Annotated in this window: 46 protein-coding genes, 2 tRNA genes and 1 other annotated feature (2 of these 49 cut by a window edge); of the genes, 30 read left to right on the top strand and 18 right to left on the bottom strand. The window is 51.6% G+C overall.

Annotated elements, in window-relative coordinates; all coding sequences use genetic code 11:
* Window positions 1-686, top strand: the 3' portion of a protein-coding gene (tyrS, locus tag ACQY6F_RS00490; RefSeq protein WP_428771359.1) for a tyrosine--tRNA ligase. The gene continues 502 nt to the left of window position 1, outside the view; 686 of the gene's 1,188 nt are visible here — the last part of the coding sequence; the start codon falls outside the window, past its left edge; the stop codon is at window positions 684-686.
* 33 nt (window positions 687-719) lie between these two features.
* Here the strand turns inward: tyrS and ACQY6F_RS00485 are convergent, their stop codons facing one another.
* Complete coding sequence (locus ACQY6F_RS00485; protein WP_428771357.1) at window positions 720-1,127, bottom strand: YbaN family protein; 408 nt, start codon at window positions 1,125-1,127, stop codon at window positions 720-722.
* A gap of 395 nt (window positions 1,128-1,522) precedes the next feature.
* Here ACQY6F_RS00485 and ACQY6F_RS00480 point away from each other — a divergent pair, with 395 nt between their 5' ends.
* Window positions 1,523-2,368 (top strand): magnesium transporter, encoded by an 846-nt coding sequence (locus tag ACQY6F_RS00480; protein WP_428771355.1) that lies wholly within the window; start codon window positions 1,523-1,525, stop codon window positions 2,366-2,368.
* On the opposite strand, the gene dacB is transcribed toward ACQY6F_RS00480, so the two are convergent.
* Both dacB and ACQY6F_RS00470 read right to left on the bottom strand, forming a co-directional pair.
* Window positions 2,329-3,780, bottom strand: coding sequence for a serine-type D-Ala-D-Ala carboxypeptidase (gene dacB, locus ACQY6F_RS00475; protein ID WP_428771353.1), 1,452 nt, complete (start codon window positions 3,778-3,780; stop codon window positions 2,329-2,331). The two genes, ACQY6F_RS00480 and dacB, sit on opposite strands and share 40 nt — an antisense overlap.
* A 149-nt stretch (window positions 3,781-3,929) precedes the next feature.
* Entirely contained in the window at window positions 3,930-4,943 is a 1,014-nt protein-coding gene (locus tag ACQY6F_RS00470) for a porin (protein WP_428771351.1), read from the bottom strand.
* A 532-nt stretch (window positions 4,944-5,475) separates the two neighbouring features.
* Here ACQY6F_RS00470 and greA point away from each other — a divergent pair.
* Window positions 5,476-5,949 carry a transcription elongation factor GreA gene (gene greA / locus ACQY6F_RS00465; RefSeq protein ID WP_428771349.1) on the top strand — a complete coding sequence of 158 codons (474 nt, stop codon included), beginning with the start codon at window positions 5,476-5,478 and terminating at the stop codon, window positions 5,947-5,949.
* A gap of 138 nt (window positions 5,950-6,087) precedes the next feature.
* On the opposite strand, the gene yhbY is transcribed toward greA, so the two are convergent.
* Window positions 6,088-6,384 (bottom strand): ribosome assembly RNA-binding protein YhbY, encoded by a 297-nt coding sequence (yhbY, locus tag ACQY6F_RS00460; protein ID WP_428771347.1) that lies wholly within the window; start codon window positions 6,382-6,384, stop codon window positions 6,088-6,090.
* Window positions 6,385-6,503: 119 nt separating this feature from the next.
* Here yhbY and rlmE point away from each other — a divergent pair, with 119 nt between their 5' ends.
* The 12 genes from rlmE to truB all read left to right on the top strand — a co-directional run bounded on the left by rlmE (window position 6,504) and on the right by truB (window position 18,652).
* Window positions 6,504-7,133, top strand: a complete 630-nt coding sequence (gene rlmE, locus ACQY6F_RS00455; RefSeq protein WP_428771345.1) for a 23S rRNA (uridine(2552)-2'-O)-methyltransferase RlmE — start codon at window positions 6,504-6,506, stop codon at window positions 7,131-7,133.
* A gap of 107 nt (window positions 7,134-7,240) precedes the next feature.
* Complete coding sequence (gene ftsH / locus ACQY6F_RS00450; RefSeq protein WP_428771343.1) at window positions 7,241-9,199, top strand: ATP-dependent zinc metalloprotease FtsH; 1,959 nt, start codon at window positions 7,241-7,243, stop codon at window positions 9,197-9,199.
* A gap of 66 nt (window positions 9,200-9,265) precedes the next feature.
* Complete coding sequence (folP, locus tag ACQY6F_RS00445) at window positions 9,266-10,096, top strand: dihydropteroate synthase (protein ID WP_428771341.1); 831 nt, start codon at window positions 9,266-9,268, stop codon at window positions 10,094-10,096.
* Window positions 10,097-10,118: 22 nt separating this feature from the next.
* Window positions 10,119-11,459: a phosphoglucosamine mutase gene (gene glmM, locus ACQY6F_RS00440; protein WP_428771339.1), complete on the top strand. Its 1,341-nt coding sequence runs from the start codon at window positions 10,119-10,121 to the stop codon at window positions 11,457-11,459.
* Between the two features lie 252 nt (window positions 11,460-11,711).
* A complete protein-coding gene (gene secG / locus ACQY6F_RS00435; protein ID WP_428771337.1) occupies window positions 11,712-12,047 on the top strand; it encodes a preprotein translocase subunit SecG in 336 nt (111 codons plus the stop codon).
* 11 nt (window positions 12,048-12,058) lie between these two features.
* Window positions 12,059-12,142 (top strand) — tRNA-Leu (locus tag ACQY6F_RS00430).
* Between the two features lie 57 nt (window positions 12,143-12,199).
* A tRNA-Met gene (locus tag ACQY6F_RS00425) sits at window positions 12,200-12,276 on the top strand.
* 251 nt (window positions 12,277-12,527) lie between these two features.
* Window positions 12,528-12,983 (top strand): ribosome maturation factor RimP, encoded by a 456-nt coding sequence (rimP, locus tag ACQY6F_RS00420; protein ID WP_428771335.1) that lies wholly within the window; start codon window positions 12,528-12,530, stop codon window positions 12,981-12,983.
* An 18-nt stretch (window positions 12,984-13,001) separates the two neighbouring features.
* Window positions 13,002-14,489, top strand: a complete 1,488-nt coding sequence (gene nusA, locus ACQY6F_RS00415) for a transcription termination factor NusA (protein WP_428771333.1) — start codon at window positions 13,002-13,004, stop codon at window positions 14,487-14,489.
* A gap of 21 nt (window positions 14,490-14,510) precedes the next feature.
* Window positions 14,511-17,204 (top strand): translation initiation factor IF-2, encoded by a 2,694-nt coding sequence (gene infB / locus ACQY6F_RS00410; RefSeq protein WP_428771331.1) that lies wholly within the window; start codon window positions 14,511-14,513, stop codon window positions 17,202-17,204.
* A 102-nt stretch (window positions 17,205-17,306) separates the two neighbouring features.
* Window positions 17,307-17,702 carry a 30S ribosome-binding factor RbfA gene (rbfA, locus tag ACQY6F_RS00405; RefSeq protein WP_428771329.1) on the top strand — a complete coding sequence of 132 codons (396 nt, stop codon included), beginning with the start codon at window positions 17,307-17,309 and terminating at the stop codon, window positions 17,700-17,702.
* Window positions 17,702-18,652, top strand: a complete 951-nt coding sequence (gene truB, locus ACQY6F_RS00400) for a tRNA pseudouridine(55) synthase TruB (protein WP_428771327.1) — start codon at window positions 17,702-17,704, stop codon at window positions 18,650-18,652. Before rbfA ends, truB begins: the two co-directional genes overlap by 1 nt.
* 35 nt (window positions 18,653-18,687) lie before the next feature.
* Here the strand turns inward: truB and ACQY6F_RS00395 are convergent, their stop codons facing one another.
* From ACQY6F_RS00395 to gltB (ACQY6F_RS00375), 5 genes are all read right to left on the bottom strand, one after another.
* Window positions 18,688-19,128, bottom strand: coding sequence for a DUF1499 domain-containing protein (locus ACQY6F_RS00395; protein WP_428771325.1), 441 nt, complete (start codon window positions 19,126-19,128; stop codon window positions 18,688-18,690).
* 82 nt (window positions 19,129-19,210) lie between these two features.
* On the bottom strand, window positions 19,211-20,623 hold the full coding sequence (locus tag ACQY6F_RS00390; RefSeq protein ID WP_428771323.1) for an FAD-dependent oxidoreductase: 1,413 nt from the start codon (window positions 20,621-20,623) through the stop codon (window positions 19,211-19,213).
* Window positions 20,624-20,644: 21 nt separating this feature from the next.
* Window positions 20,645-25,108, bottom strand: coding sequence for a glutamate synthase large subunit (gene gltB / locus ACQY6F_RS00385; protein WP_428771321.1), 4,464 nt, complete (start codon window positions 25,106-25,108; stop codon window positions 20,645-20,647).
* A gap of 393 nt (window positions 25,109-25,501) precedes the next feature.
* Window positions 25,502-26,971 carry a glutamate synthase subunit beta gene (locus ACQY6F_RS00380; protein ID WP_428771319.1) on the bottom strand — a complete coding sequence of 490 codons (1,470 nt, stop codon included), beginning with the start codon at window positions 26,969-26,971 and terminating at the stop codon, window positions 25,502-25,504.
* A complete protein-coding gene (gene gltB, locus ACQY6F_RS00375; protein WP_428771317.1) occupies window positions 26,971-31,518 on the bottom strand; it encodes a glutamate synthase large subunit in 4,548 nt (1,515 codons plus the stop codon). The genes ACQY6F_RS00380 and gltB (ACQY6F_RS00375) overlap by 1 nt, the downstream gene beginning before the upstream one ends.
* A gap of 523 nt (window positions 31,519-32,041) precedes the next feature.
* On the opposite strand from gltB (ACQY6F_RS00375), the gene ACQY6F_RS00370 reads away from it, so the two are divergent.
* Entirely contained in the window at window positions 32,042-32,986 is a 945-nt protein-coding gene (locus ACQY6F_RS00370) for a TIGR01212 family radical SAM protein (RefSeq protein WP_428771315.1), read from the top strand.
* Between the two features lie 154 nt (window positions 32,987-33,140).
* Entirely contained in the window at window positions 33,141-35,495 is a 2,355-nt protein-coding gene (gene arcB / locus ACQY6F_RS00365) for an aerobic respiration two-component sensor histidine kinase ArcB (RefSeq protein ID WP_428771313.1), read from the top strand.
* A gap of 67 nt (window positions 35,496-35,562) precedes the next feature.
* Here the strand turns inward: arcB and arcA are convergent, their stop codons facing one another.
* Entirely contained in the window at window positions 35,563-36,279 is a 717-nt protein-coding gene (gene arcA / locus ACQY6F_RS00360; RefSeq protein ID WP_428771311.1) for a two-component system response regulator ArcA, read from the bottom strand.
* Between the two features lie 334 nt (window positions 36,280-36,613).
* Here arcA and ACQY6F_RS00355 point away from each other — a divergent pair, with 334 nt between their 5' ends.
* A complete protein-coding gene (locus tag ACQY6F_RS00355) occupies window positions 36,614-37,009 on the top strand; it encodes a DUF3293 domain-containing protein (RefSeq protein WP_428771309.1) in 396 nt (131 codons plus the stop codon).
* A gap of 20 nt (window positions 37,010-37,029) precedes the next feature.
* A complete protein-coding gene (locus ACQY6F_RS00350; protein WP_428771307.1) occupies window positions 37,030-37,515 on the top strand; it encodes a putative 4-hydroxy-4-methyl-2-oxoglutarate aldolase in 486 nt (161 codons plus the stop codon).
* Here the strand turns inward: ACQY6F_RS00350 and ACQY6F_RS00345 are convergent.
* Window positions 37,512-37,976: a translocation/assembly module TamB domain-containing protein gene (locus ACQY6F_RS00345; RefSeq protein ID WP_428771305.1), complete on the bottom strand. Its 465-nt coding sequence runs from the start codon at window positions 37,974-37,976 to the stop codon at window positions 37,512-37,514. The genes ACQY6F_RS00350 and ACQY6F_RS00345 overlap by 4 nt on opposite strands.
* Before the next feature lie 282 nt (window positions 37,977-38,258).
* Window positions 38,259-38,377 (top strand) — a sequence feature (Thr leader region).
* Window positions 38,378-38,407: 30 nt separating this feature from the next.
* Here ACQY6F_RS00345 and thrA point away from each other — a divergent pair.
* The 3 genes from thrA to thrC are packed head-to-tail and all read left to right on the top strand — an operon-like array spanning window position 38,408 to window position 43,120.
* Window positions 38,408-40,867, top strand: a complete 2,460-nt coding sequence (gene thrA, locus ACQY6F_RS00340; protein ID WP_428771303.1) for a bifunctional aspartate kinase/homoserine dehydrogenase I — start codon at window positions 38,408-38,410, stop codon at window positions 40,865-40,867.
* Window positions 40,868-40,883: 16 nt separating this feature from the next.
* Window positions 40,884-41,840, top strand: a complete 957-nt coding sequence (gene thrB, locus ACQY6F_RS00335; protein WP_428771516.1) for a homoserine kinase — start codon at window positions 40,884-40,886, stop codon at window positions 41,838-41,840.
* Window positions 41,837-43,120, top strand: coding sequence for a threonine synthase (gene thrC / locus ACQY6F_RS00330; protein ID WP_428771301.1), 1,284 nt, complete (start codon window positions 41,837-41,839; stop codon window positions 43,118-43,120). Before thrB ends, thrC begins: the two co-directional genes overlap by 4 nt.
* 73 nt (window positions 43,121-43,193) lie before the next feature.
* On the opposite strand, the gene ACQY6F_RS00325 is transcribed toward thrC, so the two are convergent.
* The 4 genes from ACQY6F_RS00325 to mtnN form a co-directional block, all read right to left on the bottom strand.
* Window positions 43,194-43,814, bottom strand: a complete 621-nt coding sequence (locus ACQY6F_RS00325; RefSeq protein ID WP_428771299.1) for a TRIC cation channel family protein — start codon at window positions 43,812-43,814, stop codon at window positions 43,194-43,196.
* Window positions 43,815-43,884: 70 nt separating this feature from the next.
* On the bottom strand, window positions 43,885-44,727 hold the full coding sequence (gene btuF, locus ACQY6F_RS00320) for a vitamin B12 ABC transporter substrate-binding protein BtuF (protein ID WP_428771297.1): 843 nt from the start codon (window positions 44,725-44,727) through the stop codon (window positions 43,885-43,887).
* Complete coding sequence (locus ACQY6F_RS00315) at window positions 44,717-45,670, bottom strand: cobalamin biosynthesis family protein (protein WP_428771295.1); 954 nt, start codon at window positions 45,668-45,670, stop codon at window positions 44,717-44,719. Before ACQY6F_RS00315 ends, btuF begins: the two co-directional genes overlap by 11 nt.
* A 12-nt stretch (window positions 45,671-45,682) precedes the next feature.
* Window positions 45,683-46,378: a 5'-methylthioadenosine/S-adenosylhomocysteine nucleosidase gene (mtnN, locus tag ACQY6F_RS00310; protein WP_428771293.1), complete on the bottom strand. Its 696-nt coding sequence runs from the start codon at window positions 46,376-46,378 to the stop codon at window positions 45,683-45,685.
* Window positions 46,379-46,592: 214 nt separating this feature from the next.
* Here mtnN and rpsO point away from each other — a divergent pair, with 214 nt between their 5' ends.
* The 3 genes from rpsO (at window position 46,593) to nlpI (ending at window position 50,377) form a co-directional block, all read left to right on the top strand.
* Complete coding sequence (gene rpsO / locus ACQY6F_RS00305) at window positions 46,593-46,862, top strand: 30S ribosomal protein S15 (RefSeq protein WP_428771291.1); 270 nt, start codon at window positions 46,593-46,595, stop codon at window positions 46,860-46,862.
* Between the two features lie 296 nt (window positions 46,863-47,158).
* Window positions 47,159-49,303, top strand: coding sequence for a polyribonucleotide nucleotidyltransferase (pnp, locus tag ACQY6F_RS00300; RefSeq protein WP_428771289.1), 2,145 nt, complete (start codon window positions 47,159-47,161; stop codon window positions 49,301-49,303).
* A gap of 138 nt (window positions 49,304-49,441) precedes the next feature.
* A complete protein-coding gene (gene nlpI, locus ACQY6F_RS00295; RefSeq protein ID WP_428771286.1) occupies window positions 49,442-50,377 on the top strand; it encodes a lipoprotein NlpI in 936 nt (311 codons plus the stop codon).
* A 61-nt stretch (window positions 50,378-50,438) separates the two neighbouring features.
* On the opposite strand, the gene ACQY6F_RS00290 is transcribed toward nlpI, so the two are convergent.
* From ACQY6F_RS00290 to ACQY6F_RS00280, 3 genes are all read right to left on the bottom strand, one after another.
* Window positions 50,439-51,329: a U32 family peptidase gene (locus ACQY6F_RS00290; protein ID WP_428771284.1), complete on the bottom strand. Its 891-nt coding sequence runs from the start codon at window positions 51,327-51,329 to the stop codon at window positions 50,439-50,441.
* A gap of 9 nt (window positions 51,330-51,338) precedes the next feature.
* Window positions 51,339-52,352 carry a ubiquinone anaerobic biosynthesis protein UbiU gene (gene ubiU, locus ACQY6F_RS00285; protein WP_428771282.1) on the bottom strand — a complete coding sequence of 338 codons (1,014 nt, stop codon included), beginning with the start codon at window positions 52,350-52,352 and terminating at the stop codon, window positions 51,339-51,341.
* 112 nt (window positions 52,353-52,464) lie between these two features.
* Entirely contained in the window at window positions 52,465-54,504 is a 2,040-nt protein-coding gene (locus ACQY6F_RS00280; RefSeq protein ID WP_428771280.1) for an EAL domain-containing protein, read from the bottom strand.
* A gap of 199 nt (window positions 54,505-54,703) precedes the next feature.
* Here ACQY6F_RS00280 and ubiT point away from each other — a divergent pair, with 199 nt between their 5' ends.
* The 5 genes from ubiT to prfC all read left to right on the top strand — a co-directional run.
* The gene (ubiT, locus tag ACQY6F_RS00275; RefSeq protein ID WP_428771278.1) at window positions 54,704-55,228 is read left to right on the top strand and encodes a ubiquinone anaerobic biosynthesis accessory factor UbiT; all 525 of its coding nucleotides are present in this window, start codon (window positions 54,704-54,706) and stop codon (window positions 55,226-55,228) included.
* On the top strand, window positions 55,218-55,754 hold the full coding sequence (locus ACQY6F_RS00270) for a GNAT family N-acetyltransferase (RefSeq protein ID WP_428771276.1): 537 nt from the start codon (window positions 55,218-55,220) through the stop codon (window positions 55,752-55,754). The genes ubiT and ACQY6F_RS00270 overlap by 11 nt, the downstream gene beginning before the upstream one ends.
* 61 nt (window positions 55,755-55,815) lie before the next feature.
* Complete coding sequence (locus ACQY6F_RS00265) at window positions 55,816-56,217, top strand: DNA polymerase III subunit psi (protein WP_428771274.1); 402 nt, start codon at window positions 55,816-55,818, stop codon at window positions 56,215-56,217.
* Window positions 56,218-56,224: 7 nt separating this feature from the next.
* Entirely contained in the window at window positions 56,225-56,671 is a 447-nt protein-coding gene (gene rimI, locus ACQY6F_RS00260; protein ID WP_428771272.1) for a ribosomal protein S18-alanine N-acetyltransferase, read from the top strand.
* Window positions 56,672-56,878: 207 nt separating this feature from the next.
* A protein-coding gene (prfC, locus tag ACQY6F_RS00255) for a peptide chain release factor 3 (RefSeq protein WP_428771270.1) crosses the window boundary here: on the top strand, window positions 56,879-57,671 show its 5' end (the start). 797 nt of this gene lie beyond the right edge of the window; 793 of the gene's 1,590 nt are visible here — the first part of the coding sequence; the start codon lies at window positions 56,879-56,881; the stop codon falls past the right edge of the window.

Raw genomic sequence — 57,671 nt, 5'->3', positions numbered from 1 at the left:
TGTACCCGCTGCTTCAGGGCTACGATTCGGTCGCGATGGAAACTGACGTTGAGCTGGGCGGTACCGACCAGAAATTCAACCTGCTGATGGGGCGCGAACTGCAGAAATCGAGCGGCCAGAAGCCTCAGGTGGTATTGATGATGCCACTGCTGGTTGGCCTGGACGGCGAGAAGAAAATGTCCAAATCGGCCAACAACTACATCGGTATCAATGAAGCCCCGGGTGAGATGTTCGGTAAGCTGATGTCTATCTCCGACGACCTGATGTGGAGCTACTATGAACTGCTCTCTTTCCGCACGCTGGATGAGATCGAACAGTTTAAACATGAAGTAGCTAACGGTAAAAACCCGCGTGATATTAAGATCCTGCTGGCGAAAGAGATCATTGCCCGTTATCACAGTGAAGCCGATGCCGATGCCGCTGAGCAGGAGTTCATCAACCGCTTCCAGAAAGGCGCGATCCCAGATGAAATGCCAGAATTCAGCTTTGCCGCCGGTATTCCGGTCAGCAACCTGCTGAAAGATGCCGGCCTGTGTGGCTCCACTTCAGACGCGATGCGGATGGTGAAGCAGGGGGCGGCGAAGATCGACGGTGAAAAAATCGCTGACGCTAAACTTACCCCAGCAGCCGGCACCTATGTGTTCCAGGTTGGTAAACGTAAATTTGCCCGTATCACCATCGCTTAACTCAGTGGATCTCGAGCTAAATCAAAAAGCGCCTCAGGGCGCTTTTTTTGTGCAGGTTTTATAACGCAGGATAAACCAGGTTTCGAAGATCAGCAGGGCGATAATGGCGTATTGCCAATGGGTGCCTAACGCGACGAAATAGAACACACTGCCCATCGAGAGCCAAATCAGCAGCAGTGACTGCCATTTTTCTCGCCAGGTTAATCCCTGATTCTGTTTTAGCCGGCTGGCGATTGGGCCAAGGCGGGGATGGTTCAGCAGCCACTGCTGGAACTTGGGTGAGGCGACACCAAAACAGTATAGTGCCAGCAGAATAAATGGTACGGTCGGCAGCAGCGGTACGGTGACGCCAATACTGCCGAGGATCACACAGGTCCAGCCCACACACAGGTAGCCTTTGCGCTTGATCTGTTCTCTGGTCCGGCGCGGTTTGTCTGTCATCGGGTTGATTTCCTTTGCTCTGTACTCAGTTAGTATGGTGGTAAGTTGCTGGTTCGCCAAGTTTTTCCGCACCAAGACAAAAATGGCTGAAGTTGCCGCTGGAATTTGCTACACTCGCGCCCGCTGTCAGTTTGGCAGTATATCCGGAGATTTTTATGAACAATACCGACCATCCCCCTAGTATCAAGGGAGAGAAATAACCCGCTTCGGTATTGGCGATCTTTGGCTCTACCAAGTGGTAGAGTGCCCCTTTCTCTTTTGCACCTCTTCAAGTTGTTTTTCTCCTGCAACGCTAGTTCACAATGACCCAATCAGCCACATCGGCTTAGACGCTGTCTGTGTTGCGGTATAGGTCATTTGATGGTCGTTACCTATTGCCAATCGGGAGATTCGCCATGTCGGTAATGAGCAAAACTTATTCTGAAACATCTGGCCGCTATTCAGTGGCTGAAATCGGTGCGGCGCGTAAGGCGTTTTTGCACCACGATCTCGACCAGCAATTGAAGTTGCTGAAGGTGATGCCGATTGAAGAGGCGGTGGCGATACTCAATCACTGCTCTGTTGGCTATGTGCACAGCTTGCTGGCCAACCTGGAACTGTTGGGAGAGGACAAACGGGCACGCCATTTTGCCCACCAACTGGGCTTGATCCATTCTGAGGTAGAAACCGCCAGTGGTTACCTGGAAACCAGCGTATTGCAGCATGTTAAACAGCGCATCGGCTGGATCATCGCACTGGCCCTGCTGGGCATCGTCTCGGGGATTATTATTGCCGGTTACGAAGATACCTTAAGCCAGTTGGTATTGTTGGCGGTTTATATGCCGGTGATTGCGGCTGCCGGCGGCAATACCGGTTCGCAGGCGGCGACGCTGGTGATACGGGCTCTGGCGACCGGTGAACTGCGAAAAAGGCAGTGGCTGGCGGTGGTGTGGAAAGAGAGCCGGGTTGCTTTGTGCCTGGCTCTGGCCATTGCCGCTGTCATGGTGGCCCGGATCCTGTTATTCAGCCCTGAGAGCAGCAGTGCCGGCTTTGACCTGCACATGATCGCGCTGGCTATTGCGGTGGCGCTGTTTATACAGGTGTCAATCTCCACGACTTTAGGCGGTGTGTTACCAATTATCGCCCGGGCTTGCCAGCTCGACCCTGCCGTACTGGTCAGTCCCGTGCTGGCGTCTATCGTCGATATTTCAGGAATGTGGATCTATTTTTCGGTGGTTAATGCGTTTCTAGGCTTACGCTGAGAAAAGGCCACTACATCCTGGTAAAACGCATTCTCAAACCGGGTGATCGGCGCCACTGATGCCGTGTCGCCGAGCTGTTTTTCGGGCGGATGGTATTCGCTGACAAACTGAACGAACAGCACATTGGGCCGGCCTTGTTGATCAAGGCCGAATCCAGCCATATTGTAACTGCCATAGACAGAGCCACTCTTGGCGATGATTTTCCCTTTGACGTCAGGCTGGCGCATGCTGCGTCGATAATGCAGGGTGCCGCTCAGCCCGGAAGTGGGCATCTTGGCCAGCAAGCCTAGTTTCGTGTCGTTCTGCCACAAATAACGCAGCACCGCGCTCATCTGCTGACGGCTGACCCGGTTATTGCGCGACAGGCCGGATCCATCGGCGAGCTGAGCTTCAGAGAGATCAATGCCGGCCTGGGCAAATAGGATCTGTTTGATCGCTTCGGTGCCGTTACGAAAACTGCCTGGCTGGATATAAAATTGTCGGCCAAGGGTTTTGGTTAAGCTGTCCGCAATCAGGTTGTCGGAATCCTGCAGCATCTGCTGCAACAACTCTGGCAGAGGGGCCGAGGAGTGGCTGACGATCAACTGCCGCTTGCCGTGGGTCGGTCTGCCGATTTTTATTTCGCCTTGCAGTTCAATACCCATTTGACGCAGCAGGCTGTACAGGGTGCGCTGGGTATAGCGGCCAGGATCCTGCACCGCAAATTTCAGCGGTAGCGGTTTATCCCGTTTGACCAGGCAGCCTTGCAGCTGATACTGGTTGTTCGGCTGGGTGACAAGCTCCAGATCGCATTTGTTCGCCTGCTGTTCAGTTTCGCTGACGCTGACCGCAACAGTGGAGGCATGTATAGGAAAATGCTCCGGCACGTAAACGCGGGTAGTGCCGTCTGGCTGGCTGGCAATAGAGCCATTTACACAGTTACCATCCAGACTGATACTGGTGGCGGGTGCGCTGTAACAGACACCGAGAATGTCCCAGGGCCAGCCGACGGCGCGGTCATAACCGCCGAAAGCGCTATTATCCAGCCAGATATCACCTTTAATCTGTTTTAAACCTGACTTGCGGGCGGTGCGCAGCATCTGCTCCAGATCGGCGCGCATTAATGTCGGGTCTCCGCCAAATTCGAAAATAAGGTCATGCTGGTTTTTGAACAGACGGGTCTGGAAGCGAAACTCGTCGCCTAACTCTAGCTTAGCGGCCAGGGCGGTAACCAGTTTTAGGGTACTGGCAGGCGGGAACAGCTGGTTGGCGTCACCTTCGGTGAGCAGTGTCTGGCCGGATTCCAGCTGCTCGACAACTAAGGTGCTGCGGCTTCCCGAAGGCAGGGCATCCAATGGGGAGTATTGTGCCGCAGCCGGCAGGGAACTCATCACGGAGAGTGGGATCAGTAAGTGTCGCAGTGATTTGAACATGGTAACCCATTAAATCTGATAGTCGTCTAGCCTAAGGTTTATGTTAGCACGTACATACCGTGTGAATAAGGGCAACAAAGCGATAGACGATAAAAAAGAGCCCGCGCAGCGGGCTCTGTATGCAGTGGAATCGAGTTGAGTCTGAATGCTTAGAAGCTGTACTTCAGGCCCAGACGCAGGGTGTTTTCAACGTCATACGCTGGAGTAGTTACATAAGCGATGTCTTCTTTATCCAGGTTGTTGATCAGGTAAGACATATAGGCGTTCAGGTTTTTGTTAAACGCGTAGTCACCAGTCAGTTCAAAGAAATCCGTCGCGTTGTATTTCACGCCACCATCTTTGATTTCAGTGTTCTGGTAAGCCCCCTTCAGCGAGAAAGCATCAGTGAAAGCATAGATCGCCGCGAATTCCATACCTTCGAACTCTTGGTTGGCTTTGTCGTTAATATCACCTTTGGTGTAGGTTGCACCCAGGTACAGGGCGTCAAAGGTGTAGTTCAGACCAGCAATTGTTGCTTGTGACTTACCGTCTTTATTACCGTTACCGTCGTTATTGTCGTTGGCAGAGTAACCCAGACCAATACCCAGACCGAAAGGCAGACGGTAGATACCAGAAACGCCGTAACCGTCAGTGTGTTTTTCTTCACCGGCAATGTAGCTGGCTTTTACTGTCAGAGCATCAAACTCACCAGTGTACAGGATGGTGTTGTTGATCTGCTCGTTACCTGCGTTGATGAACTCTTTCTGTGCACCGGTAAATGTGGTGACGTCAGACATTTGTGAAATCTGTACCGCCGCAGTATCCTGGCGACCGAACGACACCGCGCCCATTTCGCTCTTCAGACCGGCAAACAGGTAACGCTGTTTGAAATCTTTAGTTGATTCATTATCAGCAGAGGATTTCACGCCCTGTTCTGCTTCGTAGAAACCAAAACCGCTTAGCGCTTCGGTGATCTCAGTGGTACCACCAACATTGAGGCGGAAACGGCTGTTGTTCTGCATGGTGCCGTCGATTTTTTCACCAGAGGTTTTTCCACCAAAATCGCCACGGAATTCGGCGCGGCCGCCAACGGTCAGTTCAGTGCCGTCTTGGCTGTAAACGGTTGCTGCTTGGGCGCCAGTAGCCAGTGTGGCAACTGCCAGAGAAATCAGAGTTTTTTTCATTGTATTAAGTCCTATTATGCTGTCCTGAATATCATGACGGCAAAGCCAGGATATTGTGCTAAGCCGCATGGGCAGTCCGTAGCTTTGTTTAATTTATCCCGTTGATTCATAGAGATACGGTAATAAGATGCCCGTCTGCTCGACCACCGTTTTACAGGCAAAGTTTCATCGACTGATAGTAAAATGATATAAATATTGATTTTGAATGATGTTTTATTGATGATTGCTTGTTAGTTAACTTGTTGATATTAAGTCGGTATTGGTGAATTATTGCAATCGGGTGCTTATGTGGCGGTTTTAGATTTATTTAGAAATAATTAGATAATCTATTGGTTGTTTTTTGGGCTTTTTATGGTTTGCATCTGCGCTGTATTCAGTTAAGGTTGATCAAAAACAGACCAAGACAAATTGTGGTGATTTCGTCCTAAAGTTTGTTTACACTAGAACAAATAAATACATTCATGCACTACCTAATCCTCGCGATTAGGTAGTTTTGTTTTGTCCAAAGTACGCTTTGGCATAGAGGTATACAATGGAAAAAGTCCCAATGACTATACGCGGTGAAAAGAAACTGCGTGAAGAACTCGACCAACTACTAAAGCTTCGTCCAAAAATTTCCGAAGCAATTGCGGAAGCACGTGAATTGGGCGACTTGAAAGAAAACGCTGAATATCACGCTGCGCGTGAAGAGCAGGGGATCTGTGAAGCGCAGATCCGTGATATTGAGTACAAGCTGTCGGTTGCCCAGGTAATTGACGTTGCCAAGATGGAAAACACCGGTAAAGTGATTTTCGGTTCAACTGTGACTCTGATTGATATTGATACCGATGAAGAGAAAACCTACCAGATCGTCGGTGATGATGAAGCGGATATTAAAGCCGGCTTGATCTCTGTCAGCTCTCCAATTGCCCGTGGTCTGATCGGTAAAATGGAAGGCGATGAAGTACAGATTGTGACCCCTGGTGGTGAGCGTGATTTTGAAATCGATCGGGTAGAATACCTGTAATTTCGTCAGCTAGTTCCAATAAAAAAGGTCGCTCATGCGACCTTTTTTGCCCAATACCCGCCGTTGTAATCGCTCTACCGTGCGAATACCTTCGCAACTTGCAAAGGTTTGCCCACGGTGAGACAGACGGGGGGAGAACTACTTACGAGGCAGTTCGATTTTTCGCTCTTCGCTCTGACGGTACAGAACCAGTACCTTACCGATAACCTGCACTTTTTCCGCACCGGTTTCACGCACGATGGCATCAACGATCAGGTTTTTAGTGTCGCGATCTTCAGCGGCCACCTTCACTTTGATCAGCTCGTGGTGGTTGAGGGCAATGTCGATTTCCGCTAGCACTGCTTCAGTAAGTCCGTTTGCGCCAAGTAGTACAACTGGTTTCAAGTTGTGTGCTAAGCCTTTCAGGTGCTGCTTTTGTTTGGTGCTTAAGTTCATTTCGCGGCCAATTTTCTTTAATATGAGGGTTGAAAAGCGTCATTTTAACGCCATCTATCCCTCAAGACTATATTTTCTACCATACTTTATTATGTGGTGGACTGTTTGTTAGGAAACCCATGAGTAAGCAGAAGCATTCAGCCAGTTCAGGTCGTTGGCTCAAAGAGCACTTTGATGATAAATACGTCAACGAAGCAAAAAAGAAAGGTTACCGTTCCCGTGCTATCTTCAAAATTGAAGAGATCCAAAATAAGGATAAGTTACTAAAACCTGGTATGACGGTGGTGGATCTGGGTGCCGCCCCGGGTGGTTGGTCGCAATACGCGGCGAACATTGTGGGTGAGCAAGGTCAGGTGATTGCCTGTGATATCCTGCCGATGGATTCTATTGCCGGAGTGGCATTTCTGCAGGGTGATTTCCGGGAAGAATCGGTGTTGGATGCGTTGCTAGAACGAATTCAGCCTGACATGGTCGATGTGGTGATGTCAGATATGGCGCCGAATATGGCGGGTAACCAGTCTGTTGACCAGCCTAGAGCCATGTATTTGGTAGAACTGGCGCTGGATATGTGTCGACAAGTTCTGGCTGCCAATGGTAGTTTTGTGGTGAAAGTATTCCAGGGAGAAGGCTTTGACCAGTATGTAAAAGACGTCCGTGAGATGTTTAAAGTTGTTAAGATTCGCAAACCGGATTCGTCCAGAGCGAGATCGCGTGAAGTATATATTGTAGCCACCGGTTACAAAGGTTAACCATTTGCAGGGCTCTGCGGTCGTTAACACTATGGCTACAGCATATAAACTGTAGTACCCTACCTTTAATTACAATTAGTTATCGAGAGGCTGACACCTTGAGTGACATGGCAAAAAATTTAATTCTGTGGCTAGTCATCGCTGTAGTATTAATGTCGGTATTTCAGAGCTTTGGCCCTGGAGATAGTAACGGCAGAGCAGTAGATTACACCACATTTGTGCAGGAAGTAGGTCAAGGCCAAATCCAGGAAGCGACGTTCAAAGGTGAAGAAATCACGTTTGTTCGCCGGGGAGGTGGCGCGCGTTATGTTACTTACATGCCAGTCTATGACCAAAAGCTGCTGGACGATCTGATCAATCAGAATGTCAAAGTACAAGGTACACCGCCTGAGCAAGAAAGTTTACTGGGAACCATTTTTGTATCCTGGTTCCCGATGATTCTGCTGATCGGTGTCTGGATCTTCTTCATGCGCCAGATGCAGGGTGGCGGTGGCAAAGGCGCCATGTCATTCGGTAAAAGCAAAGCTCGGATGATGAGTGAAGAGCAGATCAAAACCACATTCGGCGACGTAGCCGGTTGTGATGAAGCTAAAGAAGACGTTAAAGAGCTGGTGGACTACCTGCGCGATCCGAGTCGCTTCCAGAAACTGGGTGGTAAGATCCCTACCGGTGTTCTGATGGTCGGTCCTCCAGGTACCGGTAAAACCTTGCTGGCGAAAGCGATTGCCGGTGAAGCCAAAGTACCGTTCTTTACTATCTCTGGTTCCGATTTCGTTGAAATGTTCGTCGGTGTGGGTGCCTCTCGGGTGCGTGACATGTTCGAACAGGCCAAAAAGGCCGCACCTTGTATCATCTTTATCGATGAGATCGATGCGGTAGGTCGTCAGCGTGGTGCCGGTGTCGGTGGTGGTCACGATGAACGTGAACAGACCCTGAACCAAATGCTGGTAGAAATGGATGGCTTTGAAGGTAACGAAGGGATTATCGTCATTGCCGCGACTAACCGTCCGGACGTACTGGACCCAGCCTTGCTGCGTCCAGGCCGTTTCGACCGCCAGGTTGTGGTCGGCTTGCCGGATGTACGCGGTCGTGAACAGATTCTGAAAGTACATATGCGTAAAGTGCCTTTGGCCGGAGACGTGGAACCATCTCTGATCGCGCGCGGTACGCCAGGCTTCTCAGGTGCCGATCTGGCTAACCTGGTCAACGAAGCCGCGCTGTTCGCTGCCCGTGGTAACAAGCGCAACGTCTCTATGGTTGAGTTTGAACTGGCAAAAGACAAGATCATGATGGGCGCAGAGCGCCGCTCGATGGTGATGTCGGAAGAGACCAAAGCGTCGACCGCTTATCACGAAGCGGGCCACGCTATCGTGGGACGTTTGGTGCCAGAGCACGATCCGGTTTATAAAGTATCGATCATTCCGCGCGGCCGGGCACTGGGTGTGACCATGTACCTGCCTGAGCAGGATCGTATCAGTATGTCGCGTCAGCATCTTGAGTCGATGATTTCCAGTTTGTATGGTGGTCGTTTGGCGGAAGAGCTGATCTACGGTCCGGAGAAAGTCTCGACCGGCGCATCTAACGATATTGAACGTGCTACCGATATCGCCCGTAAGATGGTGACCCAATGGGGCTTCTCTGAAAAGCTGGGTCCTCTGCTCTATGCGGAAGATGAAGGCGAGGTGTTCCTGGGCCGTAGTGTGACTCAGACCAAACATATGTCGGACGATACCGCTAAACTTATCGACGACGAGGTTCGCAGCATCATCGATCGCAACTATGAGCGCGCAAAACATATCCTGGAAGAAAACATGGATATCATGCACGCGATGAAAGATGCGCTGATGAAATACGAAACCATCGATGCCGGTCAGATTGATGACCTGATGGAACGTAAAGAGCAGATTCGCGAGCCGGCAGGTTGGGGTGACAGACCTAAATCAGATGATACGCCAAAATCAGACGATAAACCTGCTGCGCAATCAGATGCTGAGTCCAGCAAAGCTGAGGCCAAACCTGAAGCAACAACCTCTGTTACTCCAGCGGATAAGCAAGACAGCGAATAATTGTTTTTAGTCAATAAAACCCCGAGTTAGCTCGGGGTTTTTGTATTTGGGAGTAGTGGTTGGAACATGATTATTTACGCAAACAACAAGCAACTGGACCTGTCTCAGCCGCAGGTAATGGGCATTCTCAATGTTACTCCGGACTCATTTTCAGATGGTGGCCAGTTCGATAGCATTGAACGGGCATTAGCTCAGGCAGAAAAAATGATCGCAGCCGGGGTCACTATCATCGATATTGGTGGTGAATCGACCCGGCCAGGCGCGGCGGATGTCTCGCTGGAAGATGAGCTGCAACGGGTAATACCGGTGATCAAGGCGATTCGTCAGCGCCACGATGTCTGGATTTCAGTCGATACCAGCAAAGCCGAAGTGATGGCGCAGGCCGTGGCGGCCGGCGCGGATATTATCAATGATATCCGTTCCTTGCAGGAACCGGGTGCGCTGGAAGTCGCGGCGAAAGCTGGTGTACCGGTGTGCATTATGCACATGCAGGGACAACCCCGTACCATGCAGGAGAATCCGGTTTATGATGACCTGTTGCAGGATGTCGCGCAGTTTTTAGAGCAGAGATTGTCAGTGTGTGAGCAAGCCGGCATCCCGCGTGAACAAATTATCTTGGATCCGGGCTTTGGCTTTGGTAAAACGGTGCAACATAATTATCGCTTGTTGGCACACCTGGAAGATCTGCATCGGTTTGGCTTACCGATCCTGGCGGGTATGTCGCGCAAATCCATGCTGTTTAAGCTGCTGAACAAACAGCCTGCTGAGTGTATGGCGGCCAGTGTCAGCTGTGCGACCATTGCGGCCATGAAGGGTGCTCAAATTATTCGGGTTCACGATTTCGCCGAGACGTTAGATGCTATGGCGGTTGTGAATGCCACCCGAGACAACTACTAAATAATAATTAAAGGAAATCTTCATGTCAGATAAAAGAAGATATTTTGGCACTGACGGAGTACGGGGCAAAGTAGGTCAATACCCGATCACGCCGGATTTTGTGTTGAAGCTTGGCTGGGCTGCGGGGCGCGTACTGGCGCAACAGGGCACTAAGAAAGTCATCATAGGTAAAGATACCCGTATCTCAGGGTACATGCTGGAGTCTGCGCTGGAAGCGGGCTTGGCAGCGGCGGGATTAAAGGCCACATTCACCGGGCCGATGCCGACCCCGGCGGTGGCGTATCTGACCCAAACCTTCCGGGCTGAAGCGGGGATTGTGATCTCTGCATCACACAACCCTTATTATGATAACGGCATTAAATTTTTCTCATCAGAGGGGACCAAGTTACCGGATGAGATTGAGCTGGCTATCGAAGCCGAACTGGACAAAGACATTGAGTGCGTTGAGTCGGCTATGCTGGGTAAGGCAACGCGTCTGAACGATGCTGCGGGCCGATACATTGAGTTCTGTAAAAGCACTTTCCCGAGCAAGTTGAGTCTGTCTGGTATGAAAATTGTGCTCGATTGTGCTCACGGAGCAACCTATCACATCGCACCGAGCGTTTTCACTGAACTGGGTGCGGACGTTATCGCGATGGGCATCGAGCCTAACGGCACCAACATCAATGATGAAGTCGGTGCAACGGATGTCCGCGCATTGCAACAGCGCGTTGTCGCCGAACAGGCGGATCTGGGCCTGGCTTTTGATGGCGACGGTGACCGGCTGATCATGGTGGATCACCTGGGCCACAAGGTAGATGGTGACCAGATCGCCTACATCATTGCCCGTGATGCCCAGCGCTGCGGCAGGCTGGAAGGTGGCGTAGTCGGCACGCTGATGACCAACCTCGGCATGGAAAATGGCCTGAAAGAGTTGGGCATTCCGTTTGTTCGTGCCAAAGTGGGCGACCGCTATGTGATGGAGCAACTGCTTGAAACCGGCTGGAAAATAGGCGCGGAAAACTCAGGTCATATCATTTTGCTGGATAGAGTAACCACCGGCGATGCGATTGTGGCGGGTCTGCAGGTACTGGCATCGATCGTTGGCAGCGGTTCTTCACTGCATCAACTGTCACAGGGGATGACCTTGTACCCTCAGGTGCTGGAAAATGTGCGTTTCGCTGGTGACAGTAATCCGCTGGAAGCTGCAGCCGTGAAAGCTGCCGTGCAAGCGGTCGAAGCCGAACTGGGTGAGAAAGGGCGGGTATTGCTGCGCAAGTCGGGTACCGAACCACTGATCCGGGTGATGGTGGAAGGTGAGGACGCTGAGTTAGTCCGCTCTTCGGCACTGCAAATTGCTGATGCAGTAAAAGTGAACTGTTAGTTATTGAAATTTAGGTAGAATAGACCGTCGTAACATAAACAGTTCCAGGCGGTCTAATAACTAAAGATACAGATTTGCCCTTTTTTTGACCGTTTGACGGTGAAGTCTGTGATTTTTGCTAATTTCTACTTGTCAGCGGGAAAGGCTTTCGTTAGTATTGCACCGCCTTCGTTGAGGAGGTGCGCTAGCCTTGTTCTGTTACTCAGGTATGGAGCGGCGCTGGCTCAACAATTTGGAACATAGGTGGAAAATATGTTTAGTGTTCTACTTGTGATTTACCTGTTGGCTGCGCTCGGTGTAATCGGCCTGGTGTTGATTCAGCAAGGTAAAGGCGCAGATATGGGAGCCTCGTTCGGTGCAGGCGCATCAAATACAGTATTTGGCGCAAGCGGCTCAGGAAATTTCCTAACCCGAATGACTGCAATTTTTGCAACCGTATTCTTTATCATTAGTTTGGTGTTGGGTAACATGTCTACCCACAAAACTGAATCTCAATGGATTGACCCTACTCAAGGTCAAGTGATTGAGCAAGCTGATGATACTGTGAGTGAAGCTGCCGCTACAACAGGCGACGAGATTCCTCAATAAACTGATTCAGTGCCGAGATGGTGAAATTGGTAGACACGCTAGCATGAGGTGCTAGTGCCTTAGGTGTGAGGGTTCGAGTCCCTCTCTCGGCACCATTTAGTTTACAAACTTGTAAAACACCTTGTTGGGCGTATAATGCACAGCAAGTCGGACGCGGGGTGGAGCAGCTTGGTAGCTCGTCGGGCTCATAACCCGAAGGTCGTCGGTTCAAATCCGGCCCCCGCAACCAATCCTCTTGGATTTGTAGGCAAGTTTGTGCAGTGGTGAAGTGTGTATGGCGTTATACGACTGTATCGACTCAACTACTGCGGTAAATGACCCAGATAACCTATCTGTTCATTTACTCTATCAGGGTCCAGCAACAAAAACCCCGACTTTCGGGGTTTTTTGTTATCTGAATTTTTGTTTGGCAAAAATCAGATAATTGCTTGGAATATACATTGGGCTCTGAGCCCTTTTTTTGTTTCTGGAGTGGTTTAAATGACTGGTTTAGAAAGACAACTTACTGAGATGCTGGAAGCGCCTGTGGAAGCGGCCGGATATGAGTTAGTTGGATTAGAGTTTATCCGTGCAGGAGAACACTCAACGTTGCGCATCTATATTGATCACGAGAATGGTATCAATGTAGACGACTGTGCTGAAGTTAGTCATCAGGTCAGCGCTGTATTGGACGTCGAAGATCCGATCTCAGTGGCATATAACTTAGAAGTGTCTTCGCCAGGTTTGGAGCGACCACTTTTCAAACCCGCACATTATGAGCAATTTATTGGTCACGAGGTCAGCATTGTTTTGAAAATGGCAGTGGGCAACCGTCGCAAGTGGAAAGGTATCATCCACTCTGTTGAAGGTGAAACTGTCACCGTAACCGTTGACGGGCAGCAAGAACACTTCGCCCTTAGCAACATTTCAAAAGCTAACCTGATCCCTAAATTTTAAGTCTTAGAGGCTGGAAAAATGAGTAAAGAAATTTTAGCGGTTGTTGAGGCGGTTTCGAACGAGAAAGCGGTACCTCGTGAGCGTATCTTTGAAGCGCTGGAAATTGCGCTGGCAACGTCTACTAAAAAGAAATACGAAATCGAAATTGACGTTCGCGTTGCCATCGATCGTAAAACCGGCGAATTTGATACATTCCGTCGCTGGTTGGTAGTGGAAGATGTTGAATTCCCGACCAAAGAGATCTCACTGGAAGCGGCACAATACGATGATGACAGTGTTGAACTGGGTGATTACATCGAAGAAGAAATCGAATCGGTTACCTTTGACCGTATTACCACCCAAACAGCCAAGCAAGTTATCGTGCAGAAAGTTCGCGAAGCTGAGCGCGCGCAGATTGTTGAACAGTTCATCGACAACGAAGGTGAGCTGGTAACTGGCGTAGTGAAGAAAGTAAACCGTGACACCATCATTCTTGATTTGGGTAACAACGCAGAAGCGGTTATCCTGCGTGATGATCAACTGCCACGTGAAAACTTCCGTCCTGGTGACCGTGTCCGTGGTCTGCTTTACAAAGTCGCGCCGGAAGCCCGGGGTTTCCAACTGTTTATCACTCGTTCTAAGCCGGAAATGCTGGCTGAGCTGTTCCGTGTCGAAGTGCCGGAAATTGCTGAAGAAATCATCGAGCTGAAAGGTGCGGCGCGCGATCCGGGCTCTCGTGCCAAGATCGCTGTGAAAACCAACGACCGTCGTATTGACCCTGTTGGTGCCTGTGTTGGTATGCGTGGTGCACGTGTCCAGGCGGTATCTGGTGAACTGGGCGGCGAGCGTATCGACATCGTGCTGTGGGACGACAATCCGGCACAGTTTGTTATCAACGCGATGGCTCCGGCTGACGTAGCGTCTATCATCGTTGATGAAGATGCCCATGCAATGGATATCGCGGTTGAAGCGGATAACCTGGCACAGGCTATCGGCCGTAACGGCCAGAACGTGCGTCTGGCGTCTCAGCTGACCGGTTGGGAACTGAACGTAATGACGGTAGAAGATCTGCAGAACAAACATGCAGAAGAATCTCAAGCGTCACTCGAGAACTTTATGAAGTATCTCGATATAGAACAAGATTTCGCAGAATTGTTGGTGGAAGAAGGTTTCTCTACTCTGGAAGAGATTGCCTACGTTCCGGTCAACGAACTGCTGGAAATTGAAGGTCTGGATGAAGACCTGGTGGAAGAGCTGCGTACTCGTGCTAAAAATGCACTGACTACACTTGCGCTGGCTCAGGAAGAGTCATTTGAAGGACTTGAGCCTGCTGAAGACCTACTGTCTCTGGACGGTCTTGAGCGTGAAATGGCTTACAAACTGGCAGCAAAAGGTGTTGTGACACTAGAAGACTTAGCTGACCAGGGTATTGACGATTTAGAAGGTATTGACGGACTGACAGAAGAACGTGCGGGTGAGCTAATTATGGCGGCGCGTAATATTTGTTGGTTCGGCGAAGACGCATAATTCAGCAAGGGAGGAAGCGGCATGACACAACTTACAGTTAAAGCACTGAGTGAAGAAATTGGTACGCCGGTGGACCGCTTGATTGAACAACTTGCTGATGCTGGTATGGCGAAAGCGAGTGGCGACGTTGTTTCTGACGACGAAAAGCAAAAGTTACTGACTCACCTGAAAAAAGAGCACGGTGATACAAGTGGCGACGCCGAGCCGACTCGTTTAACACTGCAGCGTAAAACGCGCAGCACTCTGAGTGTGAACGCTGGCGGTGGTAAAAGTAAGAATGTTCAGGTTGAAGTGCGCAAAAAACGTACGTATGTTAAGCGCAGTACAATCGATGACGAAGCCAAACGCGAAGCGGAAGAAGCCGCTCAGCGCGAGGCGGAGCTAGCAGCCCAACGTGAAGCGGAACAAGCCGCTAAGCGTGCTGCAGAAGAGAAAGCGAAACGCGAAGCAGAAGAAAAAGCCAAGCGTGAAGCCGAAGAGAAAGCTAAACGCGAAGCAGCCCAGGCGAAAAACAAGCCTGAGCTGGATGAGCGTAAAGCTGAAGATAAAGCTAAGCAAGAAGCAGCGCGAAAAGAGGCCGACGAGCTGAAACGTCGTCAGGAAGAAGAAGCGAAGCGTAAGGCCGAAGAAGAGAGTCAGCGTCAGCTGCAGGAAGCCCGCGAATTGGCTGAAAAAAATAAAGAGCGTTGGTCTGCTGCAGAAGAGAAAAAAGGTGAGATGGAAAATACAGATTACCACGTAACGACTTCACGCTATGCCCGTGAAGCCGAAGACGAAGCAGATCGTCGCGAAGAAACCACCCCTAGACGCAAGAAGAAAAAAGCTGGCGCCAAAACGGATGACAACGATCGTGGCGCACGCAGCCCTCGCGGCGGCAGAGGCGGACGTAAAGGCAAACTGGCTAAGCCAGCCAAACCGGCCTCTATGCAGCACGGTTTCGATAAAACCGCAACCGTTGCCAAGCAGGACGTTGTGATCGGCGAAACCATTGTGGTTTCAGAGCTGGCTAATAAGATGTCTGTCAAAGCGACTGAAGTGATCAAAGTGATGATGAAACTTGGCGCGATGGCAACCATCAACCAGGTGATCGATCAGGAAACGGCACAATTAGTGGCGGAAGAGATGGGTCACAAGGTGGTTCTGCGTAAAGAGAATGAACTGGAAGAGTCAGTGCTGTCTGATCGTGACAGCAATGCCGAATCCGTTCCTCGCGCACCTGTTGTTACCATCATGGGTCACGTTGACCACGGTAAGACATCGACGCTGGACTACATCCGTCGTGCTCACGTAGCGTCAGGCGAAGCGGGTGGTATTACCCAGCACATCGGTGCATACCACGTTGAAACCGACAACGGAATGATCACCTTCCTGGATACTCCTGGACACGCCGCGTTTACCGCAATGCGTGCCCGTGGTGCTCAGGCGACCGATATCGTTGTTCTGGTTGTTGCAGCCGATGACGGCGTTATGCCTCAAACCATCGAAGCGATTCAGCACGCCAAAGCGGCTGGTGTTCCTCTGATTGTTGCGGTCAACAAGATCGATAAAGAAGAAGCCAACCCGGACAACGTGAAAAACGAACTGGCGCAATACGATGTTATCCCTGAAGAGTGGGGCGGTGAGAACATGTTTGTTCACATCTCAGCCAAACAGGGTACTAATATCGATGCACTGCTGGAGACCATCCTGCTGCAAGCGGAAGTTCTGGAACTGACCGCGGTAGAAGAAGGTATGGCTTCGGGCGTTGTTGTTGAATCTCGTCTGGACAAAGGTCGTGGTCCGATTGCGACTGTACTGGTTCAGTCTGGTACCTTGCGTAAAGGCGACATCGTACTGTGTGGCCAGGAATATGGCCGCGTTCGTGCCATGCGCGATGAGACCGGTGAGGAAGTTACCGAAGCGGGTCCATCTATCCCGGTAGAGATCCTGGGTCTGTCTGGTGTACCGGCAGCCGGTGACGAAGCGACCGTAGTACGTGATGAACGTAAAGCGCGTGAAGTAGCCAACTACCGCCAAGGTAAATTCCGTGAAGTGAAACTGGCTCGTCAGCAGAAAGCGAAACTGGAAAACATGTTCTCGAACATGACTGCCGGTGAAGTGGCTGAACTGAACGTAGTACTGAAAGCAGACGTACAAGGTTCTGTTGAAGCGATTGCCGATTCACTACGCAAGCTGTCTACCGATGAAGTGAAAGTCTCTATCGTTGGCTCTGGTGTGGGTGGTATTACGGAAACTGATGCCGTACTGGCTGCTGCGTCTAACGCTATCGTACTAGGCTTTAACGTCCGTGCTGATGCGTCTGCACGCCGCACTATCGAAGCAGAAAACCTGGATCTGCGTTACTACTCGATCATCTACCAGCTGATCGACGAAGTGAAGCAAGCCATGAGTGGTATGCTGGCACCAGAATTCAAGCAAGAGATCATTGGTCTGGCTGAAGTTCGTGATGTATTTAAGTCGCCTAAACTGGGCGCGATCGCGGGCTGTATGGTTACTGAGGGTCTGATCAAGCGTAATAACCCTATCCGCGTACTGCGTGATAACGTGGTTATCTACGAAGGTGAGCTTGAATCACTGCGCCGCTTTAAAGACGATGTACAAGAAGTCAAGAGCGGTTACGAATGTGGTATCGGTGTTAAGAACTACAACGATGTACGCGTTGGCGACCAGATCGAGGTATTCGAGACGGTTGAAATTAAGCGTACTATCGACTAATTGACTAAAATTGCTGTCAAGGCAGCAATGGTAGGTTGTTAAATACGCCATGGGGGGCTGGGTGAAACCATCCCCCCATTCTTGCTATTTGTGAGTAAAGATATGTCAAAAGAATTTAGCCGCACGCAGCGCGTGGCACAGCAGCTGCAAAAAGAACTGGCCATGATCCTGCAACGGGAAATCCGTGATTCTCGCCTGGGTATGGTCACCATCTCGGATGTGGAAGTGTCCCGGGACCTGGCCTATGCCAAAGTGTTCGTCACGTTTCTTTGTGTTGGTGAACAAACACCAGAAAGTTGTCTGACTGCATTGCGCGAGCACGAAGCTCATATCCGCATGATGTTGGGCAAGCGCATTCGTCTGCGCCTGACGCCGGAAGTGCGCTTCCATTACGACAATACTCTGGTCGAGGGGATGCGTATGTCTAACCTGGTGACAGAAGTCGTTAACCAGGATAAACAGAAACAGCAGCAGTCTGATCGCGAGGACGAAGAGTAATGGCGCGCCGTCGTAAAGGTCGTCCGGTCGACGGCATAGTGTTGTTGGATAAGCCAACTGGAATTTCCTCGAACGACGCGCTGCAAAAAGTCAAACGGATCTATTTTGCGGAAAAAGCCGGCCATACTGGCGCTCTGGATCCGCTGGCGACCGGTATGCTGCCGATCTGCCTGGGTGAAGCGACCAAGTTTTCCCAGTTTTTGCTCGATTCGGATAAACGCTACCGGGTGATTGCAAAGCTCGGCGAACGCACTAACACCTCAGATTCTGATGGTGAAGTGGTTGAAACTCGTCCGGTGAACGTGGAGCAGGACCAGCTTGAGGCGTGTATCGAACGTTTTCGCGGTGAAACCGATCAGGTGCCGTCAATGTTCTCGGCGCTTAAATACCAGGGTCGACCGCTGTACGAATATGCCCGTGAAGGTGTTGAAGTACCCCGTGAAGCGCGCAAAATTACCGTCTACGATATCCGATTACTCCGCTTTGCAGCGGATGAAGTGGAGATGGAAGTGCACTGCTCGAAAGGCACTTACATCCGTACCATCGTCGATGACCTGGGGGAGATGCTCGGCTGTGGCGCACACGTCACTATGCTGCGCCGCACCGCGGTTGCGGATTACCCTTATGAGCGCATGTTGACCTTGGAGCAGCTGGAAGAGTTGCTGGATCAGGCGAAACGCCAGGATAAGGCACCGCGCGAACTGCTGGACCCGCTATTACTGCCGATGGACTCTGCCGTCCAGTCGCTGCCCGAGGTTAACCTGATCCCCGAACTGGCGGATATGGTCCAGCACGGCCAGCCGGTGCAGGTCATGGGCGCGCCCTGCGAGGGCAGTGTGCGTTTGACCAGCGGCGAGGAAAAGCTATTCCTTGGTGTTGGTGAGATGAACGATGATGGAAAAATCGCGCCGAAACGACTGGTGGTTTTTCGCCATCAGGAGTCTGAGTGAGTACAAAAAAGCCGAAGCGAATGCTTCGGCTTTTTCTATTGAATGATATCCGCCTGTTTAAGTAGCTGGCGTAGTTGGTCAGCCCGTTTGCGGTTGACGCCGAAATCAGAATAGCCGACCCTGGACTGCGAACGAACCAGCAGCTGTTCACCGTCTACTCTTAGCTCCAGGTCGTCAACAAACCTCAGCCATCTGCTGGTACACTCAATTCTCAGATAGTCGCTTTGCTTGTCGGCGGTTTTTGCCCCGGGCAACTGCAGCGCGGCCTGCTCGATAGCGTCAATGGTGGCCTCTTGCTTGAGTTGAAATGGTGCCAGTTGAAACTCCTGGCGACTGTCCTGGGTAGAGACGCAATTGGGTTTATCGCCACAAGGCTGGGCGGTGCGGTCAGTCATCTCTGTTACTCCTTGGCTGCAACCGGTGAGCGTGGCCACCAGTATAGCGGTCGAAAAATGTGGTCTGCTAGCAAAAAGCATTCGATTTGAGTTCCTGTTATGGCGATAAAATACGGCTGAAATCAAAAGGGATCCGGTTAGGATCCCTCAATTTTTGCGGCGGTTACAGTTCCAGGTAGTCGAGAATACCCTCGGCGGCTTTACGGCCTTCGTCAATGGCAGTGACCACCAGATCAGAACCCCGCACTGCGTCGCCACCGGCAAAGATTTTCTCATTGCTGGTCTGGAACATGAAGCTCTGCTCCGAGGCGGCTTTAATACGTCCCCACTGATCCAGCTCAACGCCGTACGGCTCTAACCACTCCATTTGATGTGGCTGGAAACCAAACGCCATAATAACCGCATCAGCCGCCAAGACGTGTTCACTGCCTTTGACCGGTTCAGGACGACGACGGCCAGCTTGATCCGGCTCACCCAGCGCCGTTTTCACCACTTTAACCCCGCTGACTTTGCCATTAGCATCCACTTCGATTGCCAGCGGTTGCAGGTTGAACATAAAGTCGACGCCTTCTTCTTTGGCGTTCTTCACTTCGCGGCGTGAGCCGGGCATGTTGGCTTCGTCACGGCGGTAGGCACAGATGACATTGCTGGCCCCCTGGCGAATTGAAGTACGCACACAGTCCATGGCGGTATCACCCCCGCCAAGTACTACGACTTTCTTGCCGGCCATATCGATATAGGGCTGATCTGTATCCAGATTCATCACTTTATAGGTATTGGAGATCAAAAACGGCAACGCGTCATAAACGCCTTTGGCATCTTCGTTATCCAGTCCGGCACGCATGTATTTGTAGGTGCCGACACCGAGGAATACCGCGTCATAATCATCCAGTAGTTGCTGCATGGCGATGTCTTTGCCGATTTCGGTATTGAGCTGGAATTCGACCCCCATTTCAGAGAATACCCGACGACGGTTTTCCATCACGCCTTTTTCCAGCTTAAACGACGGAATTCCGAAGGTGAGCAGGCCGCCGATTTCCGGGTAACGGTCGAATACCACCGGTTTGACGCCATTGCGCACCAGCACGTCGGCGGCGGCCAACCCGGCGGGACCGGCACCTATGATGGCGACTTTCCGGTCTGTCCATTCCACGTTGGACATATCCGGCTTCCAGCCCATCTCAAACGCTTTGTCGGTGATGTACTTTTCGATATTACCGATCGTCACCGCGCCAAAGTCGTCATTAAGGGTACAGGCACCTTCACACAAGCGGTCCTGCGGGCAGACCCGGCCACAGACTTCCGGCAAGCTGTTGGTCTGGTGAGACAGCTCAACCGCCTCCAGGATCCGTCCTTCGTTGGCCAGTTTCAGCCACTGAGGAATGTAGTTGTGTACCGGACATTTCCACTCACAGTATGGGTTACCACAATCCAGGCAGCGATCCGCCTGGGCCGTGGCCTGCTGTTTGGTAAAGGGTTCGTAGATTTCGACAAACTCAATTTTGCGTACCGACACAGGTTTTTTAGCCGGGTCTACGCGTTGAACATCAATAAATTGGTATACATTCTGGCTCATTATTCTCGCTCCTTACATCCTTTACTGGGCTTGAACGCGCAGTTCAGCTGCGCTTCGGCTTTGATGACCCAGCAAGGTGTTCAGGTCTGCAGCCTGTGGTTTCACCAGGTAGAATTTTGGAATCCATTCATCAAAGTTTGCCAGAATATCTTCTGCATAGGCAGAACCGGTCTCCTCCAGATGTTCGGCAATCAGACCGCGCAGATGCTCCTGGTGGATATAAAGGTCGGCCAGGGATATCGCTTCAACCGATTCATTGTTCACCCGACCGGTAAAGTCGTTATTCTGGTCAAGGACGTAAGCAAATCCTCCGGTCATCCCTGCACCGAAGTTCACTCCGGTCGCGCCAAGGATCGCGACAATACCACCGGTCATGTATTCGCAGGCGTTGTCGCCGGCGCCCTCTATTACCGCGATGGTGCCTGAGTTACGCACCGCAAAACGCTCACCAGCTGTACCGGCAGCGAACAGTTTGCCGCCGGTGGCTCCGTACAAACAGGTATTACCGATAATGGTCGCATCCTGACATTTGAACGCTGTACCGAGATGCGGCTTGATCACAATCTTACCGCCGGCCATGCCTTTGCCGACATAGTCGTTGGCGTCACCGGTCAGGTACAGTTCCACACCACCGGCATTCCAGACGCCGAATGACTGACCGGCTGTGCCATCGAGATGGATTTTGACCGGCGTGGCAGCCATGCCCTGGTTACCGTAACGCTGGGCGATTTCACCCGACAGGCGGGCACCGACAGAGCGGTCGGTATTGATCACATCGTAATAAAGGTTAACCGACTGACGCGCCTCCAGTGCCACCTGGGCATCGTCGACGATCTTCTGATTCAGGGCCGCTTTATCAAATGGTGTGTTTACTTCCGTCCAGTGCAGCGGGTGACCTTGTGGCGACACCGGTGCAGTCAGGATGCCGGACAGATCCAATTTGGTCTGTTTAGCGGTCATGCCATTGACGGTTTCCAGCAGGTCAGTGCGGCCAATCAGGTCGGTCAGTTTTTCCACTCCCAGCTCGGCCAGCAGCTCACGCACTTCATCAGCCAAGCCAGTGAAGTAGTTGACCACGTTTTCTGGCAGGCCTTTAAAATACTCTTTTCGCAGCGTTTCATCCTGGGTGGCAACCCCGGTGGCACAGTTATTCAGGTGACAGATTCGCAGGAACTTACAGCCCATTGCCACCATAGGTGCGGTGCCAAAGCCGAAGCTTTCTGCGCCGAGAATCGCTCCCTTGACCACATCCAGGCCGGTTTTCAGCCCGCCATCGACCTGTAGACGAATTTTATGTCGCAGGCCGTTGGCGACCAGTGCCTGCTGAGTTTCTGCCAGACCCAGTTCCCATGGGCTGCCGGCGTATTTCACTGAGGTAAGCGGGCTGGCCGCGGTACCGCCGTCATAGCCGGAGATAGTGATAAGGTCGGCATAAGCTTTGGCCACACCGGTTGCGATGGTGCCGACTCCCGGTTCCGACACCAGTTTGACCGACACCAGCGCTTTCGGATTAACCTGTTTGAGGTCAAAAATCAGCTGGGCCAGGTCTTCTATTGAATAGATGTCGTGGTGCGGTGGTGGTGAAATCAGCGTCACCCCTTGCACCGAATAACGCAGCTTGGCGATTTCGGCGGTCACCTTGTGTCCCGGTAACTGACCCCCTTCGCCGGGCTTCGCGCCCTGGGCGACTTTAATCTGCAACACGTCAGCATTGATCAGGTAATGGGGGGTTACACCGAACCGGCCTGAGGCGATCTGTTTAATACGTGAGTTACGCTCGGTACCAAAGCGACGAGGATCCTCGCCACCTTCGCCAGAGTTGGAATAACCACCAAGACGGTTCATGGCTATCGCCAGCGCTTCGTGCGCTTCCGGGCTCAGGGCTCCAATCGACATGGCGGCAGAATCGAACCGTTTGAACAGTTCGGTGCGCGGCTCAATTTGTTCCAGTGGCAACGGGGTGTCAGCTTTTTTCAGTTTCATCAGGTCACGCAGCATGGCGACCGGACGGGCATTTACATTGCTGGCATAGGTTTTATAGTCGCAGTTCTGGCCCGATTTAACCGCGGTTTGCAAGGTCGCAACCACGTCCGGATTATAGGCGTGATACTCGCCGCCATGAACGTATTTCAGCAGGCCACCATGGTCGATAGGCTTGCGTTTTGCCCAGGCTTTGCGCGACAGGTTATACAGATCCTGCTGAAAATCATCAAAGCTGGCACCCTGAATACGGGTCGTCACGCCACTGAAACAGAGGTCGACCACATCCTGGTGCAAACCCACTGCTTCAAACAACTGTGAACAGCGATAAGAAGCGACGGTGGAGATACCCATCTTGGACATGATCTTATACAGCCCCTTATCAATGCCGTACTGGTAGTTCTGCATCACTTCGCGGTAGCTCTTATCCAGCCCGCCTTCGTCGATGATCTTACCCAGCGCTTCGTAGGCCAGATATGGATAAATCGCGGTGGCGCCAAAGCCGAGCAGCACGGCAAACTGGTGTGGGTCGCGTGCGGTGGCCGTTTCGACAATGATGTTGGCATCACAGCGCAAATTGGCACTGGCCAGCCGGGACTGGACCGCTCCGACGGCCATTGCCGCCGGGATAGGCAGCTTGCCTTTCACCAGGGCTCGGTCAGACAGCACCACCAGTACGGTACCCTGGCGCACCACCTGTTCTGCCTGATCACACAGGGCGACGATGGCCTGCTGCAGATCCTGCTGCTGCGGATCATAGTTGATGTCTAAGATGGTATTGCGATAGTGCTTGTCGCTCAGTTCCAGCAACTGTTGCATATCTGAGTAGAGCAGTACCGGGGAGCCGAACGTGACCCGGTAGGCGTGGCCATCAGTTTCGCAGAAGACGTTCATCTCCTGGCCAACACTGGTAGCCAGTGACATGACATGTTTTTCCCGTAACGGGTCAATCGGCGGGTTGGTTACCTGGGCAAACTTCTGTCTGAAGTAGTCGGTGACCAGTCTTTCCTTGGAGGACAATACCGCCATCGGCGTGTCATCACCCATCGAACCAACCGCTTCCTGACCCATATCGCCCAGCACGCGCAATACATGATCCATCTCTTCGTTGGTCATGGCGAACTGCTTCTGGTAGGTTTTCAGCTGATTGTCATCGAAGCTGCGCTCACCGACCTGCTCGTCGGGCAGGTCAGAAAATGGGGTGAGTTTGTGGACATTGTTTTCCATCCACTGGCGGTATGGATGGCGGCTCTTCAGGTCGTTGTCGATTTCGCTCGATTGCCACAATTTACCGCGACGGGTATCCACCACCAGTAATTCGCCGGGACCGACCCGGCCTTTTTCTGCCACTTCATCCGGGGCGTAGTTCCAGATACCCACTTCAGAGGCCAGGGTGATCAGCTTATCTTTGGTGATCACATAGCGCGCCGGGCGCAGGCCATTGCGGTCTAAGTTACAGGCTGCGTAGCGGCCGTCGGACAACACGATCCCAGCCGGACCATCCCACGGCTCCATATGTTTGGAGTTGAAATCATAAAACGCGCGCAGATCTTCATCCATATCCGGGTGGTTCTGCCATGCTGGCGGTACCAGCATGCGCATGGCGCGAAAGATATCCATACCACCGGCCAGGAACAGATCCAGCATGTTGTCCAGGCTGGATGAGTCAGAACCGGTCTCGTTGACAAACGGCGCTGCGGTTTGCAGATCGGGTAGCAGCGGAGAGGCAAACTTGTAAGCCCGCGCTTTCGCCCATTGACGGTTGCCCTCAATGGTATTGATCTCGCCGTTGTGCGCCAGGTAGCGGAACGGTTGTGCCAGTGGCCAGCGCGGCTGGGTGTTGGTTGAGAAGCGCTGGTGGAACAGACAAATGGCCGCTTCCATCCGTAAATCTGCCAGGTCGAGATAAAAGCGCGGCAGGTCTGCCGGCATACAGAGACCTTTATAAACAATCACCTGGGTAGACAAACTACAGATATAAAAATCGCTGTCGTCGGTGATCTGTTTTTCAATTCGCCGGCGGGCAATATAGAGGCGACGCTCAATGTCACGTTCACGCCAGCCAGCCGGGGCGGAAATAAACACTTGTTGAATGTTCGGTACCGATTCCGACGCGATCGGCCCCAGAACGTTGACATTGGTCGGTACATTACGCCAGCCGGAAACGGTCAGCGTTTCCTGAGCGAGTTCTTTGTTGATGATGTCTTGTGCCGCCTGGGCTTTGACCGGATCCTGGCTGAAAAAGATCATGCCGATGGCGTACTGTTTGCCCAGGGTGAAGCCGAGTTCGTCGGCGATAAGTCTCAGGTAGGAGTCGGGCTTTTGCAGCAACAGACCACAGCCATCACCAGTTTTTCCATCAGCGGCGATGCCGCCACGGTGCGTCATGCGGTCAAGTGCAGAGATGGCGGTGCGGACCAGCTTATGACTGGGTTGTCCTTCCATGTGCGCGATCAAGCCAAATCCACAGTTGTCTTTTTCAAGACTTGGATCGTATAGAGCCATTGCAATTCTCCCTTTGCTTCTCTGTCATCCAGACAGTAAATGACTAGCTATGCAGTATAATTGTTATATATCTTATATTTATGCAATAAATAGGCATTAAAATTGTAACAAGTTGGTTGGTTTTTATTATCATTGACTTCACAACGTATAGCTAATTATAAAAAAGGTCAAGTTGTTAGTGATTGATCGCGTTGATAAGGGATTTCACCTTTATTTGTCTGAATATCTCTATAAAATTCAAATAGATAAAAAAGATAATGTTGCAAAGTTGTAAAATTGAAGGGCCGGAAATAAAAAAGACCAGCGTTAAACACTGGTCAAATCAAAACGTTGGAAGGAATAGTTGTTGGGAAAACGGCCAAACTAGCGCGTGCTAAGTCTGGCCGTTAGCGGTTAAGCGGAAAGCATCAGGGAATCAGCTTTCGCTTCCAGGTTAGTGCCGCCCATCAGGTATGCATCGATTTCACGGGCACATTCGCGTCCTTCATTGATGCAACGTACCACCAGTGACTGACCAGTGCGCATATCACCTGCGGCGAATACGCCAGCCTGGCTAGTCTGGAAGCCCTGGGTTGCCACGTTACCGCGTTCATCCAGTTTGATATCCAGTTGAGCCAGTACGCCAGTCGGTTCCGGATGCAAGAAGCCCATCGCCAGGAAGGCCATATCACATGGAATGACTCGCTCCGAATTGGCCACTTCTTCAAAGCCGGGACGTTCACCGGGTTTTGCGTCCTGCCAGACGATGTCGGCAATACGTAAACCAGTGACTTCGCCTTTGTCGTTACCGATAAACTCTTTGGTCAGAATATTCCAGTGACGCTCACAGCCTTCTTCGTGAGAAGTGGTGGTTTTCATGATCATCGGATACTGAGGCCAAGGCATGTTGGCCGGACGTTTTTCTGGTGGGATCGGCATGATCTCTACTTGGGTGATGCTGGCCGCTTTATGACGGTTTGATGTACCGACACAGTCAGAACCGGTATCACCACCACCAATAACCACAACATGTTTGCCTTTGGCGTGAATTTCTTCACCTTTCAGATCCATGTCGTTGGCGCGGCGGTTATTTTGCGCCAGGAATTCCATCGCAAAGTGAACGCCTTTCAGCTCACGGCCTGGGACAGGAAGATCGCGCGGCACAGTAGAACCACCGGTCAGCAGTACCACATCAAACTCCTGACGAAGCTGCTGTGCGTTGACATCAACCCCAACGTGTTGGTTGACTTTGAATTCCACCCCGGCTTCTGCCATCAGGTTGATCTTACGATCGATGACATCCATACCCAGTTTAAAGTCCGGGATACCAAAGCGCAGCAGGCCGCCGACTTTTTCATCACGCTCGAATACCGTAACCGAGTGGCCGGCACTGTTGAGCTGTTCCGCCGCTGCCAAACCGGCAGGGCCGGAACCGATGATCGCAACTGTTTTACCAGTGCGGGTACGCGGTGTCTTTGGTTTAGCGTACCCTTCGCGGTACGCCGTTTCCACGATGGTTTTCTCGATGTTACAGATGGTGATCGGGTCCTGGTTGATACCAAGTACACAAGCACTTTCACATGGAGAAGGGCAGACACGACCGGTGAACTCAGGGAAGTTGTTGGTCGAGCTCAGAATATTCCAGGCTTCTTCCCAGCTATCGCGGTAAACCGCGTCATTGAATTCAGGGATGATGTTGCCAATCGGGCAGCCGCTGTGACAGAACGGCACACCACAGTCCATACAACGAGACGCCTGAGTATTGATCTTGTCGCCAAACTCTTCGTTAAGTACGAACTCTTTGTTGTTTTCGATGCGAACTGCTGGGTCGAGCTTCTTCGGAAGCTCGCGACCATGTTCTAAAAATCCAGTAGGCTTACCCATTATACTGCCTCCACTTGTTCCGTTTGTGCCTGCTCAGCGTCAGCTTTACGTTTTTGAAGCACCGCTTTGTAGTCGCGCGGCATGACCTTAACCAGAGAGGCCAAGCTGGCTTCAAAGTTGTCGAGGAAAGACTGTGCTACTTCACTTCCTGTGAACTCGACATGCTTAGTCAGCATCTCTTTAAGCAGAACTTTATCTTGCTGCTCAATTGGATCCAGGTCGACAAGTTCAGGGTTAAGCTTGGATTCAAAATCACCCGCGGTATCCCAAACGTAAGCGACACCACCACTCATACCCGCCGCAAAGTTACGACCAGTTGAGCCAAGGATTAGGGCAACACCGCCAGTCATGTATTCACAACCGTGGTCACCGACACCTTCGACCACCACTTTGGCACCCGAGTTACGAACACAGAAACGTTCGCCAGCCATACCGCGAATGTATGACTCGCCAGACGTCGCACCGTAGAAACAGACGTTACCGACCACGATGTTATCTTCAGCGACTATGGTCGACTTCGCGTCTGGGTAGAGCACCAGAGTACCGCCAGACAGGCCTTTACCCCAGTAGTCATTGGCATCACCTTCCACTTCGAATTTGACACCTTTAGCCAGGAATGCACCAAACGACTGACCGGCTGAACCTTTGAACTTAACGTTCATTGGCTGTGGCAGACCCTGATCTTTGTACACTTTGGATATTTCGTTCGACAGCATGGTACCGGCTGAACGGTCGGTGTTGACGATTGGGAACTCAGCGTTGACCGCTTCACCTTTTTCCAGTGCCGGTATTGCAGCCTGAATCAGTTGACGGTCCAGGACCGATTCCAGGTTATGGTTCTGCTGGGTCTGGTTGTAAACGCCGTCTTCTTCACGCGGCTGCTCAATATGCAGAACCGGTGACAGATCCAGGTTTTTGTATTTCCAGTGAGCGATATCGTCACGTACTTTCAGCTTCTGTGACTGGCCAACCATCTCGTCAATGCTACGGAAGCCTAGCTCAGCCATGATTTCGCGCAGGCCTTCTGCCATATACTGGAAGAACGTCACTACGTCTTCTACGCGGCCGTCAAAACGTTCACGCAGAGTCTTGTTCTGAGTGGCGATACCGACCGGACAGGTATTTTTATGACACTTACGCATCATGATACAACCTTCAACCACTAGCGCAGCGGTCGCAACGCCCCATTCTTCGGCGCCCAGTAGTGTCGCGACAGCTAAGTCACGAGGGGTTTTCATCTGACCGTCAGACTGAACCACGATCCGGTTACGCAGGCCGTTTTTCAGTAATGTCTGGTGGGTTTCGGCCAGGCCAAGTTCCCAAGGCAGACCAGTGTGGCGAATCGATGACATTGGCGATGCGCCTGTACCGCCATCGAAGCCAGCAATCAGAACCACGTCTGCTTTGGCTTTGGCAACACCTGAGGCGATAGTACCGACACCTGCTTCCGACACCAGCTTGACGTTAACCCGACCAGCGCGGTTCGCGTTTTTCAGGTCGTAGATCAGCTGAGCCAAGTCTTCGATAGAGTAGATATCGTGGTGTGGCGGTGGCGAGATCAGACCGACCCCCGGAGTCGAGTGACGAGTTGCACCGATCCAGTCATCGACTTTATCGCCCGGCAGCTGACCACCTTCACCCGGTTTTGCACCCTGAGCCATCTTGATCTGAAGCTCATCGGCGTTAGTCAGGTAGTAGGAGGTCACACCGAAACGGCCGGATGCTACCTGCTTGATTGCAGAGCGTTCCCAGTCACCGTTCTCTTTCGGCTCGAAACGGGATGGGTCTTCACCACCTTCACCGGAGTTCGATTTCGCGCCGATGCGGTTCATCGCTACCGCCAGGGTAGAGTGGGCCTCGTATGAGATCGAGCCGAACGACATCGCACCGGTGGCGAAGCGCTTAAGAATGCTCTCGATTGGCTCAACGTCTTCCAGCGGGATAGAACCTGCCGGGTTCTTGACGAAGGCGAGCTGACTGCGCAGCGTCGCAGCGTTGTCGCCCTGGTCGTCCACGGCTTTGGCATACTGCTTAAACTGAGCGTAATCTTTGTTACGGGTTGACTGTTGCAATAGAGAAATAGTCTCTGGGTTGAACAGGTGCTTTTCACCACGCTGTTTCCACTGGTAAACCCCACCGACATCCAGTACTTGTACCGGGATTTCACGGGTTGGGAAACCAATACGGTGACGCACCAATACTTCTTTGGCAATGTCGTCGATGGTCAGGCCCTGGATACGAGAAACCGTACCGGTGAAGTATTTATCAACCACAGACTTGCTGATACCCAGTGCTTCAAAAATCTGTGCACCGTGGTAAGACTGCAGAGTTGAGATACCCATCTTAGAGAAGATCTTCAGCAGACCACCGTTAATGGCTTTGCGGTAGTTGTCAAACAGCGCTGAGATACTGGTTTCAGGGTCCAGTTTCTTAGTACGTTGTAACTCGACCATGGTCTCGATGACCAGGTACGGGTTCACCGCGTTGGCACCGTAACCAATCAGAGTGGCAAAGTGGTGTGTTTCACGTGCATCGCCGGTTTCTACCACGATGTCACATTTCGCACGCAGCCCTTTGCGGATCAGGTGGTGGTGAACCGCGCCCACGGCCAGCATCGCTGGGATAGCGGCATGGTTAGAGTTGACCGCACGATCGGTAAGCAGAATGATCGAGTAACCATCGATAACCGCATCTTCGGCATACTGACAGATACGCTTCAGTGCCCGCTCCAGTTTGCCCTGGTCTTCACTGGCCTGGAACACGATATCCAGGGTTTTCGCCTGCAGGTGCTCGTTGTCGATGGCACGCAGTTTTTCCAGCTCAGAATTAGACAGAACAGGAGATTCAAGTTCCACTTTCTGACAGTGCTGTGGTGATTCTGCCAGTAGGTTCTGATCCTTACCCAGGTAAGTGTTCAGCGACATCACCATCCGTTCACGAATCGGGTCGATCGGCGGGTTGGTAACCTGGGCAAACAGCTGCTTAAAGTAGTTAGACAGGTGTTGCGACTGGTGCGATAAAATCGCCAGCGGCCAGTCAGCGCCCATCGCGGAAAGCGGTTCTTTGCCGTCTTTCGCCATAGGAACAATAATTTCGTTCACTTCTTCTGAGCTGACACCGAATGCTTGCTGTTTGTGCAGCAGTTTCTCAGGAGAAGGCTGGTTAAATTCGTTGCTTGCGTCAGGCAGCTTTTTCAGGCTCAGCAGGTTCTCTTCCACCCACTTCTGATATGGCTGTGCGCTGGCAATGCCATCTTTCACTTCTTCATCAGAAATGATGCGGCCTTGTTCCAGGTCAGCCACAAAGATACGGCCAGGTTGCAGACGACCACGGAATTCAACGTTTTCAGGAGCAATATCCACCACGCCTGACTCTGATGCCATCACCAGGAAGTCATCTTTAGTCACTGTGTAGCGAGAAGGACGCAGACCGTTACGGTCCAGCGTTGCACCTACCTGTACGCCGTCGGTGAAACAGACAGACGCCGGCCCATCCCACGGTTCCATCACGTTGGCGTGATACTGGTAAAACGCGCGACGGGTTGGGTCCATGTTCTTGTTTTCTTGCCACGCTTCCGGGATCATCATCATTAACGCATGTGGCAGGCTACGGCCAGACAAAACCAGCAGCTCCAGCGCCATATCGAAGTTAGATGAATCCGAGCTGCCTTCCTGGCAGATTGGCAGCAGCATGTCGATCTCTGCCTGAGTGAACAGGTCAGATTCAATGATCGCCTCGCGTGCCTTCATCCAGTTCAGGTTACCGCGAACGGTGTTGATTTCACCGTTGTGGGCAATATAACGGAAAGGCTGTGCCAGACGCCATTTCGGGAATGTATTGGTAGAGAAACGTGAGTGAACCAGGGCGAGCGCGGTCACCATAGTTGGATTCTGCAGGTCGAGGAAGTACTGCGGTACTTGCTCTGTCGTCAGCTGACCTTTGTAGACCAGTGTCTTGTATGACATTGAGTTGATGTAAAAATCATCGCCAATGTTCGATACACTTTCCAGGCAGACACGAACGGTGTAGTTACGCAGAACGTACAGTTTACGTTCAAGCTCTTCCGGTGTAATCCCCGGGCCGCCAGAAATAAATACGTGCTCAAATTGAGGTTCAGTGCTCAGGGGATCGGCACCGATCATGGAGTTGTCGGTGGGCAGAACGCGGTAACCGATAACGTCCAGTTCCAGGCGTTTGGCATTGCGTTCCAGAATGTCACGACATTGGGCGCGTTTGTGTTCATCTTTAGGGAACAGTACTACGCCGACGCCATACTTTTCGAATGACGGCAGTTTAATTCCCAGTTTGACCGCTTCTTCTAACAGAAACTCGTGCGGTTTTTGAAGTAGGATACCGGCACCGTCACCGCTGCAAGGGTCACAACCCTGTCCGCCGCGGTGTTCCATACGTGCCAGCATGTCCAGTGCTTGAGTTACCACCTGATGAGATTTGCGGTTTTTCAAGTGAGCAACAAAACCGATACCACAAGCGTCATGCTCCAGTTCAGGAGTATAAAGACCTTGCGAACTTTGCACTCTATCTACCATAGATACATCCTTCCAGTTCAAAGCAGACGTAGCCATACCGACTTTTCGTCAGCATAAATACGTCTTTTACATTTTGAGTCGAAATCAGCCCTGCCGGACCGATCTGAATCCTTTCCGTCTCCCACAGGAAAAATTTTGTGAGAAAAACATTCCTTGGTGATATCCCTGTTTTCTTGGTCACTTTTTAGTGATTTATTTTGGTGGGTTGGGTATATCGCCGAGTTTTCTGAATTATTTATGTAATGAATTCTACAAAATAAAGAGAAAACTGTAAGTATCCTACAATTTACTGCACGTTGATTGCAATCAAAACTAGGCCCTCACGCAAAGAAATTTGGGCAAAAAATGAATAATTTGTTTAACAAATTGGCAACAAATCTAAATTTTTGCAGTATTAATGCATGTTTATTGATTCTGTTCGGTATTTGAGCTGTTTAATTTCGCTAGTGTTTGCGGCTGAGATTTTCAGTAATGAAATTTAATTACATTGATCGCAAATCATTGCCATTAACGAGTGACAGATATGCAACTTCATGAGCTGGTCAATACGCTAGGCCAGGATCTACAGCGCCGTTACGGAGAAAAGGTGCACAAACTGACACTACACGGAGGTTTTAGCTGTCCGAATCGCGACGGCACGATTGGGCGGGGTGGTTGTACGTTCTGCAACGTCGCCTCTTTTGCTGATGAAACCGCCCAGGCAAAACCGATCCAGGTCCAGCTCAGTGACCGGGCGACCGAAGTGCGCCGGGCACGTAAATACCTGGCTTACTTTCAGGCCTATACCAGTACCTATGCCGAAGTGCAGGTGCTGAAAAAGATGTATGAGCAGGCGCTACAGGCGGCTGATATCGTCGGTTTGTGCGTGGGAACCCGACCGGACTGTGTGCCGGATGCGGTATTGGAGTTGTTGGCTGATTACGCTGAGCAGGGATTTGAAATCTGGTTGGAGCTGGGCCTGCAAACAGCCAACAACCAGACGCTAAAACGGATTAATCGTGGCCACGATTTTGCCTGCTATCAGGCGATTACCCTGCGCGCCCGTGCATTGGGGATTAAAGTCTGCACCCATTTGATCGTCGGCTTACCCAATGAGACTCGGCAGGATAATCTGCAGACGCTGGAAAAAGTTCTGCAGGTCGGGACTGACGGGATCAAATTACACGGTCTGCATATTGTCGAAGGCAGCACTATGGCTAAGGCGTGGCGTGCCGGTCGTTTGCAGGCGCCGGAACTGGATCAATATGTAGCAATAGCCAGTGAGATGATTCGCCTAACACCCGCTGAGGTGGTTTTTCACCGGGTCTCTTCATCGGCCCGAAGACCGACACTGCTGGCCCCTTTGTGGTGTGAAAACCGCTGGTTAGCGATGACTGAAATCGGTCGGGCACTGGATCGCGACGGTGCTCAGGGCAGCCTGGCTGGTCGTCCATTCAGTTATATTCCGCCTAAACTTACCGCCGTCTGAGGCAAGCCTTGAACCGCGTTTAGTGGCTCTAAGCTAATCGCGGTCACAGTTCTGTCACCGTCTGGGAAAGAACAGCTTCAGCGCTCCGACAAGCTCTTATCAGCGTCCGGCAAAACGGTTAGACTTGCGCTAACGAATTTGCTTGGAATGTTTGATGAAAATAATCAAAAACCTTGCCCAGTATTACGTCGATTTGCTGGTGAAACTGGGTATCCTGCGCTTTTCCATTTTGCTGGCTCTGGCTCTGGTTGCTACCGCGGTGGTGGTGCAGGTTGCTGTCACTTTAGTCTTGAATGGTCACGTTGATGATCTGGACGTAGTCCGATCGGTCTTTTTTGGTCTGTTGATCACGCCCTGGGCGGTGTATTTCCTTTCGGTGGTGGTTGATCAGCTGGAAGACTCTCGCCAGCGCTTATCCAAACTGGTTTCCAAGCTAAAGGATATGCGAGTCAGGGACCAGGAACTGAATATGCAGCTGCATCAGAACATTGCCAAGCTGAACCAGGAAATTGAAGAGCGGATCAAGGCTGAGTCGGCCCGGGCAGATGCAATGACTGACCTGGAAAATGAAGTTTTCCATAGAGAGAAAACCCAGCTGGAACTGGCGGAGCGCACCGCCCTGCTACGCTCTTTTATCGATGCCTCTCCTGACCTGATCTATTACCGCAATGCTGACGGTGTGTTTTCAGGCTGTAACCGGGCGATGGAAGAGCTGACGGGTAAAAAAGAAAGTGAGCTGGTGGGACTAACGCCGTGGGACGTTTACAGCAAAGAAGTAGCGCAGCAGATTGTCGACACCGATCAGAAAGTGTTTAGTGATAATCAGGCTATCACTTATGAACAGTGGCTGGAGTATCCGGACGGTCGGCGCAATTATTTTGAACTACGGAAAGTGCCTTTCTACAGCAAAGAAGGGCGTCACCTGGGGCTGGTAGGTTTCGGCCGCGACATTACCGAACGTAAACGTCACCAGGAATCTCTGGAAAAAGCCAGCCGGGATAAAACCACATTTATCTCGACCATCAGTCATGAACTGCGCACTCCGCTGAACGGTATCGTCGGCCTGAGCCGGATGTTGCTGGAAAGCAACCTGACCGATGAGCAGCGCAAATACATGCAGACCATCAATGTCAGCGCGATCACGTTGGGGCATATCTTTAACGACATTATCGATATGGATAAATTTGACCGGCGTAAACTGGAACTGTTTCCGCAGCCGATCAACTTTGGAGATTTTGTCGCGGAAATTGAAAGTATCTCCGCACTGATGGCAGAGCAGAAAGGCCTGCGGTTTAATCTTGAGCGATTGAGTGATCTGCCCAAAGCGATCAATGTCGACGCTACCCGGCTGCGCCAGGTGATCTGGAATCTGGTCAGTAACGCGATGAAGTTCACCAAAGAAGGTGGCGTTGTGCTGTCGGTTAGTGCTGAATGCGATCAGCAGCAGGCGACCATCGTCATGGAAATTGAAGATACTGGTATCGGGATACCCGCCAGTGAACTGGACAAGATTTTTGCCATGTATTATCAGGTGAAATCGGGCAAAGACAATTTCCATGCCGTGGGTACCGGGATCGGCCTGGCTGTTTCTAAGCAACTGATCAAACTGATGAATGGCGATATCACGGTCGACAGTGAAGAGGGCTTTGGCAGTACCTTTACCGTCACCATCCGGGTGCCTCTGGCCGAGCTGGAACAGTTGCAGCACATGCCATTAAATAGCCCAAGTAAATTGAACATCTTCATGGTGGAAGATATTGAACTGAATGTCACCGTGGCACGTTCACTGCTGGAAGGCTTAGGCCACAAGGTGGTGGTTGCCATGACCGGAGAAGAAGCGATCGAACGCTTTAATCCGGATGAATTCGACCTGGCATTTCTGGATATCCAGTTGCCGGATATGACAGGTTTCGATGTTGCACATTCTTACCGTCAGCACTATCCGGTACTGCCACCCTTAGTGGCGTTAACCGCCAATGTACTGAAAGACAAAAATGAATACATTGAACAGGGCATGGATGATGTTGTCAGCAAGCCCTTGTCTGTCGCGGCGATTCAGCAGGTGCTTGCCAAGCACTGTTCAGAGGCGGGTCAGCCGGAAGAGCAGCCCACTCCTGTGACACACACTCAAGAAGATAAACAGCAGCAGTTTCAGCGGGTGCTCGATCTGGAGATGCTGGACTCCTATGTGGGGATCGTCGGGCCGCAACTGGTGCTCGACAGCATCGATATGTTTGAAGAGATGATGCCAGGCTATCTGCAGGTGCTGGACTCCAATATGACCGCCAAACACCAGGAAGGCATTGTCTCTGAAGCGCATAAGATCAAAGGCGCGGCCGGCTCGATTGGATTAAAGCATATCCAGAAAGTCGCCCAGAAAGCCCAGTCTCCGGATTTGCCGGCCTGGTGGGAGAACATTAATGACTGGGTTGAGACGATTAAAAACGATTATCTGCAGGATATTGCCACGCTACGCGAATGGCTGGAACAACGGGAAAAATCTGCGTAACGTTATCAAATAAAATAAAAAAGCTTGCCATTACGGCAAGCTTTTTTATTATTGATTAAGCCGGAACTTAGTCTTCCAGATCGCCACAGAAACGGTAGCCTTCGCCGTGGATAGTGGCAATGATTTCCGGTGTACCAGAAACCGATTCGAAATGCTTACGGATACGGCGAATGGTGACATCGACAGTCCGGTCGTGCGGTTTCAGTTCGCGTCCGGTCATTTTCTTCAGCAGATCGGCGCGAGTCTGAATCTTGCCCGGATTTTCACAAAAATGCAGCAGGGCACGGAATTCAGAGCGTGGCAATTTGTAGCTATCGCCGCCTGGGCTTACCAGAGAACGGCTATTAATATCCAGTTCCCAGCCGTTAAACCTGTAACAGTCAACCGCCCGTTTTTCTTCGGTGACGGATGTGGCGTTCATTGAACGGTTCAGCAGGTTGCGGGCACGAATGGTCAATTCTCTGGGATTGAACGGTTTGGTGATGTAATCATCAGCACCGATTTCCAAGCCTAGAATTTTGTCTACTTCGTTATCGCGACCAGTCAGGAACATCAGAGCAACGTTGGCTTGTTCGCGAAGTTCTCTGGCAAGCAATAGACCGTTTTTACCAGGTAGGTTGATGTCCATGATAACCAGGTTAACCTGATTGTCAGACAGCACCTGATGCATTTCTGCACCATCGCTAGCCTCGAAAACAGTGTATCCCTCTGCTTCGAAAATACTCTTTAGGGTGTTGCGAGTTACTTGCTCATCTTCAACAATAAGAATCTGCGGGGTTTGCATTGGCGGTACCTAAACTTGTAAAAAAAACTGTGCTAATAGAATAAATTCTAGGCAAAAAAATAACATACATGCAATTTGTCATTGATAATAAACTAAAGATTGTAAAATTACACCGTAATTGGAAGCCCGCCATCCGTGGTATTGTGTTGCTGCACCGAGGTGTCCTTTTTCCTCTATATACGTTTCTATTAGTCTCTGAGGCGGATTCTATAATGTTAACAGCATGCTAACAATGTCATTGTTATAGTTCTATGCACTTTGTTGATTTACATCAAGTGATAGAATCTAACAAATGCCAATAGTATCAATGTTGGACTTTTACACGAGAAGTAACATGATCGACGCACGATTGTGGCAAAATTACCGCGATAGCTATTTTTGTTTCACCCAGTGGCCCGAGTGGGACAGCTACGCCATCGTGACGGCATGGAATCCTGCCAGCCAGCGTTTGTCTAATAAAGACAATCATGCAAATAACCAGCGATTACTGAAAGCCTTGTCCGGTTTTAACTATGTTCAGGTCCGGGTCGGTAATAAAGATTTTAGTTGGGTTGAAGACAGTTTTGCCGTGGCCATCCCCCTGGAGCGGGCACGGCGTTTAGCACAACAATTTGGTCAAAATGCGATCTATTTCATACAAAGCAACCGCTTGTATCTGTACTCCTGCATCGACAGCAGTCAGGTTTGTATCGGTGATTTGGTAGAGCGGATTGATAAGGAAAAAATATAACAAGTTGTCAAGGAGGTACAATGCAAGACATAACACCCGATATTTGTGACCGGTACGAAGATAAGGTCACACTGTTAAACCTGCCGCTGCAAAATTTTGGTCGGCGGTGCGCTTTCTGGGGAGAGATCGTCACCATACGCTGCTATCAGGACAATTCCAAAGTACGGGAAATCTTATCGCAGAACGGTAAAGGCAAAGTGTTGGTGGTGGATGGCCACGGCGCGTGTCAAAAAGCGCTGATGGGCGATCAACTGGCGATAATGGCGATAGATAATGGCTGGGAGGGCGTAATTATCAATGGTGCCGTGCGCGACGTGGCGGCGATGGCAGAAATGGAGCTGGGTATCAAAGCGCTGGCAGCCAGTCCGTTCAAAACCGAAAAGCGCGGGGCTGGTGATGTCAACGTGACGCTCACCATTCATAATCAGATGATCCAACCCGGCGATTATATTTATGCCGACTGGAATGGCGTATTGATGTCGTCTGAACTGCTGGATTGGAATTAAAACCGGAATCCTAATCCGACTTCAACGCCTTGCTGCCACTCTCGATAATCGAGGGTGGCGTGCAAATCCATATTATCCGTCAAGCGTACCCGGCTGGAGACTTCAGCCGCCATCGCTGATGATTCTTGCTGACTGGATTCATCGCGTACGGTCAGAGAGCGGACCGCACTATTTACTGAGACTCGGGGTGTGATCTGGTAACTGACACCACTTAAGAAACCACTCTGGTTGTCGGTTTGGTCGTTATTGATCCGGGCGGCGAAATAGAGGTCAATATTGTCAAACACGCTGTAGGCGTAACCGCTGTCAATCTTCCAACTGTCAAACTGACGGTTATCTTTTTCACTGGTTAAAAACAGCTTGTGTGGTGAATCTGTTGCAGGGGCGGACAGGGGCGGTAACTCGTTGGCAGCAACGGGCATTGCCACAAGAAGCGGCAATAGGCTTAATATCGTTTTCATCGACCACTCCTTGTCATTGTTATTATTCCACTGCATCACTTATTAAAGCATATATTACAGTCGCGTGAACTTTGTTTTATATAGTGATTAGTTATAACAATGTACTTAGTAAAAATTCTTGATGCATTAATCAATATTGGCGTTTGCCTCTAATCAGGATTGTGTTCTGTAATTTATTTTTTGCCGAGTTTACAACTTTTCATTGACTATTTATGCGCAAATAAGGTAAACATTTGGGTAAGCAAACACACATACAGATTAGATATCAAATGCCAGCACACTGCCTGACAGTAATGACCACCACCATTATTATTACCGACACGCTAAATGTTGGGGCAGGCTGCTAAGCGAAACAAATTCAAAAAAAGGCCTGTACCCAACACGGTACAGGCCTTTTTTTATCGCCGATTTTTATATTTTGGGAGGAAGGGATGCGAGTACTAAAATTTGGGGGATCGTCGTTAGCCGATGCCGAACGTTTTCTAAGAGCGGCGGATATCATTGCCAATAATGCACAGCAAGAGGATGTCGCTGTAGTATTGTCGGCGCCGGGAAAAACCACCAACAAGCTGGTGGCGGTTATCGACAGCGCATTGCGCAAAGGGGAAGCGGAATTACAGATCGTTGAACTGGAAAATTCGTTTGCCAGTTTAGTCAGTGAAATTAAGCAGTCCGTTCCCGAACTGGACGACAGCGGTTATCAGCAACAGATTGAGTCGTCGATGAACCAGTTGCGTCAATTTGTTCATGGCATCGCTCTGCTGGGCATGTGCCCGAACAATGTCAATGCACGTATCATCAGTAAAGGCGAACGAATCTCTATTCAGCTGATGAAAGCGGTTCTGGAAGCGAAGCAACAGCCTGCTCATCTTATCGACCCGGTAAAATATCTGTTGGCGCAAGGTGATCACCTTGAAGCTATGGTCGACGTCGATATCTCGACCCAAAATTTCCGCAATGATCCTCTGCCTGCTAACGTCGTGAATATCATGCCTGGCTTTACCGCGGGTAACAGTCAGGGTGAACTGGTGACGTTGGGACGTAACGGTTCAGACTACTCGGCGGCAGTTCTGGCGGCTTGTTTACGGGCCGATTGCTGCGAAATCTGGACCGATGTAGACGGCGTGTACAACTGTGATCCCCGCCTGGTCGACGATGCCCGACTGCTCAAATCGCTCAGCTATCAGGAAGCAATGGAGCTATCCTATTTCGGTGCCTCCGTACTGCACCCGAAAACCATTGCCCCGATCGCCCAATTCCACATCCCCTGCTTGATCAAAAACAGTTTCAATCCACAAGGTGCCGGTACGCTCATCGGCCAGGACACCGGTGAAGACAAGCTGGCGATCAAAGGTATCACCACGTTAAGTAACCTGACTATGGTGAACGTGTCTGGCCCTGGGATGAAAGGCATGGTGGGTATGGCCAGCCGGGTGTTTGGCGCCATGTCCTCTGCTGGTGTGTCCATTGTTCTTATCACCCAGTCGTCATCGGAATACAGCATCAGCTTCTGTATTGAAAACGAAGACAAACTGAAAGCCGGACAAGCGTTGAGAGATGCCTTCGAACTGGAACTCAAAGATGGCCTGCTTGAACCTGTGGAATTTATCGATGACGTTGCCATCGTGACTCTGGTTGGTGATGGCATGCGCACCTCACGTGGTGTCGCCTCACAATTCTTCTCGTCGCTGGCTGAGGTTAACGTCAATATCGTCGCTATCGCTCAGGGCTCTTCAGAACGTGCTATCTCAGCGGTTATTCCGGAAGACAGAATCTCTGAAGCGATCAAAGCTTGTCACGAAAACTTGTTTAACTCCAAACACTTCCTGGACGTTTTTGTGGTTGGTGTTGGCGGCGTCGGTGGCGAACTGGTGGATCAGATTCATCGCCAACAGCAGAAACTGGCCGAGAAAGGCATCGTTCTGCGGGTCTGTGGCCTGGCCAACAGCAAAGGGTTATTACTCGATGGCGCTGGCCTGCCGCTGGATCACTGGCGTGACCGTATGCAGGATGCCTCTGAACAGTTCAGCCTCTCCAGCCTGGTAGCCCTGGTGCAGCGCAATCATATCATTAACCCGGTACTGGTTGACTGTACTTCCAGTGATGAAATTGCCAACCAGTATGCGGAATTCCTGTCAGCAGGTTTCCATGTGGTAACCCCGAACAAAAAAGCCAATACCGCCAGCATGGCTTATTACCATCAGCTGCGTGATGTGGCGCGTCGTTCCCGCCGTAAGCTGATGTATGAGACCACCGTAGGGGCAGGATTGCCGGTTATTGAAAACCTGCAGAACCTGATCTCTGCCGGTGACGAACTGGAGAAATTTAACGGTATTCTGTCCGGTTCGCTGTCTTACATCTTCGGTAAGCTGGATGAAGGCATGACCCTGAGTGAAGCCACTAAAATCGCCCGTGACAACGGCTTTACCGAACCGGATCCACGTGATGACCTGTCCGGTATGGATGTTGCTCGTAAGCTGTTGATCCTGGCTCGTGAAGCGGGGATGAACCTAGAGCTGGAAGACGTCGTGGTTGACCAGGCGTTGCCACCAGGCTTCGATGATTCAGGCTCTGTGGAAGAGTTTATGGCCCGCCTGCCGGAAGCCGATGCGTACTTCCAGGAGTGGTGCGCCCGCGCCGCAGAAGAGGGCCAGGTGCTCCGCTACGTCGGTGAAATCCAGGATAGTAAGTGCCGGGTACGGATCGCAGCTGTCGATGGCAACGATCCGATGAATAAAATTAAAGATGGTGAAAACGCGCTGGCGTTTTACAGCCGCTACTATCAGCCGATCCCACTGGTGCTCCGAGGCTACGGTGCCGGTACCGAAGTTACCGCTGCTGGGGTATTTGCTGATGTGATGCGTACGTTGGGTTGGAAACTAGGGGTTTAACAGAATGAGTCAAGAAATGGATGTCGTGGTGTACGCACCTGCGTCGATTGGCAACGTCAGTGTCGGTTTTGATGTACTGGGGGCGGCCGTTTCGCCCATTGATGGTACCCTGTTGGGGGACCGGGTGGCGGTAGCCGCCGGAACGGAAGCGTTCACCCTCAGCACGGCAGGTCGGTTTGTCGATAAATTACCAAGTCAGGCAAAAGACAACATCGTCTACGACTGCTGGCGCGTGTTTGCCAGGGAGCTGGACCGCAAGAGTGTCACACTCAAGCCGGTCGCGATGACGCTGGAAAAGAACATGCCGATCGGCTCAGGCCTTGGTTCCAGTGCCTGTTCTATCGTCGCGGCGCTGGATGCGCTGAACCGCTTTCATGGCCAGCCGCTGAACGAAACTGAGCTGCTGGCGCTGATGGGGGAAATGGAAGGGCAAATTTCCGGTGGCGTGCATTACGATAACGTGGCACCGTGTTATCTCGGCGGCTTACAACTGATGCTGGAAGAGCTCGGTATCATTAGCCAGAGTGTGCCCTGTTTTGATGATTGGTACTGGGTGATGGCCTATCCGGGCATCAAGGTGTCCACCGCGGAAGCGCGTGAAATCCTGCCGTCCCAGTATCGCCGCCAGGATGTCATTAACCACGGTCGTCACCTGGCAGGCTTTATTCACGCCTGTTACTCCGGTCAGCCGGAACTGGCGGCGAAAATGATCAAAGATGTGATCGCAGAGCCATATCGTGAGAAACTACTGCCTGGTTTTGCCGATGCTCGTCAATATGCAGCCTCCGCCGGTGCATTGGCAACCGGGATATCGGGCAGTGGGCCAACGCTGTTCAGTATCTGCAAACAACAAGACGTCGCAGAACGTGTTGCCCGTTGGCTAGAACAAAATTACGTACAAAATGAAGAAGGATTCGTTCACGTTTGTCGTCTCGACAAGCAAGGATCGGTAGTGACAGGAAGTGAGCTATGAAGCTTTACAACATCAAAGAAAATGATCAACAAGTCTCCTTTGGCCAAGCCGTGCGCCAAGGTCTGGGCCGTAATCAGGGCCTGTTTTTTCCGGCAGAACTGCCGGTACTTGACGATATCGACAGCTTGTTAGCTGAAGATTTTGTCCCTCGTAGCAGCAAGATTTTGTCTGCACTGATTGGTGATGAGCTGTCTGAAGATCAAGTCAGCGCCATGGTGGATGCCGCGTTTCAATTTCCGGCACCTATTCAGCAAGTCAAACCGGGCATTTATGCATTAGAGCTGTTTCACGGCCCAACTCTGGCATTTAAAGATTTTGGTGGCCGCTTTATGGCCCAGTCTCTGGCCGCCGTATCTGATGGCGGTAAGATCACCATTCTGACAGCGACTTCCGGCGATACCGGCGCGGCGGTAGCCCACGCTTTCTATGGTATGGAAGACATCAACGTGGTGATTCTGTATCCGAAAGGTAAAATCAGCCCATTACAGGAAAAGCTGTTCTGCACCCTGGGTAAAAATATCCATACTGTCGCCATTAATGGTGACTTTGACGCCTGCCAGGCACTGGTCAAGCAAGCGTTTGATGATGCTCCGCTGCGAGAAGAGATTGGCCTGAACTCCGCCAACTCGATCAACATCAGCCGCCTGATGGCGCAAATCTGCTACTACTTTGAAGCGGCGTCTCAGTTGTCTAAGAGTGAGCGGGAAAATCTGGTGGTGTCGGTCCCTAGTGGTAACTTTGGTAACCTGACCGCTGGTCTGCTGGCCAAAGCGCTGGGCCTGCCGATCAAACGCTTTATTGCCGCCACCAATGCCAATGACACCGTGCCACGCTATTTGGACACCGGGAAGTGGGATCCAAAACCAACCGTAGCCACCACATCCAATGCAATGGACGTCAGTCAGCCGAACAACTGGCCGCGCATAGAAGAGCTGTGCCGGGTTAAGCAGTGGGGGCTGGAAACTCTGGGTAAAGGTGCGGTGAGCGATCAACAAAGTGCCGATTCGGTGGTTGAACTGCACCAGCAGGGCTACCTGTGTGAGCCGCATGGTGCGATCGCCTATCGTGTTCTGGAGCAGCAGTTACAAGAAGGAGAAACCGGTCTGTTTTTGTGTACTGCCCACCCGGCCAAGTTTAAAGAAGTGGTCGATGAGATCCTCGCCACGGATATCGAACTGCCGGCTCCACTGGCCAAACATGCGCAGATGGAGCTGTTGTCCGAAGAGCTGGATGCCGATTTTGATGCATTAAAAGCGGTACTGCGCCGGGTGCAAAATTAATCCTGGTACTTTCAGCAGATGTACAAGAGGCCACATTTGTGGCCTCTTTTTTTGTCTGTCGCAAAATGACCGGTTAACGGTTGATGGCAAAAGTCGGTAGCGCTAAATGCCAGCGAATGGCGCCCAGACGGATGATCAGAGTGGAGAACACGCCGGATAAAAACGCGGTGGCGTTGTCGTAGCCCATCGCTAATGCTGTGGTGTGGAATGTCCCGCCGACAATACAGGCGGTGGCGTAAACTTCACTTCGCAATACCATCGGTACTTCACGCGCCAGCACATCTCGAATGATGCCTCCACCGCAACCGGTGATCACGCCCATGATGATGGCAATCAGAGCGGATTCCTGAAATTGCAGCGCTTTTTCAACACCGATTCCGACAAACACCGACAGACCAATCGCGTCGAATACCGGCAATATCCACCAGGATAACCGTTTAGGTTTGCGTACCAGCAGCATGGTAGCAAGGCAGGTGAGCAGTATCACCCAGATATAAGTGGAGTCGGTGATCCAGAATACTGGCGTCGCGCCTAATGACATATCCCGGATGGTTCCGCCACCTATTGCCGTCACACTGCCTAAAACAGCGACGCCAAACGGGTCCATTTTCAGTCGGCCGGCCAGCAGAACGCCGGAAATTGCAAAAACTGCGGTGCCGCAGAGGTCAAAAATGTAAAGCAGCATGGAATCCATGTCACTGAAGTCTCATTAGTTAGGGGGAACAGTTATGGCGGAGAATTTTACGGCAAAATGTGCCAATTCGTTAGTGATTTTTGCGAACTAGATCAAAGTATTTGCATACTTGTTCGATCGCCAGCAGGCTGCGTGGGGTCGGTCGGTTCAGCCAGTCAGAGTTGAGTGACCAGATATGTTGATTCGCCACCGCCTGCAACTGCTGCGGCCAGTCGTGCCAGCGCGAGTCCTGTCGGGCTAAGTGACTGGCACTGAAGATGACTTCAGGGTTTTGCCGCAGAACCTGTTCAATGCCCACTTGAGGGTAGGGAGCGGCGCTGCTGGCAAACACATTGACGCCGCCGCAGAACTGAAAAATCTCGCTCGGCCACTTACCCTGGGCGAGGGTAATGATCGGTTGCTCACTTAACTGGTAGAAGTAACGCACGGGTTCAGCATGGCGATAACGCTGCTTTAGCTGCGCTAGCCGGGTGCGAAACTGCTTGGCCGCTTCAATACCCGGCGACGGATCAGACGCGTATTGGCTGAGCTGTTCGATGTTGTTGGCGATCTGCTCCAGCTGTTCGGTCTGGGAGTAGTAAATATTAAAGCCGAGCTGGGCCAGTTTTTCCAGTGGCTTGGCCGGGTTACCTGCGGGCCAGGCGATAATTAAATCGGGTTGCAGAGCAATGATCTTTTCCAGGTTGATGCTCTGATAGTTGGCGACTTTCGGCAGTTGGCGCGCTTCAGCCGGGCAATCACTGTAATCGCTGACCGCGACAAGCTGTGCACCCAGCCCGGCGGCGTAGGCGATTTCGGTTGCGTGCGGGGCCAGACTGACTATTCGCAGGGCAGGTTTGGCCAACAGTAGGTTTGGCCATAACAGCAATAGCCAGCTCAACATCAGCCAGAGTGGGACGCGGTTAAACACCATGGTAGAGGACTCCCATCACCAGGCTCTGCAGAAAAATCCACAGCATGGCGCGGCCAAACAGTAGCTTGCGGACCTGAGCCAGATGCAGCGCCGATGGTGCAATGCGACCACCGATTTTGGCTCTGACGGCTTTTTGTTGCTGATAGATCGCCGGACCACCCAGAGTGAGTTGCAACTTAGCGCCCACCGCGACCAGTAGCCAGGCCGGCCCCGGTAAGGGCCAGGAAGGTGTTTGCTGTTTAATCAGCTGCCACACTTCGCGACCGCGCTGTCCCGTTGCAACCATCGCCGCCAGCAGCCGCAATGGGATGACGTCCAGCCAGGCCAGCAGCCTGACCGCAGGGAGACCAAACGGTGAATATTGCTGTCTCGACGGTGACCAGCCGCGGGCCAGTTCCAGAATCAAGCGATAGCAGAGCGCACCAATACCGCCTAGCAGTCCGTACCAGAACAGCACCGCAATCAGGTTACGGCCGTAACCCACGACCAGAGTTTCCGTTCCGGCTTTGCCCAGTCCAAGTGGAGAAAGGGTATCGGTACTGCGATTAACCCAGGGGGCGAGTATGCGCCGGGCACCGGGCTTGTCGTCATGGGCGAGGGCGACGGTAAATCGCTGGCCGAAGGTTTCGGTATTACGCCAGTCGAGCGCCAGCAGCAGCAGGGCCAGGTCAAATAATTGCGGCTGCCAGACCAATGGCTTCATTGCCCAGAGTACCGCCAGGGCGGGCAGCAGCATTAACAGCAGCGCCAGTGTGCCGGACAGCATACTCTGTGAGTAACTGTGCCGGCCGTTGACTTTCGCCGCCAGTAACTCAGCGAATTTGCGCCAAAGAGCCATCGGGTGACTAGCGCGAGGCAGGGGCAGCAGCAGGTGCATAATCAGCGCGCCCCACATCACCAGCAGCGCGCCGTTACTGTAAAAAGGTATCGACCAGGCCGTCATTGCCGCTTCCGGTTATTTCAGCAGCTCGACCATTTTCATCACCATCTTGGACGAGCTTTGTGCCGCCACCGGCAAAAACTCTTCAAAGCTCATTGGTGATTCTTTGTCTGCGACGTCTGAGATGGCGCGTACCACCACAAACGGGGTGCCAAACTGGTAGCAGGCCTGAGCGATGGCGGACGCTTCCATCTCCACGGCAACGACAGCTGGGAAGTGCTGGCGGATATACTGCTGACGCTCTGCGGTGCAGACAAAGGCATCGCCGGTACAGATTAAACCGCGCACCGCGTGCTGATCGGCAAACTGGCCAAGTGCCTGCTCGGCAACGGCCATCAGCTTTTCGTCGGCAACAAAGGCGGCCGGCTGACCGGCCATCTGGCCCATTTCATATCCAAATGCAGTCACATCCGCATCGTGATGGCGGACTTCGCTGGAAATGACCACGTCGCCAACATTCAGTGACGAATCGAAGCCACCGGCAGAACCGGTATTAATGACCACATCCGGCTGATGCTCATCCAGCAGTATGGTGGTACCGATGGCCGCGGCCACTTTACCGATTCCCGATTGCAGCAGCACCACCTCGACGCCGTTGAGCTGACCAGTGTAAAAGGTGCAGCCGGCTTTGTTCATTTGCTGACAGTTTTCCAGCGCTTGTTTAAGGATGGTGACTTCTTGTTCCATTGCACCGATGATGCCGATTTTCATGTCCGAACCTGTGTCTAATTAGTCGGTTAAAATAGTGGCCGCAGTTTATCATGAATCTTTCTGTGGCCGCCAAGTTTTCGCGTCCGGAATAGTGGCTGGATGCAATTTAGCGGTTGCGCCCCTGTTGGCTTTCTCCTATAATTCGCGCTTCTCGTGCCGGCTGAATCAGAGATTGGCTGGCACAACGATAAACTTAACTCTTTAGGAGAGAATTATGTCTCTGAATGCAGAAACTAAAGCAGCAATCGTTGCTGAATACGCACGTGTTGAAGGCGACACTGGTTCACCAGAAGTACAGGTAGCTCTGCTGACTGCTTCAATCAACCACCTGCAAGGTCACTTCAAAGCTCACAAAGGCGATCACCACAGCCGTCGTGGTCTGCTACGTATGGTTTCTCGTCGTCGTAAACTGCTGGACTACCTGAAAGGTAAAGATCTGGACCGTTACCACGACCTAATCAAACGTCTGGGCCTACGTCGCTAAGATCAGTTTGTTCGAAAAAGGGGCCATCGGCCCCTTTTTTGTCGGCTATTTTTAGCCAAACCTCGTTTAAGCCGTTATACTACGCACGGCGATTTCTCTCTCGGGAAATTTCCTTCACTACTCATTGCATTACAGTCAACCAAGTCGGCCACGTGGTCGCGGCTATTAAAAGTGGGTTAGCGCCTTTTGGCTCGCTTTCGCGCGCTGAAATTCAGCCTGTTTTTACTAGTCGCGATTAGTAATGCATTGAGAATTCATTAACTCTATCTGAGCACTGCTCAGAGAAAGGAATAACAATGTTTGAAAAACCAGTTGTAAAAACGTTTCAATACGGTAATCACACCGTAACGCTAGAAACCGGTGTGATTGCTCGTCAGGCAACCGCCGCAGTGATGGTGACCATGGACGATACAGCAGTATTCGTCTCTGTCGTAGGTAAGAAAGAAGCGGTAGCCGGTCAGGACTTTTTCCCACTGACTGTAAACTACCAAGAGCGTACTTACGCCGCCGGTAAAATTCCGGGTGGCTTCTTCAAGCGTGAAGGCCGCCCTTCTGAAGGTGAGACACTGACTGCTCGTCTGATCGACCGTCCAATCCGTCCACTGTTCCCTGATGGCTTCACCAATGAAGTTCAGGTGATTGCGACTGTGATGTCGGTTAATCCTGATGTTCAACCAGATATCCCAACCATGATTGGTACTTCTGCAGCGCTGGCGATTTCCGGTATTCCGTTTAACGGTCCTATCGGTGCCGCGCGCGTAGGTCATATCGACGGTGAGCTGGTACTGAACCCAAGCCAGAGCGAACTGGCGAACTCTCGTCTTGATCTGGTGGTTGCCGGTACTGAATCAGCGGTACTGATGGTGGAATCTGAAGCGGATAACCTGTCTGAAGAGCAAATGTTGTCTGCCGTAGTATTTGGTCACGATCAGCAGCAAACCGTTATCAGCGCGATCAATGCATTTGCAGCGGAAGTCGCCACTCCAGCATGGGATTGGGTTGCACCAGAAACCAACGCTGAACTGAAAGCGAAAATCGCCGATCTAGCCGAAGCTCGTCTGGCCGATGCATACCAGATCACCGAGAAAATGGCCCGTTATGACCAGGTCGGTGCAATTAAGAACGAAGTTGTTGCGGCGATTCTTGCAGAAGATGAAGAGCAAGACGAAATGGAAATCAAGAAGATGCTTGGTTCCCTGGAGAAGAAAGTGGTACGCGGCCGTATTATTGCCGGTGAACCACGTATCGATGGTCGTGAGAAAGACATGGTCCGTGCGCTGGACGTTCGTACCGGTGTGCTGCCACGTACCCACGGTTCTGCTCTGTTCACTCGTGGTGAAACTCAGGCTGTGGTCACTGCCACTCTGGGTACCCAGCGTGATGCGCAAATCATCGATGAGCTGACCGGTGAGCGTAAAGATTACTTCCTGCTGCACTACAACTTCCCTCCATACTGTGTAGGCGAAACAGGTTTTGTAGGTTCACCTAAGCGTCGTGAAATTGGTCACGGTCGTCTGGCTAAACGCGGCATTGCTGCGGTAATGCCAAGCATCGACGAATTCCCATACACAATTCGCGTAGTATCTGAAATCACTGAGTCTAACGGTTCATCGTCAATGGCTTCTGTGTGTGGTACTTCTCTGGCGCTGATGGACGCCGGTGTGCCAATTAAAGCCTCTGTAGCGGGTATCGCAATGGGTCTGGTGAAAGAAGGCGACGACTTTGTGGTTCTGTCTGACATTCTGGGTGATGAAGACCACCTGGGTGACATGGACTTTAAAGTAGCCGGTACTTCTAATGGTGTTACTGCGCTGCAGATGGACATCAAGATCGAAGGTATCACCAAAGAGATCATGCAGATCGCACTGAACCAGGCACAGGGTGCACGTATGCACATCCTGTCTGTGATGGATCAGGCTATCTCTGGTGCTCGTGATGACATCTCTGAGTTTGCACCTCGTATTCACACTATGAAGATCAGTGCAGATAAGATCAAAGACGTGATCGGTAAAGGCGGTGCGGTAATTCGTCAGCTGACGGAAGAAACTGGCACGACTATCGAAATCGAAGATGACGGTACCATTAAGATTGCTGCGACCGAAGGTACAGCAGCCAAAGAAGCGATTCGTCGTATCGAAGAAATTACCGCGGAAGTTGAAGTTGGTAAGATCTATAATGGTAAAGTAACACGAATCGTAGATTTCGGTGCCTTTGTTGCTGTCCTTGGCGCGAAAGAAGGTCTGGTACACATTTCACAAATCGCTGACAAGCGTGTTGAGAAAGTGTCTGACTACCTGACCGAAGGTCAGGAAGTACCGGTTAAGGTACTAGAGATTGACCGTCAGAACCGTATTCGTCTGAGCATGAAAGAAGCGGTAGAAAAACCAGCGGAAGCAGATGCTGCAGTAGAACAAGACGGTTCGGCCTCGGACGCAGAATAAGTATGATGTTACATTACTGTTAAGGTGCATTCGCCCTTAAGGTAATATTCATGCTATAAAGGGAGCATCGTCGCTCCCTTTTTTATGTCGACAAAACGTCAGTTTCCACTTAATTGCTGGCGAAAGGAGTATCTATTTGTGAAATGGTTCCGACCGACAATTGCTAGCCTTGTGCTGATGTTAGCCGCCGGCTGTACATCGACTGCTTCCCAACAAGCTGACAGCTGGGTTTATCCGCCGATGGCGGTACCATTGCAGTCAAGTGTCCAGCAGCAGGTGCAGATCGCCAGGCTGACACAGTTACTTCAACGCCCTGATTTATCAGACAAAGTTCGTGCAAAAATGCTCTATGAGCGGGGCAGCTTTTACGACAATGTGGGCCTGAAAGACCTGGCCCGGCTCGATTTTGATCGTTCGCTCAGCTACTACCCGGTTCAGCCGGATCTGTTCAACCTGCTCGGGGTTTACTATACCCAGATAGGCGAATTTGACGCCGCTTATCAAGCGTTTGAATCTTGTCTGGAGCTGGACCCGGAGAATGTCTATGCCGAGCGGAACCTGGCGGTGGCGCTCTATTACGGTGACCGTACCGAGATGGCCATCGAGGCAATGAAACGACACTACGAGAACGATCCGACCGATCCGTTCAGAGCGATGTGGTTGTATATCGTTGAGGCGAAGAAAGATCCCGAAGCGGCCCGTGAACATTTGCTAACCCGCTTCCAGGACCGCGATGAGCAGTGGGGCTGGGTACTGGTGTCCATCTTGCTTGAACAGGCTCCGGACGATCAAACCTTCCGTGCCATTATTGAAGGCACTAAAGATAACACCCTGTTGGCAGAACGGTTAACGGAAGCTTATTACTACATGGCGAAGCGCTATCATCTGGATGGGGATTTGGCCAGCGCCCTGTCTCTGTACAAGATGGCAATCTCATTCAATGTGTTTGAATACATTGAACATAAGTATTCGTTTGTGGAGTTAAATCGCATCTACAATACCGTGCGAGCCGAGCAAGTAGCCGCAGCGAAAGCGGCGCAGGCGAATGGCATTGCCGCGCAGCAAGAAGAGTAAAACAGAAAACACCGGCGGTTAGCCGGTGTTTTTTATTCTGAAGTGGTGGCCGCTAGGCGGGTTAAAGCTGTTTCACCTCCAGGCCCGCCAACTGGTGCCAATAGCCATTGCACTGGCGGTCAGCCAGCCGCTCCGGCTGATGGCCCTGTTCGTTGCCTCGGAACTGGTTCAGCCGGTCAAAGGTCTCCACGCCTAACGGGCTGAGACGGACTACATCGACCAACCCCGGCATACCCTTTAAGTCATTGATCAGGTTGTAGCAGTATCCGGACTGAGTCTGAATACCGTTCAGATTGAATACTTCCTGACCTTCCTGACTGCTGACCTGGATACCGGTCGGATACTTGATGCAGCAGGTTTCGCAGTCATCTTTGGCACGGTTTTCTGCCCGGGCCGTAAAACAGCGCGCCGAATAGGCCAGCGGCAGGTAACCGTAACTGAACACTTCCACTTGTAGCTGCTCCCTGATGCCGAGCTGTTCTGCCTGGCTCAGGATATTGGCCAGCCATTCCCGCGACAGTTCTACCGGCATACACCAGCGGATCATACCCTGTTTGAGAAACAGCTTGAGCGTATGGGCGTTGTAGGTGTTGACCGCCGGTCCGACAACAAACGGCACCCGCTTGTCGTACGCGAGCTGAATGGCGGAAACATCGTTGGCTTCGATGGCAAATTCGCCGTTGTCGACATATTTCCTCATCACGTTGACTTCACTCGGCGCCTCCAGCAGCGCCATAGTGGACAGCACCACCTGCTTGCCAGCCGCTGAAAGTTCCCGGGCCAGATCGAACCAGTGGGCGGGTTTTAGCTCGCGCCGTTTGGAGCAGACCGACTCGCCCAGGTAAACGATGTCGGCTGAGCTGTCACAGGCCTGCTGATAAAAGCTTTCGACATCCTGTTTTGGCCAGAAGTAGAGCAGTGGCCCCAGGGCATATTTGAGTGGTTGTTGCATGATTTTCTCCTATTGCCACTTGCGATGATAGGCACCAAGGGTGGTCTGACTGCCTTCCGATACATTGGCCAAGGCTGCATCCCAAGCCGCTTCGACCTGGTACTGCTCGGGATTGGCCAGGTAGCGATCGATGGCGGCACGCCAGGTTCGGGTCACCTGTTCGACATAAGCCGGGCTGCGCTGACGCCCTTCAATCTTGACCGAGGCGACATTGGCGGCAAACAGCTCTGGCAGCAGAGACAAAGTGTTCAGGCTGGTGGGCTCTTCCAGAGCGTGATAACGCTTATCTTCACCATTCAGATCCGTGACGAAGCGGCCTTTGCACAAGGTTGGGTAGCCGGCGTTTTCTCCCGGACTGTAACGGTCGATGAGTATATTGTTCAGACGAGATTCCAGCCCTTGTTCGGTTTCCTGCCAACGTACGTATTTGGCCGGTGAACAGGCGCCCACCGTATTGGGGGATTCTCCGGTCATGTAAGACGATAGATAACAGCGTCCTTCCGCCATAATGCATAAGCTGCCGAAGGCAAACACTTCCAGCTCAACATTGGAGTTGATGCTGCGTGACAGCTGTTTGACTTGATGGATAGACAGTACCCGAGGCAGCACCACCCGTTTGACATTGAAGTTGTTGGCATAGAAATCCACTGCCGCGGCATTGGTGGCGGACGCCTGCACCGAAAGGTGCAGCTCCATCTCAGGATACTTGTTGGCGGCATAGTCCAGAATCGCGATATCGGCCACGATCAGGGCGTCTACCCCGACTGCAGCGGCGCTGTCAACGGCATCTGTCCAGCGCTGAAAACCATCCGGATGGGCAAAAGTGTTCAGCGCAACATGAATTTTTCTTTTGTGGTCATGGACGTACTGGACGGCTTTATCGAGCTTTTTACCGGTGAAATTGAGTCCGGCGAAGTGGCGGGCATTGGTGTCATCTTTGAAACCGATGTATACCGCGTCCGCACCGCAATCGATGGCGGTTTTTAAAGCCGGCAGATTTCCTGCTGGGCATAGAAGTTCCATTGCTTTGATCCCATTGAGAGAAAAGTGTTTGGAATTCTAGTGTTAAAACCAATAAGGAGAATTGACATAAGGCAAGTTGGTGCCTGTTTGAGAACGAAATACCAACAAGGTATTAACTTTTATGTCGCCGGTTCTGTGCGAACAGTTCTTCCACATCGTGCTTAGGTTGCGGGCGATGAAAGTGGAATCCCTGGATGGCGTGACAGCTGAGGTTAGACAGCAGTGTGGCCTGTTGCTGGGTTTCCACCCCTTCCGCTACCACACGGAGACTGAGCGATTTGCCCAGGTTAATGATGTTTTCGATCACGGTGACCTGTTTAGGCAGCACGTCGATATCGGTAATAAAGGCTCGGTCGATTTTCAGCTCATCGATAGGGAATCGTGCCAGGTATGAGAGCGAGCTATAACCGGTGCCGAAGTCATCGATCGACAGGGAAAAACCGAGCTTTTTAATCGCATTGAGCATCTGTAACGTGTGTTCACTGTCGCTCATTACCGCACTTTCAGTCAGCTCAAAGGTGATGCAGCTGGGGTCTAGCTCGGTGGTGCGGAGCAGTTTTTCCAGAAAATCGATCAGCTGCGGGTTGCCGAACTGTTCTGGTGAAATGTTGATCGCCACCCGCCCCGGCAGGATGCCCTGCAGCTTCCAGCGTTTGACCGTATTGAATACTTCGCGCATCACTACCCGGCCTAAGTGTTCGATTAACCCGGCCCGTTCCGCGACCGGGATAAAGGCCGCCGGGCTGATGTAACCTTCCACCGGATGTTTCCAGCGCACCAATGCTTCTGCGCCGTTAATACTGAAATCACGGGCGTTGACTTTCGGCTGATACCAGACTTCCAGACCGTTCTGTTGCAGTGCTTTCTGTAATTCAATCTCCAGCCAGAGTCGCATGCGAGCTTCTTTATTCATCTGGTTATTGAATTTGATCACGCGGTTGCGGCCCCGGTCTTTGGCCTCATACATGGCGGTATCGGCATTTTGTAGCAGCATGCGTGCATCGCTGCCGTCGCCGGGATAACTGACGCTGCCTATGGAACAGGCAAGGCGTTTGCTGAAATGGTGCAGATCAAACGGCTGATTGACGGTCGAGATAATGCGTTCAGCCAGTTTTTCGGCGACCCGGTGACTTTCCGGATCCGGCAGGATCAGGGCAAATTCATCACCGGAAAGATGGCCAATTACCGCATGAGGTGGCACCAGCCGTTTCAGCCGCGACGACACTTCTTTGATCACTTTGTCACCGATGTGGTGGCCCAGTGAGTCATTGATACTTTTGAAGTTATCAATATCCAGATAGAGCAGGATCAGCGGGGTATCATTGTGGATGAACTGCTCGAGCCGTTTGATAAACCCTGGTCGGTTGTACAAACCGGTCAGGCTGTCGGTCAGCGCGTCGTCCTGGCTGGCCTGACTGGAGGGTGCCAGTCGCTGCTCTGCGTCCTGGATCAGTACCAGATGCGACTGATTACCCAAAATCAACGCGGATTCTGCTTGTAGGGTCACCCGACGTTCCAGGCCACAATTGGGACCGGTCAAACAGCTAAGCGGCTTACTGGTCAATCGGCTGGACAGGGGAGCACTGAACACGGTTTTGGTTTTTTCATCAATAAACAGTCGTGACAGCTCTTCGCCCAGCAGATCTTTACTGCTGTCAAAGCCGAGCAGCCGACAGGCAGCCGGATTAGCCGAAATGATGCAGTCGTCTTCGACCAGTAACAGGCCGTCATGCAACAGACCACTCAGAGTGGAGAATTTGTTTTCCGACTCTTCCAGCGAGCGGACCAATAGCTGCTTCTCCGAGGTGTCGATGGCATGAAAGACGATGTGTTCGATGCGGTTATCGTGTTCGACAGGAGACAGGCTGAAATGGAGGCTGGTTTCCAGATCAATCTCATTGAGAGTGATTTCGGCTTCCAGTGACTCGCCCTGGAATGCGCGTTGGTAATAGGGTTTGAGCGTGTTATAGAACATTTCGCCCATCACAAGCCTGTCACTCATACCAATGATTTCACTGCTGTCGAGACCCGCAATGTCACAGTATCTCTCATTGACCATGTGATAGTTATGCTGACTATCAAGCACGGCAAAAAAGAACGGACTTTTTGCGGTGAACTTAGTGAACCACTGCTGTAACTGTTGCGAAGGCATCAAATGTATTACCAACTGTCTGAAGAGCTTAATATTCTCTCAAGGAATAATAGCGCGAAAGTAGCTAGCGTAAAACGTCTATAGTGCGATATTGAGGTTATTCACACAAATGTCACTTTCTTGATACACGACAGGAATTTGCGCAATATCATCCATTAAGATGGAAAAACTTTGAAAAACAAATTAACGGATAACGCGCGTGCTAAACAAGATTCACCATCACTTAGTTGAAAATGCAGCATCAATTTTGAGATCTCCAGTCCAATTTTGCCCCAACTTTGTACAAAAAACCGTCTTGCTCGAAGGGTTGAAAGCGGTTTTTCGTGAGGCGCTGGAAGATGGTGATTTTGAATTCCTGAAAGATAAGTGGCTGAAAGTTGAGGTTAAAGATCTCGACTTACGCTGGTTTATTACTTATCAAGACGAGCGCCTGAAAGTTTCGACGGCTGCTGTGGAGCAAGACGTCAGTTTCAGCGGCAATCTCAATGACCTGATCCTGATCGCCGGGCGCAAAGAAGATCCGGATACGCTATTTTTCCAACGCCGCCTGTCCATTGAAGGGGACACGGAGCTTGGCCTGGAAGTGAAAAACCTGATGGATAGTGTAGACTTGCAGCAGTTACCGAAAGCGATGCAAATTATGTTGCAACAATTAGCCCAATTTGTGCATCGAGGCCTGACGCCCCCCGAGCAAGTGAATCAAGAGAGACTGAATGCTTATTAGAACTGAAGCTCCGGCAGATATACTGGCAATCGACCGTTTGCTGGCCGCGACATTTGACAGTGACCAGGAAGCGAAACTGGTGATGCAACTGCGTGAAAACAGCCGTCTGACCTTATCGCTGGTGGCGTGTACTGACGACGGTGAGGTGGTCGGCTATGTCCTGTTTACACCGGTACTGGTGGATGGTGAGGACTTCGGCTGGCAAGGCCTGGCCCCACTGGCGGTCAGGGCGGACTATCGAGGTCAGGGTATCGGTGGTCAGTTGGTGCGCGAAGGGTTAGCTTCGCTGCTGGAGTTCGGTTATCCGGCCTGCGTGGTACTGGGCGATCCGGCTTATTACAGTCAATTTGGTTTTGCCGACGCGGCGCTGCACGGCTTGCGTTGTCAGTGGTCTGTGCCAGAGGGCGCGTTCCAGTTCTGTTCGATGGCGGAACTGGCCCCGATATCCCCTGAAAAAGGGCAACTGGCGTTGGTCAGTTATAGCCCTGAGTTTGGCCAGGTTTTTCCCGAAGATGGCGAGCAATAGTCGCAGACAGACACTGAGTTGTTTTGTTACTATAGCCGGCCGGGAAAACAGGTGACGAAAAATGCACAAAGACGCACAGTATCTACAACAGATGGGCATCGCCAACTGGACGCTGGTTCATCCTGAGCGCCTGACTGGCTATCAGGCTGTGCCACAGCCGCTACCGGCTGAGTGTCAGTTGCTGCTGGTGGCACCATCCTGTCCTGTGGATGCGGAAGCGGTATTGTTTGAAAATGTACTGAAAAGTATCGGCCTGAACCTTAGCCAGGCTCGTCATACTACACCGGAAGCCTTAGCGCAGTATTGCTGCGATGCACTGCGCTGGGTCTGGTTTGCCGGTTGTGACCGCCAGCCTTGCCAGGCCACTCAGCAACTCGAGACACCGCCGCTGAAAATGATCGACGGCAACCCAAACCAGAAACGTGCCTTGTGGCAACAAATCTGTCGTTATCAGAACGGCTAATACCTTTATGACTTTGACCTTTTCCCCGTTGCAATCCAGCGATCTCGACCAGATCTGGCAAATTGAACAGCAAGCCCACAGCCACCCTTGGGCGAGAAAATCCATTGACGATCTGCAAAGCCGTGGCGCCTGTCACTGGCTGCTTAGACGCGACAATCATATCGTCGGCTATTACTACGCGCAGAATATTGTCGGTGAGGTTTCGCTGCTCAATATTGCGGTTGACCCGAAATGCCAGGGGCAGGGACTGGGTAAGCAGCTGCTGCAACATCTGCTGGAGCAGTGCCAAAGCCTCGGCGCGGAAAGTATCTGGCTGGAAGTGAGAGCCAGTAACAATGCCGCTTACCAGATGTATCTACAAGCCGGGTTCAATGAAGTGGACCGGAGGATTGGTTACTATCCGGCGGACAACGGTCGTGAAGATGCGATTATCATGAGCTATTTCCTGTTCTAACCCCTTCGTCGTTCACCACCTATTTTAGTCAGCTCAGCAGTGATGGCCGATTTTGCCGACAACTCCTATGAGCAGAATGTCGCCAGTGATTGTTTATCACCGCCAGATCAGCGAGAATAGGCGCCAATTTTGATTCATCCGACAGACCGGCCGGCAGCTACAGCGTGTCGCTGGGCCCGTTTGTCAGTCAACGAGAAGAAGTTTCGAATGTCAAATGCGCCTTTTTTGCAGCAAGTCTCGCGTCGCCGGACTTTTGCTATCATCTCTCACCCCGATGCGGGTAAAACCACCATTACCGAAAAAGTGTTGTTGTTTGGACGCGCAATCCAGACCGCGGGCACGGTAAAAGGGCGTGGCTCTGCCCAGCACGCCAAGTCGGACTGGATGGAGATGGAAAAAGAGCGGGGCATCTCGGTGACCACCTCGGTAATGCAGTTCCCTTACAACGATTGCCTGGTCAACCTGCTTGATACCCCGGGACACGAAGATTTCTCGGAAGATACCTACCGTACCCTGACGGCGGTAGACTCCTGTCTGATGGTGATCGATGCGGCTAAAGGTGTCGAAGACCGGACACGTAAACTGATGGAAGTCACCCGTCTGCGTGATACGCCTATCGTCACCTTTATGAACAAACTGGACCGCGATATCCGTGACCCGATGGAGTTACTGGACGAAGTGGAAAGCGAACTGAATATCGCCTGTGCGCCGGTTTCCTGGCCGATTGGTTGTGGTAAAGAATTTAAAGGCGTTTACCATATCCACCGTGATGAAACCATTCTTTACGCGACCGGTCAGGGCCACACCATTCAGGAGCAGCGCATCATTAAAGGGCTGGATAACCCTGAACTGGACGACGCGGTCGGCGCAGAGCTGGCCGAACAGCTGCGTGAAGAGCTGGAGCTGGTGTTGGGGGCGTCGCACGAGTTTGATCGCGAACTGTTTTTAGCGGGTGAGTTGACGCCGGTATTCTTTGGTACCGCACTGGGTAACTTCGGTG

Origin of the sequence: Vibrio sp. (assembly GCF_050299255.1) — a bacterium.
Classification (GTDB): domain Bacteria; phylum Pseudomonadota; class Gammaproteobacteria; order Enterobacterales; family Vibrionaceae; genus Vibrio.
This window is presented reverse-complemented; position numbering and strand designations above follow the sequence as displayed.

Coding starts and splice junctions, on each gene's coding strand:
- ACQY6F_RS00485 (WP_428771357.1), bottom strand. CDS start 1,127: ATGACAGACAAACCGCGCCGGACCAGAGAACAGATCAAGCGCAAAGGC.
- ACQY6F_RS00480 (WP_428771355.1), top strand. CDS start 1,523: ATGTCGGTAATGAGCAAAACTTATTCTGAAACATCTGGCCGCTATTCA.
- dacB (WP_428771353.1), bottom strand. CDS start 3,780: ATGTTCAAATCACTGCGACACTTACTGATCCCACTCTCCGTGATGAGT.
- ACQY6F_RS00470 (WP_428771351.1), bottom strand. CDS start 4,943: ATGAAAAAAACTCTGATTTCTCTGGCAGTTGCCACACTGGCTACTGGC.
- greA (WP_428771349.1), top strand. CDS start 5,476: ATGGAAAAAGTCCCAATGACTATACGCGGTGAAAAGAAACTGCGTGAA.
- yhbY (WP_428771347.1), bottom strand. CDS start 6,384: ATGAACTTAAGCACCAAACAAAAGCAGCACCTGAAAGGCTTAGCACAC.
- rlmE (WP_428771345.1), top strand. CDS start 6,504: ATGAGTAAGCAGAAGCATTCAGCCAGTTCAGGTCGTTGGCTCAAAGAG.
- ftsH (WP_428771343.1), top strand. CDS start 7,241: ATGGCAAAAAATTTAATTCTGTGGCTAGTCATCGCTGTAGTATTAATG.
- folP (WP_428771341.1), top strand. CDS start 9,266: ATGATTATTTACGCAAACAACAAGCAACTGGACCTGTCTCAGCCGCAG.
- glmM (WP_428771339.1), top strand. CDS start 10,119: ATGTCAGATAAAAGAAGATATTTTGGCACTGACGGAGTACGGGGCAAA.
- secG (WP_428771337.1), top strand. CDS start 11,712: ATGTTTAGTGTTCTACTTGTGATTTACCTGTTGGCTGCGCTCGGTGTA.
- rimP (WP_428771335.1), top strand. CDS start 12,528: ATGACTGGTTTAGAAAGACAACTTACTGAGATGCTGGAAGCGCCTGTG.
- nusA (WP_428771333.1), top strand. CDS start 13,002: ATGAGTAAAGAAATTTTAGCGGTTGTTGAGGCGGTTTCGAACGAGAAA.
- infB (WP_428771331.1), top strand. CDS start 14,511: ATGACACAACTTACAGTTAAAGCACTGAGTGAAGAAATTGGTACGCCG.
- rbfA (WP_428771329.1), top strand. CDS start 17,307: ATGTCAAAAGAATTTAGCCGCACGCAGCGCGTGGCACAGCAGCTGCAA.
- truB (WP_428771327.1), top strand. CDS start 17,702: ATGGCGCGCCGTCGTAAAGGTCGTCCGGTCGACGGCATAGTGTTGTTG.
- ACQY6F_RS00395 (WP_428771325.1), bottom strand. CDS start 19,128: ATGCTTTTTGCTAGCAGACCACATTTTTCGACCGCTATACTGGTGGCC.
- ACQY6F_RS00390 (WP_428771323.1), bottom strand. CDS start 20,623: ATGAGCCAGAATGTATACCAATTTATTGATGTTCAACGCGTAGACCCG.
- gltB (WP_428771321.1), bottom strand. CDS start 25,108: ATGGCTCTATACGATCCAAGTCTTGAAAAAGACAACTGTGGATTTGGC.
- ACQY6F_RS00380 (WP_428771319.1), bottom strand. CDS start 26,971: ATGGGTAAGCCTACTGGATTTTTAGAACATGGTCGCGAGCTTCCGAAG.
- gltB (WP_428771317.1), bottom strand. CDS start 31,518: ATGGTAGATAGAGTGCAAAGTTCGCAAGGTCTTTATACTCCTGAACTG.
- ACQY6F_RS00370 (WP_428771315.1), top strand. CDS start 32,042: ATGCAACTTCATGAGCTGGTCAATACGCTAGGCCAGGATCTACAGCGC.
- arcB (WP_428771313.1), top strand. CDS start 33,141: ATGAAAATAATCAAAAACCTTGCCCAGTATTACGTCGATTTGCTGGTG.
- arcA (WP_428771311.1), bottom strand. CDS start 36,279: ATGCAAACCCCGCAGATTCTTATTGTTGAAGATGAGCAAGTAACTCGC.
- ACQY6F_RS00355 (WP_428771309.1), top strand. CDS start 36,614: ATGATCGACGCACGATTGTGGCAAAATTACCGCGATAGCTATTTTTGT.
- ACQY6F_RS00350 (WP_428771307.1), top strand. CDS start 37,030: ATGCAAGACATAACACCCGATATTTGTGACCGGTACGAAGATAAGGTC.
- ACQY6F_RS00345 (WP_428771305.1), bottom strand. CDS start 37,976: ATGAAAACGATATTAAGCCTATTGCCGCTTCTTGTGGCAATGCCCGTT.
- thrA (WP_428771303.1), top strand. CDS start 38,408: ATGCGAGTACTAAAATTTGGGGGATCGTCGTTAGCCGATGCCGAACGT.
- thrB (WP_428771516.1), top strand. CDS start 40,884: ATGGATGTCGTGGTGTACGCACCTGCGTCGATTGGCAACGTCAGTGTC.
- thrC (WP_428771301.1), top strand. CDS start 41,837: ATGAAGCTTTACAACATCAAAGAAAATGATCAACAAGTCTCCTTTGGC.
- ACQY6F_RS00325 (WP_428771299.1), bottom strand. CDS start 43,814: ATGGATTCCATGCTGCTTTACATTTTTGACCTCTGCGGCACCGCAGTT.
- btuF (WP_428771297.1), bottom strand. CDS start 44,727: ATGGTGTTTAACCGCGTCCCACTCTGGCTGATGTTGAGCTGGCTATTG.
- ACQY6F_RS00315 (WP_428771295.1), bottom strand. CDS start 45,670: ATGACGGCCTGGTCGATACCTTTTTACAGTAACGGCGCGCTGCTGGTG.
- mtnN (WP_428771293.1), bottom strand. CDS start 46,378: ATGAAAATCGGCATCATCGGTGCAATGGAACAAGAAGTCACCATCCTT.
- rpsO (WP_428771291.1), top strand. CDS start 46,593: ATGTCTCTGAATGCAGAAACTAAAGCAGCAATCGTTGCTGAATACGCA.
- pnp (WP_428771289.1), top strand. CDS start 47,159: ATGTTTGAAAAACCAGTTGTAAAAACGTTTCAATACGGTAATCACACC.
- ACQY6F_RS00290 (WP_428771284.1), bottom strand. CDS start 51,329: ATGCAACAACCACTCAAATATGCCCTGGGGCCACTGCTCTACTTCTGG.
- ubiU (WP_428771282.1), bottom strand. CDS start 52,352: ATGGAACTTCTATGCCCAGCAGGAAATCTGCCGGCTTTAAAAACCGCC.
- ACQY6F_RS00280 (WP_428771280.1), bottom strand. CDS start 54,504: ATGCCTTCGCAACAGTTACAGCAGTGGTTCACTAAGTTCACCGCAAAA.
- ACQY6F_RS00270 (WP_428771276.1), top strand. CDS start 55,218: ATGCTTATTAGAACTGAAGCTCCGGCAGATATACTGGCAATCGACCGT.
- ACQY6F_RS00265 (WP_428771274.1), top strand. CDS start 55,816: ATGCACAAAGACGCACAGTATCTACAACAGATGGGCATCGCCAACTGG.
- rimI (WP_428771272.1), top strand. CDS start 56,225: ATGACTTTGACCTTTTCCCCGTTGCAATCCAGCGATCTCGACCAGATC.